The organism is Bradyrhizobium sp. LTSP885 (assembly GCF_000938305.1).
Lineage (GTDB): Bacteria > Pseudomonadota > Alphaproteobacteria > Rhizobiales > Xanthobacteraceae > Bradyrhizobium.
In genome coordinates, this window is record NZ_JYMT01000020.1 from 1 (window position 1) to 57,146 (window position 57,146).

Annotated in this window: 50 protein-coding genes and 1 pseudogene; 23 read left to right on the forward strand and 28 right to left on the reverse strand. The window is 63.9% G+C overall.

From position 1 onward, the window contains the following. Positions 1-139: 139 nt before the first annotated feature. From UP09_RS13170 to UP09_RS13185, 4 genes are all read right to left on the reverse strand, one after another. Positions 140-1,243 carry an IS4 family transposase gene (locus UP09_RS13170; protein WP_044535962.1) on the reverse strand — a complete coding sequence of 368 codons (1,104 nt, stop codon included), beginning with the start codon at positions 1,241-1,243 and terminating at the stop codon, positions 140-142. 80 nt (positions 1,244-1,323) lie between these two features. Beyond that, a complete protein-coding gene (ppc, locus tag UP09_RS13175) occupies positions 1,324-4,131 on the reverse strand; it encodes a phosphoenolpyruvate carboxylase (RefSeq protein WP_156164589.1) in 2,808 nt (935 codons plus the stop codon). Positions 4,132-4,387: 256 nt separating this feature from the next. Next, positions 4,388-5,935: an acyl-CoA synthetase gene (locus UP09_RS13180; protein WP_044538624.1), complete on the reverse strand. Its 1,548-nt coding sequence runs from the start codon at positions 5,933-5,935 to the stop codon at positions 4,388-4,390. Positions 5,936-6,079: 144 nt separating this feature from the next. Continuing rightward, the gene (locus UP09_RS13185) at positions 6,080-6,892 is read right to left on the reverse strand and encodes a crotonase/enoyl-CoA hydratase family protein (protein ID WP_044538625.1); all 813 of its coding nucleotides are present in this window, start codon (positions 6,890-6,892) and stop codon (positions 6,080-6,082) included. Between the two features lie 100 nt (positions 6,893-6,992). Here UP09_RS13185 and UP09_RS13190 point away from each other — a divergent pair, with 100 nt between their 5' ends. After that, positions 6,993-7,868 (forward strand): SDR family oxidoreductase, encoded by an 876-nt coding sequence (locus tag UP09_RS13190; protein WP_044538626.1) that lies wholly within the window; start codon positions 6,993-6,995, stop codon positions 7,866-7,868. 236 nt (positions 7,869-8,104) lie between these two features. Next, positions 8,105-9,685 carry a fatty acid--CoA ligase gene (locus UP09_RS13195; RefSeq protein WP_044538628.1) on the forward strand — a complete coding sequence of 527 codons (1,581 nt, stop codon included), beginning with the start codon at positions 8,105-8,107 and terminating at the stop codon, positions 9,683-9,685. Between the two features lie 143 nt (positions 9,686-9,828). Here the strand turns inward: UP09_RS13195 and UP09_RS13200 are convergent, their stop codons facing one another. After that, positions 9,829-11,103, reverse strand: a complete 1,275-nt coding sequence (locus tag UP09_RS13200; RefSeq protein WP_044538629.1) for an acyl-CoA dehydrogenase family protein — start codon at positions 11,101-11,103, stop codon at positions 9,829-9,831. A gap of 221 nt (positions 11,104-11,324) precedes the next feature. Between UP09_RS13200 and UP09_RS13205 the strand changes: the two genes are divergently transcribed. Beyond that, a complete protein-coding gene (locus tag UP09_RS13205) occupies positions 11,325-12,104 on the forward strand; it encodes an enoyl-CoA hydratase-related protein (protein ID WP_044538630.1) in 780 nt (259 codons plus the stop codon). A gap of 97 nt (positions 12,105-12,201) precedes the next feature. Here the strand turns inward: UP09_RS13205 and UP09_RS13210 are convergent, their stop codons facing one another. Genes UP09_RS13210 through UP09_RS13220 form a run of 3 tightly spaced genes read right to left on the reverse strand, consistent with a single transcriptional unit; the run spans position 12,202 to position 14,356 of the window. Beyond that, on the reverse strand, positions 12,202-12,576 hold the full coding sequence (locus UP09_RS13210; RefSeq protein WP_044538752.1) for a DUF6285 domain-containing protein: 375 nt from the start codon (positions 12,574-12,576) through the stop codon (positions 12,202-12,204). A gap of 2 nt (positions 12,577-12,578) precedes the next feature. Beyond that, positions 12,579-13,565, reverse strand: a complete 987-nt coding sequence (locus UP09_RS13215; RefSeq protein WP_044538631.1) for a phosphotransferase family protein — start codon at positions 13,563-13,565, stop codon at positions 12,579-12,581. Then, positions 13,562-14,356 carry an enoyl-CoA hydratase/isomerase gene (locus UP09_RS13220; protein ID WP_044538753.1) on the reverse strand — a complete coding sequence of 265 codons (795 nt, stop codon included), beginning with the start codon at positions 14,354-14,356 and terminating at the stop codon, positions 13,562-13,564. Before UP09_RS13220 ends, UP09_RS13215 begins: the two co-directional genes overlap by 4 nt. Before the next feature lie 148 nt (positions 14,357-14,504). On the opposite strand from UP09_RS13220, the gene UP09_RS13225 reads away from it, so the two are divergent. The 6 genes from UP09_RS13225 to UP09_RS13250 all read left to right on the forward strand — a co-directional run bounded on the left by UP09_RS13225 (position 14,505) and on the right by UP09_RS13250 (position 19,499). Further along, a complete protein-coding gene (locus UP09_RS13225; RefSeq protein ID WP_044538632.1) occupies positions 14,505-15,287 on the forward strand; it encodes an SDR family NAD(P)-dependent oxidoreductase in 783 nt (260 codons plus the stop codon). A 346-nt stretch (positions 15,288-15,633) separates the two neighbouring features. After that, positions 15,634-16,011: a VOC family protein gene (locus UP09_RS13230; RefSeq protein WP_044538633.1), complete on the forward strand. Its 378-nt coding sequence runs from the start codon at positions 15,634-15,636 to the stop codon at positions 16,009-16,011. 171 nt (positions 16,012-16,182) lie between these two features. Continuing rightward, entirely contained in the window at positions 16,183-17,457 is a 1,275-nt protein-coding gene (locus UP09_RS13235; RefSeq protein WP_044538634.1) for an acyl-CoA dehydrogenase family protein, read from the forward strand. A 142-nt stretch (positions 17,458-17,599) separates the two neighbouring features. Continuing rightward, entirely contained in the window at positions 17,600-18,217 is a 618-nt protein-coding gene (locus tag UP09_RS13240; protein WP_044538754.1) for a flavin reductase family protein, read from the forward strand. A 16-nt stretch (positions 18,218-18,233) separates the two neighbouring features. Beyond that, positions 18,234-18,509: a GNAT family N-acetyltransferase gene (locus tag UP09_RS13245; RefSeq protein ID WP_044538635.1), complete on the forward strand. Its 276-nt coding sequence runs from the start codon at positions 18,234-18,236 to the stop codon at positions 18,507-18,509. Between the two features lie 108 nt (positions 18,510-18,617). Then, positions 18,618-19,499: a hypothetical protein gene (locus UP09_RS13250; RefSeq protein WP_044538636.1), complete on the forward strand. Its 882-nt coding sequence runs from the start codon at positions 18,618-18,620 to the stop codon at positions 19,497-19,499. Between the two features lie 174 nt (positions 19,500-19,673). Here UP09_RS13250 and yghU read toward each other — a convergent pair whose 3' ends face one another. After that, complete coding sequence (gene yghU / locus UP09_RS13255) at positions 19,674-20,552, reverse strand: glutathione-dependent disulfide-bond oxidoreductase (protein WP_044538637.1); 879 nt, start codon at positions 20,550-20,552, stop codon at positions 19,674-19,676. A gap of 238 nt (positions 20,553-20,790) precedes the next feature. Here yghU and UP09_RS13260 point away from each other — a divergent pair, with 238 nt between their 5' ends. Both UP09_RS13260 and UP09_RS13265 read left to right on the forward strand, forming a co-directional pair. Continuing rightward, a complete protein-coding gene (locus UP09_RS13260; RefSeq protein WP_044538638.1) occupies positions 20,791-21,924 on the forward strand; it encodes a nitronate monooxygenase in 1,134 nt (377 codons plus the stop codon). 173 nt (positions 21,925-22,097) lie between these two features. Then, positions 22,098-23,606 carry an acetyl-CoA acetyltransferase gene (locus tag UP09_RS13265; protein WP_044538640.1) on the forward strand — a complete coding sequence of 503 codons (1,509 nt, stop codon included), beginning with the start codon at positions 22,098-22,100 and terminating at the stop codon, positions 23,604-23,606. Between the two features lie 177 nt (positions 23,607-23,783). Here the strand turns inward: UP09_RS13265 and UP09_RS13270 are convergent, their stop codons facing one another. From UP09_RS13270 to ltnD, 7 genes are all read right to left on the reverse strand, one after another. Next, complete coding sequence (locus tag UP09_RS13270; RefSeq protein WP_044538642.1) at positions 23,784-24,986, reverse strand: efflux RND transporter periplasmic adaptor subunit; 1,203 nt, start codon at positions 24,984-24,986, stop codon at positions 23,784-23,786. Continuing rightward, positions 24,973-28,152 carry an efflux RND transporter permease subunit gene (locus tag UP09_RS13275; protein ID WP_044538643.1) on the reverse strand — a complete coding sequence of 1,060 codons (3,180 nt, stop codon included), beginning with the start codon at positions 28,150-28,152 and terminating at the stop codon, positions 24,973-24,975. The genes UP09_RS13270 and UP09_RS13275 overlap by 14 nt, the downstream gene beginning before the upstream one ends. Positions 28,153-28,330: 178 nt before the next feature. Then, the gene (locus UP09_RS13280; protein ID WP_044538644.1) at positions 28,331-30,037 is read right to left on the reverse strand and encodes a methyl-accepting chemotaxis protein; all 1,707 of its coding nucleotides are present in this window, start codon (positions 30,035-30,037) and stop codon (positions 28,331-28,333) included. A 203-nt stretch (positions 30,038-30,240) separates the two neighbouring features. Further along, a complete protein-coding gene (locus UP09_RS13285; RefSeq protein WP_044538645.1) occupies positions 30,241-31,932 on the reverse strand; it encodes a methyl-accepting chemotaxis protein in 1,692 nt (563 codons plus the stop codon). Positions 31,933-32,085: 153 nt separating this feature from the next. After that, positions 32,086-33,375 carry a 3-oxo-tetronate kinase gene (gene otnK / locus UP09_RS13290; protein ID WP_044538646.1) on the reverse strand — a complete coding sequence of 430 codons (1,290 nt, stop codon included), beginning with the start codon at positions 33,373-33,375 and terminating at the stop codon, positions 32,086-32,088. Continuing rightward, positions 33,372-34,154, reverse strand: coding sequence for a 2-oxo-tetronate isomerase (gene otnI, locus UP09_RS13295; protein WP_044538648.1), 783 nt, complete (start codon positions 34,152-34,154; stop codon positions 33,372-33,374). Before otnI ends, otnK begins: the two co-directional genes overlap by 4 nt. 12 nt (positions 34,155-34,166) lie before the next feature. Then, entirely contained in the window at positions 34,167-35,078 is a 912-nt protein-coding gene (gene ltnD, locus UP09_RS13300) for an L-threonate dehydrogenase (RefSeq protein WP_044538649.1), read from the reverse strand. A 117-nt stretch (positions 35,079-35,195) separates the two neighbouring features. Here ltnD and otnC point away from each other — a divergent pair, with 117 nt between their 5' ends. Beyond that, positions 35,196-35,852: a 3-oxo-tetronate 4-phosphate decarboxylase gene (gene otnC / locus UP09_RS13305; RefSeq protein ID WP_044538650.1), complete on the forward strand. Its 657-nt coding sequence runs from the start codon at positions 35,196-35,198 to the stop codon at positions 35,850-35,852. Between the two features lie 128 nt (positions 35,853-35,980). Here otnC and UP09_RS13310 read toward each other — a convergent pair whose 3' ends face one another. Then, a complete protein-coding gene (locus UP09_RS13310) occupies positions 35,981-36,745 on the reverse strand; it encodes an alpha/beta fold hydrolase (protein WP_082070121.1) in 765 nt (254 codons plus the stop codon). Positions 36,746-36,885: 140 nt separating this feature from the next. Between UP09_RS13310 and UP09_RS13315 the strand changes: the two genes are divergently transcribed. Continuing rightward, positions 36,886-37,353, forward strand: a complete 468-nt coding sequence (locus UP09_RS13315) for a MarR family winged helix-turn-helix transcriptional regulator (protein ID WP_044538651.1) — start codon at positions 36,886-36,888, stop codon at positions 37,351-37,353. Here the strand turns inward: UP09_RS13315 and UP09_RS13320 are convergent. The 7 genes from UP09_RS13320 to UP09_RS13350 form a co-directional block, all read right to left on the reverse strand. Continuing rightward, positions 37,350-38,054 carry an ABC transporter ATP-binding protein gene (locus UP09_RS13320; RefSeq protein ID WP_044538652.1) on the reverse strand — a complete coding sequence of 235 codons (705 nt, stop codon included), beginning with the start codon at positions 38,052-38,054 and terminating at the stop codon, positions 37,350-37,352. The genes UP09_RS13315 and UP09_RS13320 overlap by 4 nt on opposite strands. Next, positions 38,038-38,769 (reverse strand): ABC transporter ATP-binding protein, encoded by a 732-nt coding sequence (locus UP09_RS13325; protein ID WP_044538653.1) that lies wholly within the window; start codon positions 38,767-38,769, stop codon positions 38,038-38,040. The genes UP09_RS13320 and UP09_RS13325 overlap by 17 nt, the downstream gene beginning before the upstream one ends. Further along, positions 38,766-39,743 carry a branched-chain amino acid ABC transporter permease gene (locus UP09_RS13330; protein ID WP_044538654.1) on the reverse strand — a complete coding sequence of 326 codons (978 nt, stop codon included), beginning with the start codon at positions 39,741-39,743 and terminating at the stop codon, positions 38,766-38,768. The genes UP09_RS13325 and UP09_RS13330 overlap by 4 nt, the downstream gene beginning before the upstream one ends. Continuing rightward, entirely contained in the window at positions 39,743-40,621 is an 879-nt protein-coding gene (locus tag UP09_RS13335) for a branched-chain amino acid ABC transporter permease (protein ID WP_044538655.1), read from the reverse strand. Before UP09_RS13335 ends, UP09_RS13330 begins: the two co-directional genes overlap by 1 nt. After that, positions 40,618-40,818 (reverse strand): hypothetical protein, encoded by a 201-nt coding sequence (locus UP09_RS13340; RefSeq protein WP_044538656.1) that lies wholly within the window; start codon positions 40,816-40,818, stop codon positions 40,618-40,620. Before UP09_RS13340 ends, UP09_RS13335 begins: the two co-directional genes overlap by 4 nt. A gap of 35 nt (positions 40,819-40,853) precedes the next feature. Next, the gene (locus UP09_RS13345; protein WP_044538657.1) at positions 40,854-42,098 is read right to left on the reverse strand and encodes an ABC transporter substrate-binding protein; all 1,245 of its coding nucleotides are present in this window, start codon (positions 42,096-42,098) and stop codon (positions 40,854-40,856) included. An 83-nt stretch (positions 42,099-42,181) separates the two neighbouring features. Then, complete coding sequence (locus UP09_RS13350; RefSeq protein WP_044538658.1) at positions 42,182-42,997, reverse strand: putative hydro-lyase; 816 nt, start codon at positions 42,995-42,997, stop codon at positions 42,182-42,184. Positions 42,998-43,115: 118 nt separating this feature from the next. Between UP09_RS13350 and UP09_RS13355 the strand changes: the two genes are divergently transcribed. From UP09_RS13355 to UP09_RS13365, 3 genes are read left to right on the forward strand one after another with little or no spacing between them, the layout of a single operon-like run. Beyond that, the gene (locus UP09_RS13355; protein WP_044538659.1) at positions 43,116-44,048 is read left to right on the forward strand and encodes a LysR family transcriptional regulator; all 933 of its coding nucleotides are present in this window, start codon (positions 43,116-43,118) and stop codon (positions 44,046-44,048) included. A gap of 14 nt (positions 44,049-44,062) precedes the next feature. Further along, positions 44,063-45,313, forward strand: coding sequence for a Zn-dependent hydrolase (locus UP09_RS13360; RefSeq protein ID WP_044538660.1), 1,251 nt, complete (start codon positions 44,063-44,065; stop codon positions 45,311-45,313). A gap of 27 nt (positions 45,314-45,340) precedes the next feature. Further along, positions 45,341-46,252, forward strand: a complete 912-nt coding sequence (locus UP09_RS13365) for an NAD(P)-dependent oxidoreductase (RefSeq protein ID WP_044538661.1) — start codon at positions 45,341-45,343, stop codon at positions 46,250-46,252. A 173-nt stretch (positions 46,253-46,425) separates the two neighbouring features. Here the strand turns inward: UP09_RS13365 and UP09_RS13370 are convergent, their stop codons facing one another. After that, positions 46,426-47,505 carry a tartrate dehydrogenase gene (locus UP09_RS13370; protein ID WP_044538662.1) on the reverse strand — a complete coding sequence of 360 codons (1,080 nt, stop codon included), beginning with the start codon at positions 47,503-47,505 and terminating at the stop codon, positions 46,426-46,428. 168 nt (positions 47,506-47,673) lie between these two features. Here UP09_RS13370 and UP09_RS13375 point away from each other — a divergent pair, with 168 nt between their 5' ends. Then, complete coding sequence (locus UP09_RS13375) at positions 47,674-48,450, forward strand: SDR family oxidoreductase (protein ID WP_044538663.1); 777 nt, start codon at positions 47,674-47,676, stop codon at positions 48,448-48,450. Positions 48,451-48,661: 211 nt separating this feature from the next. After that, positions 48,662-50,083, forward strand: a complete 1,422-nt coding sequence (locus UP09_RS13380; RefSeq protein WP_044538664.1) for an amidase — start codon at positions 48,662-48,664, stop codon at positions 50,081-50,083. Between the two features lie 6 nt (positions 50,084-50,089). Here the strand turns inward: UP09_RS13380 and UP09_RS13385 are convergent, their stop codons facing one another. Both UP09_RS13385 and UP09_RS13390 read right to left on the reverse strand, forming a co-directional pair. Beyond that, positions 50,090-50,734: a TetR/AcrR family transcriptional regulator gene (locus UP09_RS13385; RefSeq protein ID WP_502689050.1), complete on the reverse strand. Its 645-nt coding sequence runs from the start codon at positions 50,732-50,734 to the stop codon at positions 50,090-50,092. Positions 50,735-50,945: 211 nt separating this feature from the next. Beyond that, positions 50,946-51,647 (reverse strand): haloacid dehalogenase type II, encoded by a 702-nt coding sequence (locus tag UP09_RS13390; protein ID WP_044538666.1) that lies wholly within the window; start codon positions 51,645-51,647, stop codon positions 50,946-50,948. A gap of 323 nt (positions 51,648-51,970) precedes the next feature. Here UP09_RS13390 and UP09_RS13395 point away from each other — a divergent pair, with 323 nt between their 5' ends. The 5 genes from UP09_RS13395 (at position 51,971) to UP09_RS13415 (ending at position 56,798) form a co-directional block, all read left to right on the forward strand. Continuing rightward, positions 51,971-52,177, forward strand: a complete 207-nt coding sequence (locus UP09_RS13395; RefSeq protein WP_044538667.1) for a ferredoxin — start codon at positions 51,971-51,973, stop codon at positions 52,175-52,177. Between the two features lie 51 nt (positions 52,178-52,228). Then, on the forward strand, positions 52,229-53,467 hold the full coding sequence (locus tag UP09_RS13400; RefSeq protein ID WP_044538668.1) for a cytochrome P450: 1,239 nt from the start codon (positions 52,229-52,231) through the stop codon (positions 53,465-53,467). Positions 53,468-53,551: 84 nt separating this feature from the next. Then, positions 53,552-54,874, forward strand: coding sequence for an MFS transporter (locus tag UP09_RS13405; RefSeq protein ID WP_044538669.1), 1,323 nt, complete (start codon positions 53,552-53,554; stop codon positions 54,872-54,874). A 7-nt stretch (positions 54,875-54,881) separates the two neighbouring features. After that, positions 54,882-55,520, forward strand: a complete 639-nt coding sequence (locus UP09_RS13410) for a sulfite oxidase-like oxidoreductase (protein WP_044538670.1) — start codon at positions 54,882-54,884, stop codon at positions 55,518-55,520. A 54-nt stretch (positions 55,521-55,574) separates the two neighbouring features. Beyond that, positions 55,575-56,798: a bifunctional alpha/beta hydrolase/OsmC family protein gene (locus UP09_RS13415; protein ID WP_044538756.1), complete on the forward strand. Its 1,224-nt coding sequence runs from the start codon at positions 55,575-55,577 to the stop codon at positions 56,796-56,798. Positions 56,799-56,969: 171 nt separating this feature from the next. Here the strand turns inward: UP09_RS13415 and UP09_RS37580 are convergent. Beyond that, positions 56,970-57,077, reverse strand: a pseudogene (locus tag UP09_RS37580) (IS5/IS1182 family transposase); the annotation flags it as partial. Positions 57,078-57,146 lie beyond the last annotated feature (69 nt).

The following is a 57,146-nucleotide window of genomic DNA, read 5'->3' on the forward strand; positions in this document are numbered from 1 at the left end:
TTACGTCTGGGAGGCTCGCGCAGATGTCGTTGGAGAGCGAGGCTGGCTCTGCGCAGACGCGCGATTGTGGGCTGGGGAATGATGGCTTGGAGCAGGGAGGCGATGAGCTGACGGAGCAGGCGCCATGCTGCAGGTCTGGTTAGGCGGCTTCGGCCAAGCGGGGAGAGTCCTCGAGTTCGTCGACAAGCGGCTCGAGCAGAAGAATGATCAGCAGGTGAGCGAGGATATGGGGTCTGGCAGACCGCTCGTCAGTTCCTGGAGGTCCTTTCAAGCCAATCAGGCTCTTCAGCCGCTTGAAGCCGAGTTCGATCCGCCATCGCAGCCGGTAAAGGGCAAGCAGATCAGCGGTTGTGAAGTCCTCGGGCTTGAGCGAGGTCACCAGGATCACCCAATCCGCAGCATCAAGCGTTTGCCTGGAGAGACGATGGCCTCCCTTCTGAGCCGTCCTGCGTGCCTTGCGCCGTGCAGCCTGAGCCGCATCTGCAGGTTTCTTGACGGCAACCAAACGCACAGCAAGCGGTGCTCCACCAGACTTGCGTTTTACCCAGATCGGCCGGTCGATGATGCCGCGTGCCGCGGCCTTGCGCAGTTCGGCGACGAGATCGATCAGATTGCCTTTGCGATCCAGCCAACAAGCGCTCTTCCAGCCCGAGCGGATCACGAAGTCCGCACCGGCCTCGACCAGATACGCCATGCGCTCCGGCTGCAGATAGGCGCGGTCGGCAAGACGGATCTCGCCGGCAATCAGCGGGATCCGGTCCAGCGTCTCGCCCGCGCGTTCGTCGGTCAGCTCGAAGTGACCAAAACGTTCTTGCGGAAGATCGAACGCACTGTGGATGCGCCACACCGCATTCTTCTGCCTGCCGCCGGTTCCAGCTTTTGGGACCGTCGTGGCGTCAACGATGCGGATCAGTCGACCGCGGCTTGCCTTCGGCGCACCGCTCGCAAGTGCCCGGCCTATCAGCTGTGCAAGCCAATCCCCGGACTGACGCAGCCGGTATAACAGAGCCACGTTGGAGATATCGACAAGGCCCACCGAAGTCGCCCATGCCGCCGTCAACCGCAGACCTCTCGTGCCCAGGCAATACGCAAGGATCAGCCGCAGCAGATCGACTGCATTGCTGATCTCGCGCGGGCGAACAAACGCCTTCGTCTCCCGCGCGCCAGCCTCCAGAGCCTCAGCTCCGCCCAGCCGCGAAACAACACGCGCCCAGTCTTCGTTCACAAGCGATTCGTTTCTCATCTCTTCTTGGAATCACACGTAAATCCAACGCGCAAATCCTATTTTAGCGCCTATGGGCCTGCGCCGGGACGACATGGTGGCTACCCACTATTCCTCAGCCCCGCCGAGATGCCATTGATCGTGATCTGAATCCCGCGCAGCACCTGCTCGTCGGGGTTCTGCGCGCGGTGCTCCTTCAATAGCTCCACCTGCACATGGTTGAGCGGATCGAGATAGGGGAAGCGATTGCGGATTCCGCGCTCCAGCAGCGGGTTGCCCTGCAGCAGCCGCTCGTGGCCCATGATGTCGAGCAGCGTCTCGATCGAAAGATGCCATTCCCTGCGGATGCGGCCGAAGATCTTCTCGCGCAGTTCGACGTCGGGCACCAGTTCCGCATAGCGCGAGGCGATCGCGATCGAACTCTTTGCGAGCACCATGTCCATGTTGGACAGCAACGTACGGAAGAACGGCCATTCCTTGTAGAGCTCCTGCAGGAACGGCATGCCCTGCTCCGGGTGCTCCGCGATCCAGGTCTCGACTGCCGCGCCAAAGCCATACCAGCCGGGCAGCATCAGCCGGCATTGCGCCCAGGAGAACACCCAGGGGATGGCGCGGAGGTCCTCGATCTCGCGCGTCTTCTTGCGCGAGGCCGGACGGCTGCCGATGTTCAGCGTCGCGATCTCGTTGATGACGGTCGAGCCCCAGAAATAATCGGCAAAGCCCTCGGTCTCGTAGACGAGGCCGCGATAGGCCTTGAAGGCGAGCGCTGAGATTTGCTCCATCGCCTTGAGATATTCAGGACGCGGCGCGCTCTGCCGCGGCTGCAGCAGGCTGGTCTCGAGCGTTGCGGCGGCGAGAATTTCCAGATTGCTGCGGCCGACCTCGGCATTGGAATATTTCGAGGAGATGATCTCGCCCTGCTCGGTGATCCGGATCTGGCCGTTCACGGCGCCACCGGGCTGCGCGATGATCGCATCATAACTCGGGCCGCCGCCGCGCCCTACCGATCCGCCGCGGCCATGGAACAGGCGCAGGCGGACGCCGTGGCGCTCGAACACGTCGACAAGACCGATCTCGGCTTTGTAGAGCTCCCAGCCCGAGGTGACGAAGCCGCCGTCCTTGTTGCTGTCGGAATAGCCGAGCATCACCTCATGGACGCCGCCGCGGCTGTCGACCAGCTTGCGGTAGTCGTGCAGCGCCAGCATGCGGTCCATGATGGCGCCGGAGTCCTGCAGATCCTCGATCGTCTCGAACAGCGGCACGATGTTGATGGCGCTGCGGCCGGACGGATTGACCAGCCCGACCTCCTTCAACAGCACCGCGACCTCGAGCATGTCGGACATGCTCTTGCACATCGAGATGATGCATTGGGAGATGACCTCGGGGCCGAATTTGGCATGCGCCTCGGCCGCGGCACGGAACAAGGCGAGTTCGCCGAGCGTCTCCTCCGAATATTTGACGAAGGGCGAGGCGAGCGGCCGCGCGCTACGCAACTCATTGAGCAGCAGGCTGACGCGGGCGTCCTCGCCGAGCGCCAGATAGGATGTGCCGGGATTGGCGGTATCCAACAGCTCGGCAATGGTACGCTCGTGCACCGCCGAATTCTGACGGATGTCGAGCCGCGCGAGATGGAAGCCGAAGCAATCTACGGCGCGGCGCAGCTGCCGCAACCGGCCGCGCGCGATCACGCCGGAATTGTTCGCGATCAGCGAGCGATTGAGCACGTCGAGATCGGCCTGGAACTCCTTGACGCCCTGATACGGCTCGGCCTTGCCGACCGGCCGCCTTGTGGTCTCGACCTCGAGCCTCGCCGCCGTCGCCGCGAGCCTGGCATAGATGCCCGACACGGCCAGGCGATAGGGTTCGCCGCTGCGATGCGGCGAGGTGTCGGGCGAGCGCTCGGCGAGCGTCCGCAACTCGTCCGAAATGTCGGCGAGATGTGCCGCCAGCGACAATTCGGCGCCGAGCGTATGCAGCTGTTCGAGATAGAAGTTGAGCACCCGGCTGGATTGCAGCCGCAGCGTGCCACGCATTACGTCTGCGGTGACGAAGGGGTTGCCGTCGCGGTCACCGCCGATCCAGCTCCCCATCCGCAGGAACGACGCCAGATCGCCGGCCTCGCCGCCTTCCTTGTTCAGGCGGTCCTCCAGCGCACAATGCAGCCGCGGGACTTCCTGCAGGAAGGTGTAGTCGTAGAACGACAGGCCGTTGGCGACCTCGTCGAGCACGGTCAGCTTGGTTCGGCGCAACAGATTGGTCTGCCACAGCGTCACGACGGCGCGGCGGAGCTGCTCGTCACTCGTCTCGCTCTCATCCGGCGTCATCTGCAATCGCTCGCGGCGATCGAGCAAATCAGCGATCTCCATCTCGCGGTCCATGGTGCTCTTGCGGCGAACCTCGGTCGGATGCGCCGTCAGCACCGGACTGACCAGCGCGCCCTTGAAGAAGCTGCGGAGGTCCGCCGGGCTGATACCGGCTTGGCGAGCATGGATCAGCGTCTGCTCCAGCGTGCTCAGCTGCGGCGCCCCGCCCGGGCCGCGGCTGCGCATCTGGCGGATGTTGTTCTGGTCCTCGGCAATGTTGGCGAGATGGGAGAAGTAGCTGAAGGCCCGGACGATCTGCAACGTCTCGGCGATCGACATGCCGTCGAGGATGGTTTCCAGCTCGTGCCGCGCTAGTTTGTCCTCGTCACGATGGAACCGGACCGAGGTCTGGCGGATGCGCTCGACCAGATCGAACACGTCGGCCCCCTCCTGGTCACGCACGGTGTCGCCCAGGATGCGCCCCAGCAGGCGGATGTCGTTCCGGAGCCGCGCATCCTCCTCCTGTGCCGCTTTTTCAAGAAGGCTGACCTCCTCTGCACGCTTGGCACGGATATCGGTCTCGGAGGGCATGGTCTGGGAAGGCAAGATCTGGGAAGACATGGCTGGCTACTCCAGAAGCTGCCCGGCAATGCCCCGGAGTGTGCAAGTTTTTTGCCGCAGCGCAAGATGAACTTGGAGGCGGCGCACACTCACTTGTCGTCCCTGCGAAAGCAGGGACCCATAACCACCGATGCCCCGGCTCATCAACAGCTGGGGCCACAGCCCGCACAACACAGACATTCGTGGTTATGGGTCCCGGGTCGCGCTTCGCTTGCCCGGGACGACAGCCTCCTTGTGGCCCTCAAATCCTCCGCCCCGCCCGCTCCCAATAGGGGTCCCGCAGCCGACGCTTGAAGATCTTGCCGGAATCCTCGCGCGGCAGGTTGCTCTGGATCTCGATATGCTTGGGCACCTTGTAGTCGGCGAGCGCGGTCCTGAGCTGGACGCGGATCGCGGCAAGATCGAGCGTCACACCGGGTCGCGGTTCGATCACCGCCATCAGCGCCTCGCCGAACTCGGCGTCGGGAATGCCGAACACCGCGCAGTCGTGCACGCCTGATACCGCGTGCAGCACCGCCTCGATCTCGGCCGGATAGATATTGACGCCGCCCGAAATCACCATGTCGCGCTTGCGGTCGCAGATGAAGACGTAGCCGTCAGCGTCGATATAGCCGACATCGCCCGAGGTGATGAATCCCTGCCGGTCGATCTCGGCGCGCTTCTCCGCCTTGTTGTGGTAGGTGAAATCGGGATTGCCAGATATCCGCGAATAGATCTCGCCGATCTGCCCCTGCGGCACCTCCTTGCCGTCATCGCCGACGAAGCGCAGCTCGGCACCGGGCGATATCTTTCCCACCGTGCCGGGCTTCTTCAGCGCATCCTCTGAATTGGCGAAGGTGACCGCGCCTGATTCCGTCGAGCCATAGAATTCATAGATCACCGGCCCCCACCATTCGATCATCGCGCGCTTGACGTCCGCCGGGCATGGCGCGGCGGCGTGGATGATGTGGCGCAGCGACGACATGTCGTATGTCTTGCGGACTTCCTCCGGCAGCTTCATCAAGCGGATGAACATGGTCGGCACCATGAAGATAGTGTCGATCTTCTCGCGATCGATCAGCGCTAAGAATTCCTCGGCGTCGAACCGCGGCATCAGCACCAGCGCGCCGCCGAGCCGCCCTGAACGCAGCCCGAAGGAATTCGGCGCCGAATGGTACAGCGGCCCGGGCAGGATCGCGCGCGCCCCCGGCTTCAGGCCGTAGATCATCGCGCGCATCGCTTCGGCATTGGCGGTCTGCGCCGGCGTCGGCGCAAAACGTTTCACGCCCTTGGGATGGCCCGTGGTGCCCGAGGTGTAGATCATGTTCTGCGGCTGCGGCACCGCAGGGCCGTCATAGCGCGCCTGCTGCGTCAGCCAGGATTCGAAATCGACCGCGAAATCCGGCGTCGCGAGATGATCGGGATCGATCTTGTAGTTGGCAAGGAGTTCCGGCGGCGTCGGCACGCTGAGCACCGTAACATCAGGCGGAATGGCACCGCGCAACGGATGCAGCATGTCGGCATGGGCGATCAGGACCCGCGTGCCGGAATCGGTCAGCACGTAGTTGATCTCTTCTGGCTTGAAGTGCCAGTTGATCGGCACACCATAGGCGCCGAGCCGCATCGCCGCATAGGCGGCCTCGATGAAGGCGATGTCGTTGCGCATCAGCATGCAGACGCTGTCACCCGGCTTGACGCCGAGCTGGTGCAGGCCGCTGGCGATGCGGTCGGCGCGCTCGGTGACCGCGGCATGATCGCGTTTGCGCTCGCCGCTGATAATGCCGAGGAAGGGTTGGGACGTTTCGCTCATTTGTTGTGATCCGATCTGTCGTCGGTTTTGAAGTGTCATTCCGGTGCGCGCGCAGCGCGAACTACGGTGCGCAATTGCGCACCTGAGAATCTCGAGATTCCGGGTCTGGTGCTTACGCACCATCCCGGAATGACAGCGTGCACGTTACCCCGCATCCGCAAACCTTGGCGCGCGCTTCTCAAGATTCGCGCGCACGGATTCAGTCTGGTTCGGGCTGCCGAGCAGCTTCTGCTGTTCGACGGACTCCGCCAGCAGCGCGGCGGCCGGATCGACCGAGAGAGTGTTCAGCATCCGCTTCGCCGCGCGGATCGCATCCGGGCTCTTGCCGGCGATCTCGCGTGCCATCTCGAGCGCCGCGGCGCGCGGATCGTCGCAGATCCGGGTGGCGAGACCATAGCTCTGCGCTTCCTGCGCCGAGAAGATGCGGCCGGTGTAAGTGAGTTCGCGCAGGATGTCGTCGCGCACCAGGCTCGCGAGGATCGGCGTGCCTGCCATGTCGGGCACCAGGCCCCATTTGATCTCCATGATCGACATCCGCGCGTCAGGTGAGAGCAAGCGGATATCGGCGCCGAGCGCGAGTTGGAAGCCGCCGCCGAAGGCGACGCCGTGGATCGCGGCGATCACAGGCACCGGAAGCTGACGCCAGCCCCAGACCGCCTGCTGCGCGAAGTTGGCCTTGCCGTGGGTGCGGATGGAGAGGTCGCGCTTGTCACCACCGGGCACCCCGTTACCGCCATCCTTCATGGCGGCGAACCGGCCCATGTCGAGCCCGGCGCAGAACGCCCGGCCCTCGCCTGATAACACGACCACCCGCACGGTTTTTTCCTTGGACAATCGCTCGGTTGCGGCCACCAACGCCTCGAACATCGCGGCATCGAGCGCGTTCATCTTGTCGGCGCGCACCAGGCGCACGTCGGCGATACCGTCCGAAATCGATATCGAAACGCGATCTTCCATTGAAATCTCCTCCGCCTTTCCTCGTTGGCACTTTACAGAAAGGCCGTTGTCCGGTTTTAGTCAATCGACCAATTAACAGACAACCCCGTGGGTGGAAACGATGTTCAACGATCAGCTTCTCGCCGGGCGACGCATTCTCGTGACCGGAGGCGGAACAGGCCTCGGCAAATCCATGGCTTCGCGGTTCCTGCAGCTCGGGGCCGAGGTCCATATCTGCGGCCGCCGCAAGAGCGTCTGCGACGAGACCGCCACCGAACTGATGGCCGAGTACGGCGGCCGTGTGGTCAGCCACGGCGTCGACATCCGCAACGCAATGGCCGTCGACGAGATGATCGAGGGGATCTGGACCACCAGCGGCCCCCTCACCGATCTCATCAACAACGCCGCGGGCAATTTCATCTCGCGCTCGGAGGAGCTGTCGCCGCGTGGCTTCGACGCCGTCGCCAACATCGTGATGCACGGTACCTTCTACGTGACACATGCGGTCGGTCGCCGCTGGATCGCGGGCGGCCACCGCGGCAACGTGGTGTCGATCACCGTCACCTGGGTGCGCAACGGCTCGCCCTATGTGGTGCCGTCGGCGATGAGCAAATCGGCGATCCACGCCATGACCATGTCGCTCGCGATCGAATGGGGCCGCCACGGCATCCGCCTCAACACCATCGCACCCGGTGAAATTCCGACCGAGGGCATGAGCAAGCGCATCAAGCCGGGCGACGAAGCTGGCGCGAACACCAAGGCGATGAACCCGATGGGCCGGGTCGGCACCATGGAGGAATTGCAGAACCTCGCAGTGTTCCTGATCTCCGGCGGCTGCGACTGGATCAATGGCGAGACCATCGCCATGGACGGCGCGCAGGCGCTGGCGACGGGCGGCAACTTCTACCAGCTGCGCGACTGGAGCGACGACGACTGGACCAAGGCCCGCGACTCGATCAAGGCGCAGAACGAGAAGGATCGCGCGGCGCGGGGTTGAGGCCGCAGCTCGCGCCTCTACCTCAGCTGTCGTCCCTGCGAAAGCAGGGACCCATAACCTCCGCTCGAAGTGAGCACGCTGGGGCCACAGCGCGCTTGATGACTCAATCCTGTGGTTATGGGTCCCGGGTCAAGCCCGGGACGACGGTGTGATATATCCTGTGCCACACCCCGTATTGTCTTCCGCGCGAGATGTCGCCACACTCCGCGCAACCAAAACAAGACATCGGGGGAGACATGTCCGCTACGCAGCAACTGGCAAACCTTGCCGACATGGTGCGCAACCGCGCCAAAAGCCGCGGCGATGCGCTGGTCTATGAGTTCGAGGGCCGCCAGACCACGTTTGCCGAGTTCGACATCAAGACCAACCGTGTCGCCAACGCGTTGATCGCCATGGGCGTCAGCAAGGGCGAACGCATCGCCTATCTCGGCAAGAACAGCGACTTCTATTTCGAGCTGCTGATGGGCGCGATGAAGGCCGGTGTGGTGATGGCGCCGGTGAACTGGCGACTCGCAGGCCCCGAGATCGCCTTCATCGTCGACGACTGCAAGGCGCCGGTGCTGTTCACCGGCCCCGAATTCATCACGCAGGTGCGCAACATCCGCGACAGACTGCCCAGCGTGCGCACCATCATCACGACCGAAGGCGGCGCTCCGGAATGGCCCGATTATCTCGCCTGGCGCGATGCGCAGAGCGGCGATGACCCGAGGGTTGCGATCGCGCCGAAGGACATCGCGATCCAGCTCTATACGTCGGGCACCACAGGAAAGCCGAAGGGGGCGATGCTGTCGCACGCCAACTTCCTCAATCTGGTGCAGAGCGGCAATGAGGCCGAGAAGCCGGAGTGGAACCGGTGGACCACCGACGACGTCTCGCTGGTCGCGATGCCGATCTTCCACATCGGCGGCTCCGGATGGGGCGTGATGGGCCTCTACCACGGCGCCCGTGGCGTGATCGCGCGCGAGTTCGATCCGACCAAGGTGCTGGATTTCTTCGAGCAGTCCGGCATCACCAAACTGTTCATGGTGCCGGCTGCGATGCAGTTCGTGGTGCGGCAGCCGCGGGCGCGGCAGGTCGATTTCTCTCGGCTGAAATACATGCTCTATGGCGCCTCGCCGATTCCGGCGGCGCTGCTGAAGGAGTGTATCGAGGTCTTCAAATGCGGCTTCGTGCAGATGTACGGCATGACCGAGACGACGGGCACGATCGTCGCGCTGCCGCCGGAAGACCATGTCGAAGGACTCGACCGCATGCGCTCGGCCGGCAAGGCGCTGCCCGGCATCGAGCTTGCGATCCTCGACGCGAACGGAAAGTCGCTCCCGCCGGGCGAAGTCGGCGAGATCGCCACCCGCTCGGGCTCCAACATGGCCGGCTACTGGAATATGCTGGAGGCGACCGCGCGCACCATCGACGGTGACGGCTGGCTGCGCACCGGCGATGCCGGCTACATGGACAGCGATGGCTATCTCTATATCCACGACCGCATCAAGGACATGATCATCTCCGGCGGCGAGAACATCTATCCGGCCGAAGTCGAAAGCGCGATCTGCGATCATCCTGACGTCGCGGAAGCCGCTGTGATCGGCATCCCCGACGACAAATGGGGCGAAGCGGTGAAGGCCGTGGTGGTGATGAAGCCGGGCAAGACGGCGACCGCGACCGACATCATCAACTTCACCCGCGAGCGCATCGCGGGTTTCAAGACGCCGAAGTCGATCGACTTCATCCCCGCCCTGCCGCGCAACCCGTCGGGCAAGATTTTGCGGCGGAATCTGCGCGATCCATATTGGGCGGGGAAAGACCGGCAGGTGAATTAGCCACACCAAGCGAGCCACCGGTCTCTCCAGGTCATTGCGAGGAGCGAAGCGACGAAGCAATCCATGTTCCCGCTTGCCGAAGCATGGATTGCTTCGCTTCGCTCGCAATGACGGCGTGGCGAGCATGTATTGTGGGCAATACTTCAGTGCTTCCCCGCTCCCATGTAGCCGAACAGGAAGCCCGCCACCTTGCGCTTCTGGATTTCCTCGCTGCCCTCGGTGATGCGGTAGCGGCGGTGGTGGCGGTAGATGTGCTCGAACGGCTTGTGGCGTGAATAGCCCATGCCGCCATGCACCTGCATTGCGCGGTCGGCGGCTTCGCAGCACAGACGATTTGCCCAGAAGTTGCACATCGAGACCCGGTCCGACAGCGTGTGCTCGACCTGGGCCTGGGTTAGCTGGTCCATCTCCCAGGCGGTCTTGCGGATCAAAAGCCGCAGCATCTCGGCCTGCGTCGCCAGTTCGACCAGCGGCCACTGGATCGCCTGGTTCTCCGCCAGCGCCTTGCCGAACGGCTTTCGCTCGCGCGCATATTTCACGCTCTCGTTGATGCAGTAGACGGCGGCGCCGAGCGAGCTTGCGGCCTGGCGGATGCGGTTCTCGTGGACGAAACATTGCGCCAGCGACAGGCCGCGGCCGACCTCGCCGAATAGCGCATCGTCAGGCACGAACACGTCGGTGAAGCTGACCCGCGGGTGATCGGTCGGCATGTTGAAGGTCCACATGTATTCCTCAACCTTCACGCCCGGCGATTTCGCCGGCACCAGAAGGCAAGTGATGCCGCGGGCGTCGCCGTCATCGCCTGAGGTGCGGGTAAACAGCGCGCAATGCGTGGCGACATGCATGCCGGTGGTCCACATCTTCTCGCCGTTGATGATCCAGCCCTTGACGTTGTCACGGGTCCCGGGCACCGCCCTCGTTTCCATGTGGGTGGCATCAGAGCCATGGTCGGGCTCCGTCAGACCAAACGTGATGCGGTATTTGCCGGTGATGGACCCGTCGATCATCGCCTTCTGTTCGTCGGTTCCATAGCGGTCGAGCATGGTGACGATGGGCAGATTGCCGACGATCGAATGCTCGTTCTGCAGATCATTGTGCAGGCCAAGACCCTTCGAGGCGAAATGCTCGCGGATCACCGCCATCCAGAGGTTGGAGCCATCCTTGCCGCCATAGCGTTTCGGGATCGCGAAACGCAGATGACCGGCGGCGTCAGCCAGATTCTTGACCTTGCGCAGCAGCGCCTCCCATTCATGGCGCGGCAGGCCGCCATTGTCGAAATCGGTGCGCGCCCATTCGCGGCGATGGTCGAAGAAGCGGATGTTGTCGTCGGCCGCTTCGAGCGGCTTGATCTCGCGTTCGATGAAGCCATCGAGTTCGGCGAGATAGGCTGTGAGGTCGGCCGGCAGATTGAAATCCAAGGCAGTCTCTCCCGGAACTATTGTTGATTTTCGATTTTGCGTTTAGGCGCTATCGCACCCGCGCCTTAGGACCGATTAAGCTGAGAAGCGTCCCTCCAAGTCAAGCAGGGGGATCGCGCTTGCGCGCGCGGTGCCTTTGCGTAATTGGATGGCACGGGGCGGCACGCACGCGCTAGGATGCCACCAATATTCTTCGCCACAGAAAATCGACGGGAGCCAACATGGATCTGAAATTCTCCAAGGTGACGCGCAAGGGTCCCATCACCATCGTGACGCTGTCGCGCCCCGAGGTTTACAACGCGCTGCATATCGACGCGCATTTCGAGCTCAACAAGGTGTTCGACGACTTCTCCGCCGATCCCGAGCAGTGGGTCGCGATCGTCACCGGCGCCGGCGACAAGGCATTCTGCGCCGGCAACGATCTGAAGTGGCAGGCGGCGGGCGGCAAGCGCGGCTGGGACAAGGGCGGCTTTGCCGGCCTCACCTCGCGCTTCGATTGCGACAAGCCGATCATCGCCGCCGTCAACGGCGTCGCGATGGGCGGCGGATTCGAGATCGCGCTGGCCTGTGATCTGATCATCGCGTCGGAGAATGCGACCTTCGCCCTGCCCGAACCGCGGGTCGGCCTCGCGGCGCTCGCCGGCGGCGTGCATCGCTTGCCCCGGCAGATCGGCCTGAAGCGCGCCATGGGCATGATCCTCACCGCACGCCATGTCAGCGCCAAGGAGGGCCTCGAGCTCGGCTTCGTCAACGAAGTCGTCCCGCAGGGCGAAGCGCTCGCCGCCGCTGAGCGCTGGGCCGAGACCATCACCAAGAACTCGCCGATGTCGATCCGCGCTTCCAAGCAGGCGATCCAGCGGGGTCTCGAAGGCTCGCTGGAACAAGCGATCACCGAGCAGCGCGAATATCCGGCGGTGAAGGCAATGGCGGCCTCGCAGGATTACATCGAGGGACCCAAGGCGTTTTCGGAGAAGCGGCCGCCGAAGTGGCTGGGGAAATAGGCCCCTCGTCATTGCGAGAAGCGAAGCGACGAAGCAATCCATGTCTCCGCAAGTGGCGAGATGGATTGCTTCGCTTCGCTCGCAATGACGATACATCTTACTTCGTTCCAAGTTCCCTCTTGTACGACGCGTAGTTCGGTTGATCGACCGCGAGCTTGTCCATCGTGGTCTGCCAGAGATGCTCCGCCAGCCCCGGCGTCTTCAAATCCACCTCGCCGCTCGCGATTTTTTCCGACAGGGTGCGGTTCAGTTCCAGCAGCGCGCCGTCGGCCTCAAACAATTGCTTCAGCCGCGCCGCTTCCGCGGCGTCGCCTTGGTCCGCCAGCGCCAGCTGCCTTGTCACCAGATCGAGCGCGTTGATGCCGACGCGGAGCTTGAAGGCGTTGTGGCCCTTGATGACGGGCGTGATCTCGCTGCGCAGGAAATCGGCAACGGCCTTGATCAGCTCGGTGGGTGTCGGTTCGTCCTGCATGGTCATTTCCCTCGTGGGGCCAACAGCCGTAACAAATCGATCTCGGTCTCCGACGACCGTCGCCCGATCATCGCGCGCTCCATCGAATGGTCCGGGCCGGAACGAAAACGCTGCATCATGCCGCAGCACATCACGCCCCAGCGCAGCGTGCCCATGACTTCCCAGAACATCACCCTATCAGGATCGGCCTTGCGGCCGGCCTCCGCGTAGCCGGCGAACAGATCCTCGCGTGTGCCAAAACCGCCGACCGGCTTGTCGATTTCGCCGAAGCGCCAGGAGTTGACGCAGATCCAGCCGAGATCCTCCATCGGATCGCCGAAATGCGCGAGCTCCCAATCGAGCACGGCGCGGACGCCATCGGGCCCGATGATCAGATTGCCATGGCGAAAATCGCCATGCACCAGCGTCACCTCCGACGACGGGCCGGGATCGTGATCGCGCAGCCAGCGCAGCGCCAGCTCGAACACCGGCCGCGGCCAATTGAAGCTGCGGTACTCGCGCTCGAGATCGTCGATCTCCTTTGTCGCCGACATGCTGCGCAGTTGCGGCAACTTCGCGCGCGGCAGGCCATGGATGCCGGCGATGACGCGGCCGAGCTGGCGCGCCAGGATCGGGCGTGCGCCGGCATATTCCTCGTCGCGCAAAATCTTGCGCGCGATGGTCTCGCCCTCGATGCGCGCCATGATGAAACCGCGGCCGAGGCCGTCTTCCGGCCTCAAGACATGCATCACCTTCGGCGATGGCAGGCCGGCATCATGGGCAAGTTGCATCAGCACAGCTTCCGCATCGAGGCCGGCGGCACGTCCCGGCGCCGCGCCATAGCCCGGCGGCGCGCGGCGCAGGATCGCGCCAACAGGGCCGTCAGGATGCACGATGTCGAACGTCCAGGTCTCCTGGCTGGCGCCGCCGGACAATTTTGCCGCACCAGTGACGCCGGTCGCGCCGGGATGGAAGGTGGCGACGCAGCGCCCGAGTTCGGTCTCGATCATTTGCCTTTGAACTTCGCCGGTCGCTTTTCCAGGAATGCGGTGACACCTTCCTTGAAATCCTCGGCGCCGCCGGCGATCCTCTGCGACTCGAATTCGAGATTGAGCTGATCTTCGAACGAATTCTCCGGGCTGTCCCAGTACAGTTTTCGGATCAGCGAGAGCGCGACCGTCGGACCGTTGGCGAGCTCATGCGCGAGCTTCATCGTCTCCTCCATCAGCACGCCGTCGTCATAGACGCGGTTGATGAGGCCCCATTCCAGGGCTTTCTCGGCAGGCAGCCGCTCGCCGAGAAGTGACAGCTCGACCGAGCGCGCCTTGCCGATCAGCCGCGGCAGCAGCCAGGTCGAGCCGCAATCCGGCACCAGGCCGATACGGCGGAACGCCTGCAGGAAGTAGGACGAGCGCGCGCACAGGATCAGGTCGCCCATCAGTGCGAAGCTCATCCCGGCGCCGGCGGCCGGGCCGTTCACGGCCGTGACGATCGGGCAGTGCAGCTTGCGCAGCCGGCGCAGGAACGGATGGAAGCCGGTCTCGAGCGACGCGCCGGCGTTGCTCTTGCCGGGTTTCTGCTGGGCGTTGCGGCCCTGCAAATTGGCACCGGTGCAGAACGCGCGGCCCGCACCCGTGATCACCAGGCAGCGCACCTCCTCGCGCTTGTCGTCGATCGCATCGAGCGCCTCGGCGAGGCCGCCCAGCATGTCCATCGAGACCGCGTTCATGACCTCCTGGTGGTCGAGCTTGAGGATCGCGACCGATCCGTCGAAGTCGAGCGTGACGTGTTTGAACTGCATGGTTTCCTCCGTCAGTTGTGCCGCGTGGGTCACGCGTCGCATTGTGTTCCGACCCATATTTGATTTTTGTACCGGGCTTGTCCATGGTTGCGGCCAAGCCCATCCTCGGACGCGTGATTAACGCGCGCCAAACCAAATGGAAACCCCAATGAGTAGCATCTTCGACCTCACCGGCCGCGTCGCAGTCATCACCGGCGGCAATGGCGGCATCGGCCTCGGCATCGCGCAGGCACTCAACGCCGCCGGCTGCAACGTCGCGATCTGGGGCCGCAACGCCGAGAAGAACGCCAACGCGGCGGCCTCTATGGCGGCCGGACCCGGCAAGGTCGTCACGCAATTCTGCGACGTCAGCGATCCCGGTTCGGTCAAGACCGCGATGAAGACAACGCTCGACACCTTCGGCCGCGTCGACGGCTGTTTTGCCAATGCCGGGATCGGCGGCGGCGGACGGCGCGCCTTCATCGACCGCACCGAGGAGGAATGGCGAAAAATGTTCGCGACCAATCTCGACGGCGTCTTCCATGTGTTCCAGGTCGCCGCGCGCCACATGACCGAGCGCGCCGAGGCCGGCGACGGTTTCGGCCGGCTGGTCGCGACCTCGAGCCTGGCCTCGCTGTTCGGCACCGCGCGCAACGAACATTATGCCGGCACCAAAGCGGCGCTGAACGCGCTGTGCCGCGCGCTCGGCGTCGAGCTGGCGCGCCACGGCGTCACCGCGAATGCGATCCTGCCCGGCTGGATCAAAAGCGACATGACCGCAGGCATCATGGCCAACGACAAATTCGTCGCCAACGTGATGCCGCGCATCCCGGTGCGCCGCTTCGGGGAGCCGAGCGATTTCGGCGGCATCGCGGTCTACCTCATGAGCAAGGCGTCGTCGTATCATACCGCGGATTGTTTCGTGATCGACGGCGGGTATACGGCGTTTTAGGCTGGCGCTCGGCCGCACCCACAGCCGTCGTCCCTGCGAAAGCAGGGACCCATAACCACAGGGTTGTGTTGTTGAGATGAGCTGTGGCCCCAGCGTGCGCAATAACTGGCATTTGTGGTTATGGGTCCCGGGTCAAGCCCGGGACGACAGCGAATATGTGGCGCGATTTGTGAGTCGTGTATCCGCTGTCTCGCGACATGATTTGCCCGAGTCTTGCTTTTCGTTCCGCCCTCTCTGGAAGTAGAAGGCGCAGGGAAAGCCGGGTGCCGATGGGCGCGCCTCCACTTCCGTCGCGGCGAAACTGCTGCTAGCGTTCGCGCCATAAGCAACAGGGGGGATTCAAGAAATGTTTTCGCACGTGATGATCGGCACCAACGACCTCGACAAGGCCAAGGCGTTCTATGACGCGCTGCTCTCCACGGTCGACGTCCGGCCAGCGAGGGTCGACGGTCACCGCATTTTCTACATCACCAAGACCGGTGTTTTCTCGGTCTCCAAGCCGATCGACGGCGAGCCCGCGACGCACGCCAATGGCGGTACGATCGGTTTTGCCTGCCATTCGCCCGAGCAGGTCGAGGCCTGGCACGCGGCCGGCGTCGCTGCCGGCGGCAAGCCTTGCGAAAACCCGCCCGGCGTCCGCGAAGGTGCTGCCGGCAAGCTGTATCTGGCCTATCTGCGCGATCCTGACGGCAACAAGATTTGCGCGATGCACCGGATGGTGTGAGTCCGTGCGCGACGCTTTGCGTCGCAGGCGACGGCGTTCAAACATTGTTTGAAGCGCCGCCGTCATATTCCGCGATGCGGTAGAGATCATCGCGAAAATCGGCTCGCGCTAGACGCGGCCCGCGTCTATTGTCCGCCGCAACACGCGCCTTCGCCGATGGGAGAAACAACAATGAAACACGCCTATGTGCCCCGCACCACCAATTACACGCTCAGCCCGGGCGATGAGCTGAACGATCTGCGGATGTCGGAACGGGTCCGCCCGCTTTACGATCATGTGAAGCAGTTCATCCGCGAGACCGTCGAGCCGATGTCGGTCGAGTTCTATCGCCACGGCGAAAAGAAGACCGATCGCTGGAGCTTTACGCCCGAACAGCTCGCGGTGCTGCAGAAGGCCAAGGACAAGGCCAAGGAGGTCGGCCTCTGGAACTTCTTCCTGCCCGACGCCGAAACCGGCGACGGGCTGAACAATCTCGACTACGCCTATATCGCCGCCGAGCTCGGCAAGAGCCCGCTGGCGTCGGAGTCCATGAATTGCTCGGCGCCCGACACCGGCAACATGGAGGTGCTGGAGCGCATCGGCACCAAGGAGCAGAAGGAGAAGTGGCTGAAGCCGCTGCTCAACGGCGAGATCCGTTCGGCCTATGCGATGACCGAACCGAACGTCGCCTCCTCCGACGCCAAGAACATCTCGACCACCGCAAAGCTGGTCGGCGACGAGTGGGTGATCAACGGCGAGAAGTATTACATCTCCGGCCTCGGCGATCCCCGCTGCAAGATCATGATCGTGATGGTGAAGACCAATCCGGACGCGGCCCCGAGCAAGCAGCAGTCGCAAATCCTGGTGCCAAAGGACACGCCCGGCGTGGAGATCCTGGGTCCGATGCACGTGTTCGGCCACGACCACGCGCCGCGCGGCCACATGCATCTGCGCTTCAACAATGTGCGCGTACCAAAGGAGAACATCCTGCTCGGCGAGGGCCGCGGCTTCGAAATCTCGCAGGTCCGCCTCGGCCCGGGCCGCATCCATCACTGCATGCGCACGATCGGCAAGGCCGAGAAGGCGCTCGACATGATGGTGCAGCGTGGCCTGACCCGCGAGGCGTTCGGCAAGAAGATCGCCCATCTCGGCGGCAACATGCAGATCATCGCGCAGGCGCGCTGCGAGATCGAATCGATGCGGCTGATGGTCTTGAAGGCGGCGAAGGCGATGGACGTGCTCGGCAACAAGGAGGCGCGTGTCTGGGTTTCGATGGTCAAGGCCATGATCCCCGAGCGCGCCTGCAAAGTGATCGACCAGGCGATCCAGATGCACGGCGCCACCGGCATCTCGCAATGGACCCCGCTCGCCGAAATGTACCAGGACGTCCGCCACCTCCGCTTCGCCGACGGTCCGGACGAGGTGCACTGGATGGTGGTCGGCCGGCATGAACTGAGCATGGCGTAGCTCTTCTCCTTCTCCCCGCTCTTTGCGGGGAGAACTTCGTAGAGTGGGCAAAGCGAAAGCGTGCCCACCTTCGCGAGCACGACACTTGATGGTGGGCACGCTTCGCTTTGCCCACCCTACGGCAGCCGACCAGGACCTCGCCATGGAATACGCCGCCAGCGACCTCACCCAGCGCGAACGCTACAAGGTGCTCGCCTCGTTCGTGTTGCCGCGGCCGATCGCGTGGGTGACGAGCGTGGGCCCGAACGGCGTCGTCAATGCCGCGCCGTTCTCCTTCTTCAACGTGTTCTGCGAAGACCCGCCGCTCTGCATGTTCGCGGTCAACCGGCGCCCCGACGGCCGGGAGAAGGACACGCTCATCAACATCCAGAAATCAGGCGAGTTCGTGGTCCATCTCACCGACGAGCCGCTAGCGCGCGCGATGCACGAGAGTAGCGGTGACTTTCCGCCCGAGATCGGCGAGCCCTCCTATCTCGGGCTGAAGCTCGCGCCGTCGAGCAAGGTCGCAGTGCCGCGGCTCGCCGACGCGCCTTTCGCGATGGAGTGCAAGACCTGGAAGCTGATCGACGTCAACGGCGACCGCCAGCTCATCATGGGCGAAGGTATCAATTTCTACATCCGCGACGAGCTGTGGGATCGCGACGCCATGCGCGTGCATATGGAGCGCTATCACCCGATCGGCCGCATGTTCGCCGACCGCTATTGCCGCACCGACGATCGGGTGGTGTTTCCAGCCGCCGAAGGCGCGCAGAACAAGTAACCGCGAGCACCGGACCATGGCCGAGACATTCCGCGACAACGAGGCACAGAGCCGGTTCGAGCTGGAGGCCGACGGCGCCATCGCCTTCGTCGTCTATCGCAAGTCGCCTGACACGATCACCCTCGTCCACACCGAGGTGCCGCCCGAACTCGGCGGCCGGGGCATCGGCTCGAAGCTCGCGCGCGCTACGTTGGAGGCAGTACGTGCGCAAGGCCGCAAGCTCGTCGTCAAATGCGAATTCATCCAGGGCTTCATGAAGAAGTATCCGGCGTACGACGATCTGCTGGCATAGGCCGACGATTCAAATTCTCCTTAAAGTTGTTATGTGAGAAACATCACTACTGCGCCTCCCGCCACGCGCCATACTGACCGCATTGAAACCACCAACTGGAGCAATGCCATGTCAGACGTCTTCGTCCTTGGAACCGATCAACGCTTGTGGCTGGAGCACAGTCCCTTCGGTCACGTCCCCCCTGCCCGCAATTTCATCGATCAAAACGTGTCGACGTTTCAGGCGCTCGACGAGCAGAACATCCTTGTGCTCGGCAGTGACGGAAAACTGTGGCTCGAGCATCCGCCGTTTCCGCGGCTGGACCGTGTCGGGCCGCGAGTCCAGGTCGACGCCGACGTGATGGCGTTTCACGGACTGGATGCCGGGACCGTCGCTGTTCTCGGCACCGACCGGCGGCTGTGGCTTGAGAAGGCGCCATTCGGCAACGTCCCTCCGGCGCGTCAATTCATCGACCAGAACGTGGCCGGCTTCCAGGTGCTGGATACGGACAATCTCATCGTCCTCGGCACCGATGGAAACCTCTGGCATGAGCACTCCCCGTTCGCACGTACCGGCCGGGTCCCGCCGCGAACACAGATCGACAGCAACGTCCTGTCTTTCGCCGCGCTCGACGTCAACACTATCGTCGTCCTCGGCAGCGACCGCAGGCTGTGGCTGGAGCATGCGCCGTTTGGCAACGTGCCGCCGGCGCGCCAGTTCATTGACCAGAACGTGGCCGGATTTCAGGCGCTGGATACCGACAATCTCATCGTCCTCGGCACCGATGGAAACCTCTGGCACGAACACTCCCCGTTCGCGCGCACCGGCCGCGTCCCTCCGCGGACGCAGATCGACAGCAAAGTGCAGTCGTTCCGCGCGGTCGATGCGCAGAACGTCGTCGTGCTCGGAACCGATGGAAATCTCTGGTTCGAGCATGCGCCGTTTGGGCACGTGCCGCCGAGCCGGCAGCAGATCGACGCCAACGCGCGTGCGTTCCAACCGATGAACTGAGGCTGCCCTCGCCCCGCTCTTGCGGGGAGAGGGTCGGGGTGATGGGCCGCCTCCGCAAATTCGATAGACGCGTGTGCGGACGGTCCCCCTCACCCGGAACGCATCTAACGATGCGTTCCGACCTCTCCCCGCACGCGGGGCGAGGTGGATTGAGATCGCTCCCGCGACACTAACTTACGACGCGGCCGGCTCGCCGATCTTGTCCTGCGTCCTGGTGTCGAAATCACCGGCGTCGTGGCGCTCGTGGAGCTGGCTCGAGGGCTCGCCCCAGGTGCGGTTGACCATGCGGCCGCGCTTCACCGCGGGCCGTTCCGCGATCGCATCGGTCCAGCGCTGCACGTTCTTGTAGTCCTGTACCGACAGGAATTCACCGCCGCCGTACAGCAATCCCTTGGCGAGCCCGCCATACCACGGCCACACCGCCATGTCGGCGATGGTGTAGACGCTGCCTGCGAGATATTCGTTGTCGGCGAGCCGGCGATCGAGCACGTCGAGCTGCCGCTTCACCTCCATCGCAAAGCGGTCGATGGCATATTCGATCTTGGTCGGCGCATAGGCGTAGAAGTGGCCAAACCCGCCGCCGAGATAGGGCGCGGCGCCCATCTGCCAGAACAGCCAGGAGAAGGTTTCGGCGCGGGTCTTGACGTCGGTCGGCAGGAAGGCGCCGAATTTTTCGGCGAGATGGACCATGATCGAGGCCGATTCAAAAACCCGGACAGGCTCCGGCCCGCTGCGGTCCATCAGCGCCGGGATCTTCGAGTTCGGATTGACGTCGACAAAGCCGCTGCCGAACTGGTTGCCGTCGATCTTGATCAGCCAGGCATCGTACTCCGCACCCTTGTGCCCGGCCGCCAGCAGCTCTTCCAGCATCACCGTGACCTTGACCCCGTTCGGCGTCGCCAGGGAATACAATTGCAGCGGATGAAGTCCGACCGGCAATTCCTTGTCATGCGTGGGACCTGCGATCGGCCGGTTGATGCTGGCGAAACGCCCGCCGCTCTCCTTGTTCCAGGTCCAGACTTTCGGCGGCTCGTAGGCAGGGGTATCGGTCACTTGCGGCTCCTGGTTTCCATCTCGTGCACTAGATGGTGGGCACGCTTCGCTTTGCCCACCCTACGGCACCGGCTTTTTTTGCCGTACGGAATGCATCGCCGAGGATGCGGCCACGGCAGCGCCTGCACGCAAGATCGCAGCAAGCGAAACCCGCTTGGCTTGACCGTCCATGAGCGCTAGCGTCGCGGGGCCTGATGCAAAAAAACACAATAAGCTGCCGCCGGGAGAGAACGCATCCATGAAATCACCTGTTTGCGACATGCTGGGAATCGAATTCCCCCTGCTTGCCTTCAGCCATTGCCGCGACGTGGTGGCGGCGGTCAGCCGCGCCGGCGGGTTCGGTGTGTTCGGCGCAACGGCGCATTCACCGGAGACGCTGGAGCAGGAGTTGACCTGGATCGACGCGCATGTCGATGGCAAGCCCTACGGCATCGACGTGCTGATCCCCGAGAACATCTCGACCTCGGGCGAGAAGAACGTCACCTGGAAGAGCTTGGAGAAGCGCGTCTCGCAGGAGCATCGCGACTTCACCCGCAATCTCCTCAAGAAGTACGACATCGAGCTCACCACCAAAAACGTCGCCGACAACCAGCCGCAGCCATTCGACGCGGAAACTGCGCTAGAGCTGCTCGACGTGTCCTTTCGTCATCCAATTAAACTGATCGCGAATGCGCTCGGCGTGCCGCCGAAGGCGATGATCGATCGCGGCAAGAAACATGGCGTGCCGGTCGCCGCCCTGGTCGGCGCCAAGGAGCATGCGCTGCGCCAGGTTGCGGCCGGCGTCGATATCCTTGTCGTGCAGGGCACCGAGGCCGGCGGGCATTGCGGCGAGGTCTCGACCATGGTGCTGGTGCCGGAGGTGATCAAGGCGATCACGCCGATCCGCGACGTGCCGGTGCTGGCCGCCGGCGGCATCATGACCGGCCGACAGATGGCGGCCTGCATGGCGATGGGCGCGGCGGGTGCGTGGACCGGTTCGGTGTGGCTCGCCACCGTGGAATCGGAGACGTCGGAAATTTTTCGCGAGAAGATGATCGCGGCGTCCTCGCGCGACGCGGTGCGCTCCAAGGGCCGCACCGGCAAGCCGGCACGACAACTCCGCTCGGTCTGGACCGATGCGTGGGACCGCTCGCCCGAGTGCCCCGGCGCGCTGCCGATGCCGCTGCAAAGCATCATCAGTCGCGACGCCTTCAACTCGATCGACCGCGCCGCGGCCGCCGGTAACGCCAAGGCGCGCGATCTCGTCAGCTACTTCGTCGGCCAGGGCGTCGGCCTGATCGACAGCGTGAAATCCGCAGGCGCCGTGGTGCAGGAATTCAAGGAAGACTTTGCCGAAGCCGTCGAGCACATGAACGCGCTGGTGGCGGAGTGATGGCCCTCGCCGTCACTGCGAGGAGCGGATCGACGAAGCAATCCATCTTTCCCCGAGTTGCGGCGTGGATTGCTTCGCGGAGCCTGTCATCGGGCGCGCATTCGCGCGACCCGTTGGCTCGCAATGACGGCTAAAGGCACCATCGAATTCAATCTCTCAAAGTGAACAAGAAAATGACCGCATCCCCCGAAGACCGTATTCCCGTCATTGTCGGCGTTGGCGAGATCGTCGATCGCCCGAAGGACATCGTTGCCGGCCTCGAGCCGCTGGCGCTGCTGGAACAGGCGCTGCAGCGCGCCGAGGCCGACAGCGGCGCAAAACTGCTTGGCGAGATCCAGTCGCTCGACATCGTCAACTTCCTGAGCTGGCGCTACCGCGATCCCGAGAAGCAGCTGGCGCAGCGCCTCGGCATTACGCCTGCGCATCTCTATTACGGCCCGGTCGGCGGCGAGAGCCCGATCCGCTATTTGCACGAGGCGGCACAGCGCATCGCGCGCGGCGAATGCAGCGTTGCGGCAGTTTGTGGTGCCGAGGCGCAGTCGACCGCAACGAAAGCGCAGCGCGCCGGCGTCGCGTTGCCGTGGACGCCATTCGCGCATGACGTCGAAGAGCCGAAGCGCGGCGCCGCATTCCAGAAACCGATGGCGGTGGCGCTCGGCGTGTTCCGGCCGATCACGGTCTATCCGCTCTATGAATCCGCAACCTCGGCGCATTGGGGCCAGACGCCGCGCGAGGCGCTGACGGAGTCGGGCGAACTGTGGTCGACCTATGCGCGCGTCGCGGCCGACAATCCGAACTCCTGGCTGAAGAAGCATTTCACCGGCGACCAGATCACGACGCCGACCCCGGACAACCGGATGATCGCCTGGCCCTACACAAAGCTGATGGTGGCGAACCCGATGGTGAACATGGGTGGCGCGATGATACTCACCAGCCTGGCCAAGGCGCGCGCCGCCGGCGTGCCGGAGGAGAAGCTGATCTACCCGCTCGGCGGCGCCTCTGCCGAAGAGCCGCGCGATTATCTGACCCGCGATCAGTTCGTCGAGAGCCATGCGCAGACCGCGGTGCTGAAGACGGTAATGGATCTCATCGAGGGCGACGGCAGGAAGTTCGACGCCATCGAGCTCTATAGCTGCTTCCCCTGTGTGCCGAAGATGGCGCGGCGGACGCTCGGTCTCGGCCCTGACGTGCAGCCGACCGTGACCGGCGGGCTGACGTTCTTCGGCGCGCCGCTCAACACCTACATGACGCATGCGGCCTGCGCGATGGTGCGCAAATTGAGAACCGGCGGCACGCTCGGCCTGCTCTACGGCCAGGGCGGCTTCGTGACCAAGCATCATGGCCTGGTGCTGTCACGCGCGGCGCCGAAGCAAGTGCTGAAGCAGGACATCAGCGTGCAGGCCGAGGCCGACCGCAACAGACGCGACGTGCCCGAGTTCACCACCGAGGCCCAAGGCAAGGGCAAGGTCGAGGCCTTCACCGTGATCTATCGCGGCAATGGCGAGGTCGAACATGGCGTGGCCATGCTGCGCACGGAAGATAACCGGCGTACCCTCGGCCGCATCCCCGCTGATGATACGGCGACGCTGGCCTATCTGCAGAATATGGATCGCACGCCGGTCGGCTCGCTCGGCGACATCGTCACGGCGGATGACGGCATGCTGGAATGGCGGGTGGGGTAGGAGTTCTCCCTCGCCCCGCTCTTGCGGGGAGAGGGCTGGGGTGAGGGGCTGTCTCCGCGGTTTCGATCTATCGATAGACCTGTACCCCCTCCCGGATCGCATCTGGCGATGCGATCCGACCTCTCCCCGCAAGCGGGGCGAGGTTAAGGAAGAGCGGGGCGCGCCGCGCCGAACGCCTTACCCCTTCACGTCCTGCTTTTCGGAGGCCGTCGTCGGCTTGCCCTTGGCGCCGACCCCGACCACGCGCACATGGTCGCCATCGGCGAGGCCGTCCGGCGGCGCGGTGATGACGCGGTCATCGGCCGCAAGGCCCGACGCCAGCTCGATCTCCTTGCCGAGGTCGCGCCCGATCGTCACCGTCTTGAACAGCACCTTGTCGTCTGAGCCGACAGTCGCGACCCGCAATCCGCTGCTGTTGAAGATCAGCGCGCTGGCGGGAATGCTCAGCGGCGTGGAATCGCGCTGCAGGCTGAGCTTCACGCTGGCGTAGCCGCCCGGCATCAGCTCGCCACTGGAATTGTCGAGCCCGAGCTGCATCCGCGTGGTGCCGGAGGCGACATCGACCGCCTGCGAGGAGGCTTCCACCGTCGCCAGGAACGTCCGGTTCGGATATTCCGGCATCAAAATCGTCGCCTTAGCGCCGATCTTGATCGCCGGCACGTAGGTCTGCGGCACGTTGACGTAAACGCGCAGCTTGCTGATGTCCGAGACCGTGAACATCGCCGGGCCCGAGTTGCCGCCGGCATTGATCAGCGCGCCGACGTCGGTGTCACGCGACGTGACGATGCCGTCGAACGGCACCGTGATCTTCTTGTAGCCGGCGAGCGCTTCCAGCCGCTCGACATTGGCCTGGCCGGAATTGACCGCGCCGTTCTTGCTGGAGAGGTCGGCGGTGCGCTCGTCGATCTCCTGCGCCGAGACGAAGTTCGACGCGACCAGCGTCTTGCGCCGGGTCAGCGTGGCCTCCGAGAGCTTGGCGTTGGCCTGTGCGCTCGCCAGATCGGCGCGCGCTTGCAGCAATTGCTGGTCGAGGTCGGGGGCCTCGATCTCGGCGATGACCTGGCCAGCCTTGACCCGCGCGCCCATATCCGCGTTCCAGCTCTTGAGGTATCCGGAAACCCGCGCGAAGATCGGCGCGCGCGAGTACGCCTCCAGCCGGCCCGGCAGGTCGAGGGTCGGGTTCGAGGCCCTGGCGTTTGGCAAGGCCACGGCGACGGTCGGAATCGCCTGATCCTCGGTCCATTCCTTCAGCCGCGTACCCTGCTCCTCGCGGGCGCGAATGCCGGTTCCGACGATCAGGCCTGCGGCGATCAACGCCACCACGCCGAATATGCCCAATTTCCGGTGCGAAACCGGCGGGCGCTGTTCAGTGGGCGGCATGCGGAATCTCCGATGAGGCGGCGGCCTTGGCGCCTTGTTTCTTGTGTACCATACTGAATACCACGGGAACAAACATCAGCGTTGCAAAGGTTGCAAAGATCAGGCCGCCGATCACGGCCCGGCCGAGCGGGGCATTCTGCTCACCGCCCTCGCCCAGTCCCAGCGCCATCGGCGCCATGCCGATGATCATGGCGAGCGCCGTCATCAGCACCGGGCGGAACCGGACGAACCCGGCCTCCAGCGCGGCCGCGACGGGATCGCCGAGTTCCTCGTAGCGCTCGCGGGCGAAACTGATCACGAGCACGCTGTTGGCGGTCGCCACGCCCATGCACATGATGGCGCCGGTCAGCGCCGGCACCGACAGCGTCGTCTGCGTCGTGAACAGCATCCAGACAATACCGGCGAGCGCTGCGGGCAGCGCCGTGATGATCACGAACGGGTCCGACCAGGACTGGAAGTTCACGACGATCAGGAAGTAGATCAGCACGACGGCGCCGAGCAGGCCGAACAACAGGCCGGTGAAGGCCGAGTTCATGGTCTGCACCTGGCCCAGCAGCACCACGGACGAGCCCTTCGGCACCTCCTTGGCGGTCTCGGATATCAGCGCCCGCACCTCGGTGGCGACAGCGCCGAGGTCACGGCCCTGCGTCGTTGCGTAGATCTGCACCAGCGACTGGATGTCGTATTGCGACACCACCGCGCTCGAGGTCGAGCGCTTGATGTCGGCGATGCCGCCGAGGATCGGCGCCTGCGTGTTGCCGGTCGCGGTGATCGGCAGCGCCTGCAGCGCGCTCAAGGAGTCGATCTGGTACTGCGGCGTCTGCATCACAATCGAATAGGACACGCCGTTGTCAGGATTGAGGTAGTAGGTCGGCGCGACCTGCGAGGAGCCGGCGAGATTGACCACAAGGGCGTTGGTGACGTCGCGCTCGGTCAGGCCGACATATTGCGCGCGGGTGCGGTCGACATCGATGTTGAAGGTCGGGCTATTCGGCGATTGCTGGATCCGCGCATCCGCGATGCCGGGAATCTTGCGGATCCTGCTCAGGAGCTTGTTGGCGTAGGCGAAGTTGGCTTCGATGTTGGCGCCGCGGACCTGCAAATCGATCGGCGCCGGGGCGCCGAAGTTCAGGATCTGGCTGACGATGTCGGCCGGCAGGAACGAGAAGCTGACGCCGGGGAACAGCCGCGGCAACTGCTCACGCAGCGTGCGCACATGTTCCTCGGTCGGTCGGTGGCCTTCCTTCAGCTTGATCTGGACGTCGCCATCCTGCGGGCCGATCACGCCGGTGTTGTTGTAGGTCATGTTGATGCCGGAGATCGGCATGCCGATGTTGTCGGTGAGCGTCTCGATCTCACCGGGGACCAGCTTGCGGACCGCCTTCTGGATGTCGGCGAGCTGGTTGGCGCTCTCCTCGACGCGGGTGCCGACCTGGGTGCGGACGTGCATCAGGATGTTGCCGGCGTCGACCGACGGAAAGAAATTACGTCCCAGGAACGGCACCAGCAGGAACGACGCCGCAACGACCGCAAGAAAGCCGGTCACGAACACCGCGCGGTGGCCGAGCGCCATCGCCAGCAGGCCGCGATAGCCGCCGCGGATGCCTTCGAACCGCGCCTCGAAGCCGCGCTGGAACCAGACCAGAGGATTGCGTGACGTCGGCGGCGCGCCCTCGTGGTGCACATGCGGCTGGAGTAAATAGTTCGCCATGGTCGGCACCAGCGTGCGCGACAGGATGAACGACCAGATCATCGCGAACATCACCGCTTCCGCCATCGGAACGAACAGGAAGCGCGCCACGCCGGTCAGGAAGAACATCGGCACGAACACGATGCAGATGCAGAGCAGCGAGACGAAGGCCGGCGTCACGATCTGGTTGGCGCCATCGAGGATCGACTGCTCGACCGGCTTGCCCTGTTCGAGGTGATAATTGATGTTCTCGATCGTCACGGTGGCGTCGTCGACGAGGATGCCGACCGCGAGCGCAAGGCCGCCGAGCGTCATGATGTTCAGCGTTTCGCCGATCGCCGACAGCATGATGATGGCGCCGAGCACCGATAGCGGGATCGACACCGCGATAATGACCGTCGAGCGCCAGCTGCCGAGGAACAGCAGGATCATGACGCTGGTCAGCAGCGCTGCGATCACGCCCTCGAAGGCGACGCCCTGGATCGCGCCGCGCACGAACACTGACTGGTCGCCGATGAAGCCGATCTTGAGCGCGTCCGGCAGTTGGTCCTTGACCTCGATCACCTTCTGCTTGATGCCGGAGATGATATCGAGCGTCGAGGTCGCGCCGGCCTTCAGCACCATCATCAGCACCGAACGGTTGCCGTCGACATGCACGATGTTGGTTTGCGGCGGGTTGCCGTCGCGCACGGTGGCGACGTCGCGCACATAGACCATCGCGCCGTTGACGGTCTTGATCGGGAGGTTGCCAAGCTCGTCGATCTTGAGCGGCGAGTTGTTGAGATTGACGGTGTATTCGAAGCCGCCGATCTTCTGGGTGCCGACCGGCGTGATCAGGTTCTGCGCCGCGAGCGCGTTGGCGACGTCCTGTCCCGACAAACCGCGTGCCTGCAGCGCCGCCGAGTTGAGGTCGATCTGGACCTGGCGCTGCTTGCCGCCGAACGGATACGGGATCGCCGCACCAGGCACCGTGACCAGCGGCGTGCGCAGCTGGTTGATGCCGATATCGGCGAGGTTCTGCTCGGTCAGGCCTTCACCCGACAGCGCGACCTGGATGATCGGCACGGTGGACGCGCTGTAGTTCAGGATCAGCGGCGGCGTCGAGCCCGGCGGCAATTGCTTGAGCAGCGTCTGCGAGATCGCGGTGACCTGCGCGTTGGCGGTGCGGATATCGACATTGGGCTGGAAGAAGATCTTGACGATGCCGACGCCGTTATAGGAATTGGCGACGATATGCTCGATGTCGTTGACCGTCGTGGTCAACGAGCGCTGGAACGGTGAGGTAATGCGCCCGGACATCTGGTCCGGCGGCAAGCCGGTGTACTGCCAGACCACGCCGATCACGGGAATGCGAATATCCGGAAAGATGTCGGTCGGCGTGCGCAGCGCCGCCAGCGGTCCGATGATAAGCAGCAGCAGCGCGAGCACGACGAAAGTATAGGGCCGGCTCAGCGCGATACGCACCAGTGCGATCATAGAAGGAGTATTCCCGAAATTCCCGAAAAGGCCTGCCCAGGCAAGGGAATCGGCGTTTCAAAAAAAGCCGTTCCACTAGGGGTCGATTTACCCGATGCGAAGCCAAACGCCAACCCGCGCAGCGTGGGTGGCCTTCACTTCCTTGGCATAGCTTGGTGAGAAACCCCGCACCGGCTGCTCAGGCTGCCCGCACCGTGCTCAGGAATTTGCCAACTTCGAGCTTGAGACGGTTGCTGTCACCCGAAAGTGACTGCGCGGCACCGAGCACCTGCGCCGAAGCCGAACCGGTCTCGCTGGCGCCGCGCTGGACATAGGCGACGTTGGCCGAGACCTGCCCGGTGCCTTCGGCCGCCTGTTGGACGTTGCGGGAGATCTCCTGGGTCGCGGCCCCCTGCTCTTCCACGGCGGCGGCGATGGTGGAGGAAATCTCCGACAGCCGCTCGATGGTCGAGCTGATGTCCCGGATCGCGCTCACGGAGTCCTGGGTCGCGGCCTGGATGCCGGAAATCTGCTGGCCGATCTCCCCGGTCGCCTTTGCGGTCTGCTCGGCCAGCGCCTTCACTTCCGACGCCACCACGGCGAAGCCGCGGCCGGCCTCGCCGGCGCGCGCCGCCTCGATGGTCGCATTGAGCGCCAGCAGGTTGGTCTGGCCGGCGATGGTGTTGATGAGCTCGACCACGTCGCCGATGCGGGCGGCAGCCTTCGACAGTTCACCGACCCGATCATTGGTCGCGCGGGCCTGGCTGACCGCTTCGCCAGCCATCCGCGCGGACTCCTGCACCTGGCGGCTGATCTCGTTGACCGACGACGACAGCTCTTCGGTTGCGGATGCCACCGACTGCACATTTGTGGAGGCTTCCTCGGACGCCGCGGCGACGGTTGTCGCCAATTCCTGCGAGCGCTCGGCCGTCGACGTCAAATTGGTCGCTGATGCCTCGAGCTCAGTCGAAGCCGACGCGACGGTCTCGACAATCTCACCGACCGCACGCTCGAAGCCGTCGGCCAGCTTGAGCATGTCGGAGCGGCGCTGCGCGGCGGTCCGCGCTTCCGCTTCCTTCTGCTCCTGCTCCATGCGGATCTTGGCGAGGCCGTTGTCCCTGAACACCAGCGCGGTCTTGGCGACGTCGCCGACCTCGTCGCGCCGATCGGTGCCGTGGACCGCAACCTCGTAATTGCCGTTGGCAAGCTGCTGCAGCAGCTCGACGACGGCACGGATCGGCTTCGCGACGCCGTACTGGCCGACGACAAAGCCGAACAGCAGCCCGAACAGGACGCCCGACGACGCAAGCAGGATCAAAAGCCCCGAGGTCGACGCATATTCCTGCTCGCTCGCCTTGACGTTTTCCTTGACCTGCTGATCCTGGCGGTCGGCCACCGCCCGAACCTTGGTCTGGAGCGCCTCCGCCGCCGCACGGCTCTTCATGGCGATGTTGCGAAGCTTCTCGGCCGATTGACTCAAGTCGGCTGCGCTCGCGCCATCGACCGCATCGAGCGTCTGCTTGAGTTGGGCCTGATAGGTCGAGAGCGCCGATCGCACGTCCGGCAGCAGCGCGATGGTCTGCGCATCCTCGGTTTTGTTGATCTCGGCAAGGCGCTGCTCCAACAGCTTGAGCTGCTCGTCGATGACCGATCGCGCTGCGAGCCTGTTCTCGTCGCGAGGATCAAGCGCACTGCGAAACTCGGCGCGATTGATCGCAAGCACGTTCTGGTTGGCGCGCGCGGACAGTAGCGAGCGCTCCGCCGCGCGGGCTGTGACCTGACCGCGCTCGCTGAGCGATTTGAGCGAGGAAATTCCGAGATAGGCCAACATGCCGGCAATGACGGAGAGCCCGCACACAATCGCCAGTATCTTCGTAAGGATGCGGAATCGCGCCAGGAACATCATCGAACGCCTCTGTCGGTAATGGAATTCGCTAGCGGCTCTTCTGCATTGGGCCCTGTAGCGCTGTGTCAAACTAACGCGCATGGAACTACGGTTCGTTAATCACGCCGCCCGTGGAATTACGGAACGCTGCACAATGAATTTGCAAAGAAAAATGCCCGGCTTGCAAAGGCCGGGCATGCTTCGGTGTAACGCACTCGATCGACTTAGGCGGCGCGGACCGACTCCAGGAACTTGCCGACTTCGAGCTTGAGACGGTTGCTGTCGCCCGACAGCGACTGCGCCGCCGACAGCACCTGGCTCGAGGCCGAGCCAGTCTCGGTGGCGCCGCGCTGCACGTCCGTGATGTTCGACGAGACCTGCTGGGTGCCCTGCGCGGCCTGCTGCACGTTGCGGGAAATCTCCTGCGTCGCAGCGCCCTGTTCTTCCACGGCGGCCGCAATGGTCGAGGAAATCTCGGAGAGCCGCTCGATGGTGCTGCTGATCTCCTTGATCGCGCCGACCGACTCCTGCGTCGCGGCCTGGATGCCGGAAATCTGCTGACCGATCTCGCCGGTCGCCTTTGCGGTCTGCTCGGCCAGCGCCTTCACCTCCGACGCCACGACCGCAAAGCCGCGGCCGGCCTCGCCGGCGCGCGCCGCCTCAATGGTGGCGTTCAGCGCCAGCAAATTGGTCTGGCCGGCGATGGTGTTGATGAGCTCGACGACGTCGCCGATCCGCGCGGCAGCCTTCGACAGCTCGCTGACGCGATCGTTGGTGGTGCGGGCCTGGCCGACGGCATCAGTGGCCATCCGCGCCGATTCCTGCACCTGGCGGCTGATCTCGGTCACCGACGACGACAACTCTTCAGTGGCCGAGGCCACCGACTGCACATTGGCGGAGGCCTCCTCGGAGGCGGCTGCGACCGCGGTGGTCAGCTCCTCCGAGCGAGAGGCGGTCGACGACAGCGTGCCGGCCGAAGCCTCGAGCTGGGTCGAGGCCGACGACACCGTCTGCACGATCTCGCCGATCATGGTCTCGAAATTGCGCGTGATGGCATCGACCCGGCGGCCGCGCTCGATCTTGGCCTCCGCGTCAACCGCGGCGGCCTCGTCGGCCGCCTTCTTGGCGACCAGGGCTTCCTTGAACACCTGCAGCGTGTCGGCCATCGCGCCGATCTCGGTCTTCTCGCCCTGATGCGGCACGATCGCGGTCAGGTCGCCGCGGCCCAGCGCCTGCATCGGCGTCACGATCGAGGCAATGCCGCTGGATATGTCGCGAACCAGGTAGAAGCTGACGCCGACGCCGACAACAAGAGCTATTCCGAGCAGCACGGCAAGCATCATGAAGGCGGACGAATAGTTGTCAGCCGCGTCCTGGGCTGCCTTGTCAGCGCCGGTATTGTTGAGGTCGATGTCCTTGCGAAGAATTTCGTCAGCCTCCAGACCGATCTTGTTCACGGTCTTGGTGTTCAGCTCGTGGGCTTCATGCGGAATCTTGCCGGCTTCCTTGCGCGACAGCTCCATGACCTCGTCCGTACCCTTCTTGTACCTCGTCCAGGTATCGACCCACTGATTGTACAGCGCGCGCTCTTCCGGCGAGGTAATCACGGCCTCGTAGGTCGCACGGGTCTTAGTGTTGGCCTCGACCACACCGGCCAGGGTCCTTTCCGCCGCCAGCTTCTCCTCGAGCGTTTCGGCGAGCATGTGTTCGCGGATCACGTTGCGATAGGTGATGAGGCCCGCGCGCAATTCGCCAAGAATCCGCACGCTCGGCAGCCAGTTGGTCGTGATGTCGACGGTGTTGGCGTTGATCGCCCGCATGTCCCTGACGGCCAGCAGGCCCATGCCCGTGACGACGAGGAGGAGGAACGCGACCACGGAAATGAGCTTGGCGCGGATCGAGTATTTGGCGAGCATCGTGAGCTTCCGATCGTGACGGCTGGAGAGACACAGGCGCGGCGGGACGCCACAGGCATCAATGCCCGCTCGCCCCTGCGGTAGAGTTAATTTGGAACCCCGTTGAACTACTGAGTCGAAAATGTGCGTCTGAAAATGGCGCGCTTCGCGCGGTCAGCGCATCAGCGCGAGTGCGTCCGGGAAAAATTGCGGCCCGCCGAAATTGCCTGATTTCAGGGCAAGCAGCATCTCGCCGTTCTTGACTCCGACGGCGCGCAAAACCGGCACGCCCGCAGCGATTTCCGCACCGACGAGGAATCCGGGGATACGCAGCCGATCGACCACGGCGCCCGATGTTTCACCACCGGCGACCACCAGCCTGCGCACGCCCGACTGCACCAGACCTTCGGCGATGTCGGCCATCGCCTGCTCGATGGCATGTCCGGCTGCATCACGGCCATGACGAGATTGCAGAGCTGCAACCTCGTCGGGGGTCGAGCTGCTCGCGATCAGAACCGGTCCGTCGCCGATTCGGTCCTTTGCCCATGCAACCGCGCGCCGCGCCTCGTCCGGGCCTGCGACCACCCGTTCGGGATCAAGATGCAAGACCGGCATCACCCTCTCAGCGCTGGAGATCTGCTGCAGGGTCGCCTGCGAGCAACTGCCGGCGAGGCAGGCGGCCGTCCCTCCGACCGCCGCGTCAGGCGTGGCATTCAGTGCGTCCGGCTTCACGCGACCCGAGGCGACCAGCGCCCGCGCCAGTCCAAGCCCGATGCCGGAAGCGCCGACCGAGAGACGATGGCCCAGCGCCACCTGCCCGATGGTTTCGAGGTCGCGGTCGAACACGGCGTCGACGATCGCAGCGCCGATGCCTTTGCCCGCGAGCTCGGCGAGCCTGGCCCTGACCGCATCCGCGCCGCGGGTCAGCGTCGCCAGATCGACCAGCCCCACCATGGTTCCGCTCTGCCGCGCCAGCACCCGCACAAGGTTGGAATCGTGCATCGGGTTAAGCGGATGGTCCTTCAACGGGCTCTCATTGAGGGGCACGGCCCCGACGAACAGATTGCCCTGATAGACGGTGCGGCCGGTTTCCGGAAAGGCCGGCGTCACCAGCACGATCGCGTCGCCGGAATCGGCGCGCAGCGCATCCATCACCGGGCCGATATTGCCTGTAACGGTGGAGTCGAAGGTCGAGCAGATCTTGAACAGGACATGCTGAGCGCCGCGGCCACGCAGCCAGGTCTCGGCGGCGCGCGAGCGGCTCACCGCGAGACCAGCCTCGATCGACCGGCTCTTCAGCGAGACGACGACGGCATCGACCTCGGGCAGCGCAAGATCATCTGCGGGAACGCCAATCGTCTGCACAGTGCGCAATCCGGCGCGGGTCAGCGTGTTGGCGAGGTCGGAGGCGCCGGTATAGTCATCGGCGATGCAGCCAAGAGCCAGTTTCGCTGCCAGCGTCACGATTTTGCTCCGGCATAGGGCTTGAACCAGGCGAGGCCATCGGTGGTCTTGCCGCGCGGATTGTATTCGCAGCCGACGAAGCCGCCATAGCCGAGCCGGTCGAGCTCCTCGAACAGGAATGGATAATTCAGCTCCTCTCCGTCAGGCTCGTTGCGCGAGGGGATCGAGGCGATCTGGATGTGGCCGATGATTGGCATCATCTCACGCAGCCGCATCGTCACGTCGCCATGGATGATCTGGCAGTGATAGATGTCGAACTGCAGCTTCAGGTTCGGAATCCTCAGCTCGTTGATGAGGTCGCGCGCGAACAGGAAGTCGTTGAGGAAATAGCCGGGCACGTTGCGCGAATTGATCGGCTCGATCACGACGTCGAGGCCGTGGGGCGCAAAGAATTCAGCAGCGTAGGCGACCGACTTGCGGAATGCCGCGACGGCTTTGAGATCACTGCGGTCGGCGATGCCTGCCATCAAGTGCAGCCGCTTGACGCCAGTTGCCTGCGCGTAAGGCAGCGCGATCTTCAGGCTCTGCTGCAGATCGGCGAAACGGTCCGGCAGCGCGGCAAAGCCCTTTTCGCCAGCATTCCAGTCGCCCGGCGGCAGATTGAACAGCGCCTGCGTCAGGCCGTTACCGTGCAGCCGCTTGCCGACTTCGTCGGCCGGATGGTCGTAGGGAAACAGGAATTCGACCGCGGCAAAACCCGCTTTCGCCGCCGCCTCGAAGCGGTCGAGGAACGGGACCTCCGTGAACATCATGGAGAGGTTGGCGGCAAAGCGGGGCATTTTGAGATCCTCTTATTTCGCGCCGGGTAGTTTGGTGCCGGTGACCTGGGCATACATCCGCGCCACCGAGGCATCGTCGTCGCGGCCCATGCCGGCGGCTGATGTCATCAGGAACATCTGCAACGCCGCGGCCGACACCGGCACCGGGAAGCGCGCGGTGCGCGCCATGTCCTGGATGATGCCGAGATCCTTGACGAAAATCTCGACCGCGCTGCGCGGCGCATAGTCGCCGTCAAGCACATGCGGAATCCGGTTCTCGAACATCCAGGAATTGCCGGCGGAGGCCGTGATCACCTCATAGACCTTGCGGATATCGAGGCCCTGTTTGGCGGCGAAGGCGATCGCCTCCGAGGCCGCCGCGATATGGACGCCTGCAAGCAGCTGGTTGATCATCTTGAACGCCGCGCCCTCGCCCGCGGCATCGCCGAGTTCGTAAAGCTTCGCGGCCATCGCATCCAGCGCCGGCCGCGCTTTCGCGAACGCCGCGGCGCTGCCGGAGGCAAGGATGGTGAGTTCGCCCTGCGCGGCACGCTGCGCGCCGCCGGAGATCGGGGCGTCAAGATAGTGGCGGCCGGTCGCCTCGAGCTGCTTGGCCAGGCGCCGCGCGATGTCGGGGTCCATGGTCGCGGAAGACACGAATACAGCGTCCTTCGGCATCGCCTCGGCGACGCCGGCGGTGCCGAACAGGATGGCTTCGGTCTGTGCCGCATTGACGACGACGCTGACGACGATGTCGGCATCCTTGGCCGCCTCGGCCGGCGTCGTCGCGCCCCTGCCGCCATCTGCCACAAACCGTGCGACCGCATCGGCCGACACGTCGCAACCGGTCACCTCAAGGCCGGCGCGCCTCAGCGAAATCGCCATGCCGAACCCCATCGAGCCGAGCCCGATCACGGCGATACGCGGTTTGGCGGAACTGGACATGCGACGATCCCTCGAGAGTTTTTCTTAGCCGTTACGCCTGCCTATCACGGCTTGGCCGCGCTGCCAAAGCATGGGACAAGGCGAAAAGACGGAAGGCTTGCGCGCCAAGAGAAAAACATGAGCGAAACAAAGCTTCGTGAGGACATCTGCCGCTTCGGCCGTTCGCTGTTCGAGCGCGGGCTGACGCCGGGGTCGTCAGGCAATATCAGCGTCCGCGTCCATGATGGCGGCTGGCTGGTGACGCCGACCAACGCCTCGCTCGGCTTCCTCGATCCCGCCAAGCTGTCGCGCCTAGACGCGGACGGCCGATTGATCTCCGGCGATGCGCCGACCAAGGAAGTGCCGCTGCACACCGCGCTCTATCAAACCCGCAGCGCGGCCCGCGCGGTGGTGCACCTGCACTCAACCCATTCGGTGGCGCTCTCGATGCTGCCCGAGATCGACCCGCGCGCGGCGCTGCCGCCGATGACCGCTTATTACGTGATGAAATGCGGCCAGACCGCGCTGGTGCCGTATTTTCGTCCCGGCGACCCTGATGTCGCCGACGCGATCAGGGGGCTCGCCGGGAAATACTCATCGGTGCTGCTCGCCAATCACGGCCCTGTCGTGTCGGGCGACACGCTGGAAGCCGCAGTGTTCGCGACCGAAGAACTGGAAGAGACCGCAAAGCTCTATCTGCTGCTGCGCGGACTGAACCCGCGCTATCTGTCGCCGGAGCAGGTGGCGGATTTGACCAAGGTGTTCGGGCTGACGTTGCCGGAACATGGGCATTGACCCCTCCCCGTCATTGCGAGGAGCGGAGCGACGAAGCAATCCATGGCTCAGCACGCGGTGAGATGGATTGCTTCGCTTTGCTCGCAATGACGTATGGGTAGAGCGGTTGCTTACTTCGCGTGAGCCATTTACTTCGCGTGAGCCTTGGCGGCTTTCTCGATCAGCTCAGCGACGGCCTTCGACTGCGAGACGTAGACCGCGTGGCTTCCGCTCTGTTCGACGACCGAGGCGCCTGCCCGCTTTGCCATGGCGCGCTGGGCATCCGGCGGAATCATCTTGTCGGCGGTCGCAACAAGGTACCAGCTCGGCTTGGTCTTCCACGCCGGCTCCGTCACGGCACCACTGAGAGCGGCAACGCCCCAGGGCACTTGCGCGTTGGCCATGAAGGACGCCAGCTCGGGCTTCACGTCGGCGGCGAAGGAGGCCGCGAACTTGGCCTTGTCGAGGTGCAGGAAGCCATCCTGCGGCGGCAGGATCGGCGGCACCGGCGCGCCGGGCGGCGGGTTGGCGATCAGCGATGATACCGACTCGCCTTTATCAGGCGCGAAGGCTGTGATGTAGACGAGCTTGTCGACCTTGGGATCGTTGCCGGCTTCGGTGATGACGACGCCACCGTAGGAATGTCCGACCAGGATCACCTTGCCGTTGGCTTCGGCGATCGCACGCTTGGTCACCGCTACGTCGTCGGCCAGCGTGGTCGTCGGGTTCTGAACGATGGTGACCTGATAGCCATCCTTCTTCAGGATATTGTAGACGCCCTCCCAGCCGGAACCGTCGACGAATCCCCCGTGCACGAGGACGATGGTTTCGGGTTGGGTCGATTGGGCGGCCGCAGGCGAAATGCCGGTCGCGAGGGCAAGCAGCGCCGCCGAGGCGAGAAGTTTCTGGATCATTTGGCTCTCCTTATTAACTATCACGATAATCATTATCGCGATAATTATTTGATAGTGGCAATCTGAAGCCTTGTCCAGAACTATTTATCGCGATAAGTATTATCGCAGTAACCCGCTCATCTCGCAGGGAAAAGATTGCCATGACATCTCATGTCCCGCTCGACGGACAGCTCTGCTTCTCGCTCTACGCGACGTCGATGGCGATCAACCGGGCGTACAAGCCGATGCTGGACGCCATGGGGATCACTTATCCGCAATACCTGGTCTTGAGCGTGCTGGCGGAGAACGGCGAGCAAACCATCTCGACGATTGCCGAGCGGCTCGACCTCGAGCCGAGCACGATCACGCCGCTGGTCAAGCGGCTCGAACACGCCGGACTGCTATCGCGTCGGCGAAATCCCCGGGACGAGCGCGAGGTCCAGGTCGCGCTCACCGCGAGCGGCAAGCGGCTCCATGATGAGAGCGGATGCCTCACCGAGACCCTGCTGCGCCGTTCGGGATTGACGGTGCCGGAGATGATTTCCCTTAACGAGCGAATTCAATCGCTCCGCCATGCGCTGGTCGCTGACGACGGCCGGGACTCCGATCAGGCCTCTGTCGAGAGCTAAAGCCCCAGATACGCCTTGCGCACGTCGGGATTGCCGCTGATCTCGGCCGCGGTACCCTGCATCAGCACGCGGCCGGTTTGCAGGATGTAGGCGCGGTCGGCGATCTCGAGGCACTCGGCCATGCGCTGCTCGACGATCAGCACGGTCATGCCGGCGTCGCGGATGCGTTTCACGGCCTGGAAGATCTCATCCACCAGTTTTGGCATGATGCCCTGCGACGGTTCGTCCAGCATCAACAGCCGCGGTCGCGTCATCAGCGCGCGGCCGATCGCCAGCATCTGCTGCTCGCCGCCGGACAGCGTCTCGGCGCGCTGCTCCAGCCGCTCGCCGAGCCGCGGGAACAGCTGGAACACCAGATCGAGCGGCGCATCGCGGTCGGCCTGGCTGCGATAGAGATAGCTGCCGAGCCGGAGATTGTCGCGCACCGAGAGCCGCGGAAACAGCCGGCGGTTCTCCGGCACGAAGGCGATGCCGCCGGCGGTGATCACATGCTGCGGCTTGCCGTCGATGCGGTTGCCGTCGAAGGTCACGGTCCCCGCGCGCGGCCGCTCGGCGCCGGCGATCGATTTGAGCAGCGTCGACTTGCCCGCGCCGTTGGCGCCGGCGACGCAAACGATCTCGCCCTTGGCGACGTCGATCGAAACCGAGGAGATCGCGACCAGGCCCTGATAGGCGGTGGTGACTTCACGCACCGACAGCATGACGATCCCCGAGATAGGCAGAAATAACTTCTGGATTGCGGACGACGTCGGTGGGCTTGCCCTCGACCAGTACCTTGCCGAGATTGAGCACGATGGCGCGGTCGACTAGCGGCATCACGATCTCCATGACATGCTCGACCATCAGCACGGTGACGCCAGTGGCGCGCACCTTGCGCACCAGTTCGACGCCGGTCTGGGCCTCGACCGGCGTCAACCCGGTGAGGACCTCGTCGAGCAGCAGCAGCTTTGGCTCGGTCGCGAGCGCGCGGGCGACCTCAAGCCGGCGCTTCTCCGACGGCACCAGGTCGCTGGCGAGCACATTGGCGCGCGCGGCAAGGCCGCAGAAGTCCAGCACCTCGTAAGCCTTCTTTCGCGCCACCCGCATCACCGTGTTGCGGATCAGAGCGCCGACGATGACGTTGTCGATGACGGTCATGGTCTCGAAGCTCTTGACGACCTGGAAGGTACGCCCGATGCCGCGCTGGCAGCGCTCGGCCGCAGGCAGGCTGGTCACGTCCTCGCCGTCGAAGATGATCGAGCCTTGCGTCGGCGGCAAAACGCCGGCGATCAAATTGAACAGCGTCGACTTGCCGGCGCCATTCGGGCCGATCAGGCCGACGATCTCGCCGCGGCCGACCGAAATCGAGACGTCGCTGTTGGCGACGAGGCCGCCGAAGCGCTGCCAGACACCGCGGGTTTCCAGAAGTGCGGTCATCGCGCGGCCTCCTTGCGGGAGGCGAACAGTCCGACCAGTCCCTGCGGCCGCGCCAGCGAGATGGCGACGATCAGCGAGCCATAGACGATCAGGTCAACACCACGGCCGGAGCCGCCGATGAAAGAGCGCGTCAGCTCGGTGAGCGGGATCAGGATGACGGCCCCGAGCATCGGCCCCCACAGCGTGCCGATGCCACCGACCACCGCGGGCAAGGCCATCAGCAGCGAGAACTGAAAGCCCATCACGCTTTCGGGGTCGATATAGGAGACGAATTGCGCATAGAAGCCGCCGCCGACGGCGACGAGGAATGCGGAGACCGCGGCTGCGCCCATCTTGGAATTGAACACGACCACGCCGAGGCTTTCGGCGGCGTCGGGATTGTCCTTCACCGCCCGCCACCAATAGCCCCATTTGGAATCTTCCAGCCACCAGGTGACGAACCAGGCGACGCAGGCAAGCGCCAGCGCGAAGTAGAAATACGGCAGCTTGGAGCGGGCGAACTGGAATTTCAGCCAGCTGTCCCCGCGCATCGGAATCGTGATGCCGAGCGCCGCACCCGCCCAATCCCAGTTCTGGATCAGAAGCAGCCCGATCTCGGCGATCACGATGGTCGCGATCACGAAGTAATGCCCGCGCAGGCGGAAGAAGGGATAGCCGAGCACCATCGCGATCACGGCGGAGATCACCCCGCCGGCCAGCATGCCGAACCACGGCAGCACGCCGAACTTGGTGAACAGCAGCGCGGTGGCGTAGGCCCCTAATCCGAAATACAGCGCATGTCCGAGCGAGATCTGCCCGCAATAGCCTGACAGGATGTTCCAGCTCTGCGACAGCGCCGCGTACATCAGGGTCAGCACCATGATGTTCTGGACATAGACGTCCTTGACGAACAGCGGCACCAGCGCGGCGACGACGGCGAGACAGAAGGCCACGATCAGGTCGCGGCGGCGGCGTTGGGCGAAGGTCGTATCCATCACATCGATCCGAACAGGCCGCGCGGCCGGATGAAGACGACCAGCAAATAGACGGCGTAGATACCGACCGATTTCAGCGACGGCGGCAGGATCAGCGCGGTGGTCGCTTCCACCAGGCCGACAATGATGCCGCCGGCAAAGGCGCCGAACACGCTGCCGAAGCCGCCGAGCGCCACGGTGACGTAGGCGATCAGCGCGAACGACGCGCCGACGTCCGGATAAATGTAGAAGAAGCTCGCCATGATGGCGCCGGCGAGCCCGACCAGTGCCGCGCCAAGGCCCCAGCCGAGCGCGAACACGCGGTTCTTGTCGATGCCGACCAGAGCCACCGCGCCGGCGTCCTCGCGTGTCGCCTCGAGCGCGCGGCCGAAATCGGTGCGGTTGATGAAGAAGTAGAGCGCGACAAAGGCCGCGATCGAGACCAGCGCGCCGACCAGCTGCGGCTCGGGCAAATAGATGCCCGCGACCGAGATCGTCTTGCCGCCGAGCCAGGAATGGGTGACGCTGCGATAATCAGGCGTGAAGAAGAACTGCGCCAGGCCCCGCATCACGATGGCAAGACCGAAGGTCGAGAAGATCTGTACCATGCCGGCATTGGCCTTGGCCCGCACCGCGAAACGGACGATCAAGAGATAGACCACCGCCCCGAACACGAACAGGGCTGCTGCAACCAGCGGCGCCGCCAGCAAGGGATCGATCGCGAAGAACGCGAACAGGAAGAAGGTCGCGTACATCGCAATCATCAGGAATTCGCCGTGCGCGAAATTCACGACGTCCATCAATCCGAAGATCAATGCGAGCCCGACGGCGATCAATCCGTAGAGCAGCCCCATCAACAGGCCGCTTGCCAGACTCTGGATAATGGCTTCGGCGGTCACGGCTGCACCTCCACGCCTTGGCTGCTGCCGTTAACACCCGTCATTGCGAGGAGCGAAGCGACGAAGCAATCCATTCGTTCAACCTGCGGCGAGATGGATTGCTTCGCGGAGCCTGTCATCCGGCGGCGCTTCGCGCCGACCGGGTGGCTCGCAATGACGGAACACGCGAGACTCTCGATGATCTCTTCAGCTGTCACAGTGCTTGGTCCCCCACCTGGCGCTGCGGCCCGGCCTACTTCATCGGCCAGATGGCTTCGGCGACGGCAGCCTGCGCCGGCGAGATGGTGACGAACTTGCCGCCGACATATTGCAGCAGCACCGGGTCGGCGTCGTTGTTCTGGCCCATCTCGTCAAACTTGACGCGCTTCCAGGGCATGATGGTCTGCTCGCCCGGGATATCGGTCGCGGCCAGCGCGTCGCGAATCTTCTCGCCATCGGTCGACTTGGCGCGGTTGATGGCATCCGCCATCACGATCAGGGCCATGAATTCCCGCGACGTGTTGTCGTTCAAATCCTTGCCCGACTTTTCCTTGAACATGGCGTTGATCTTGCCGACCATCGGCCGCTTGGCCGCGAGATCGAGCGAAAAGCTGCCACGGGTGATGACGCCTTCGAGCTTGTCGCCGACCGCGTCGTACAGCGCCTTCTCCGAGAAGCCTGCCGCCTGCGCGACAATGGCGTTCGGCTTGTAGCCGAGCTCACCCATGGTCTTGATCAGCAGGATGCCGTCGGTGGTGTAGCTCGAGGGCATCAGGACGTCGGCATTGGCCGCCTTGAGTTGCTGAACCTCGGCCGACAGCGACGGCGAATTGGCGCGGTACTTGATGTCGGCGACGATCTTGTAGCCGCGCTCATTGGCAAGTTTGGTCTGCGCGTTCGCGGAGTCCGTTCCGAAGATGGTGTCCTCGTGGAACAGCGCCAGCGTCTCGATCTTGGTGCCCTTCTTCTTCATGACGTCGTAGAAGTCGAACATGCCCTTCGAGAACATCTCGTCATGGGGAGCCGCGCGGAAGAAGAATTTCAGGCCGCGGGTATGCAGGCTCGGCGACGAGTTGTCGGCCGAAACAAACGGGATCTGATAGCGCTCGCAGGTTTGGCTCACCGTGACTGCGACCGCGCTCTGATAGGTGCCGACGATCGCGCAGACCTTCTCCTGGGTGATCAGGCGTTCGGCCTCAGCACGGCCCTTCTGCGGGTCGCCCTGGTGGTCGGCATAGACGAGGCGAATCTTGGCACCGCCGAGCCCCGGCAATCCTGCGTCCTTGGCAAGCGGCAGGTCGAAATCATACTTGGTGTTGATGACGTCAAGTGCGGCCTCATAGGCCTTCTGCGCGTCAACGCCCATCTGGGCGCTGGCGCCGGAGAATGGGTAGAGGACGCCGATCACCACTTCGGCGGTCTGCGCGCGGGCTACGATCGGGGCCAGCGCGGCGGCGGCGGAGGCGCCAAGCAATACGTTGCGGCGAGTGATCGTCATATGCGAAAAGTCCCCTGTTTGGTCTATCGATGAGGCGCTTATAGCGCGCAGTAAAGCCTCAATGAATTGCACGAATTGCCTATTCAGAGCACAGCGAGCTGCTTGTTCCTGAGATCAGTGACAAGCATCAGGCCCGGCGCATGCGTGATCGCGAAGGGCAGCTTTGCATTTGCGATCACCGCTTGCGGCGTCACGCCGCAGGCCCAGAACACCGGGATCTCGTCGTCGGCGACCGGCACCGGATCGCCATAGTCGGGCTTGGCAATGTCCTTGATACCGATCGCATGCGGATGACCGAGATGCACCGGCGCACCATGAACCGACGGGAAACGTGACGTGATCTGCACTGCGCGGATCGCATCCTTAGGCTTGAACGGACGCATCGACACCACCATCGGCCCCGCGAACGGACCCGATGGACTGCACGCGATATTGGTGCGGTACATCGGCACGCGCACCTTGTGCTCGATGTGGCGGATCGGCAGCCCGTCGTCCATCAGCGCCTCTTCGAACGAGAACGAGCAGCCGAGCACGAAGGCAACCAGATCGTCGCGCCAATATTTGATGATATCGGTCGGCTCCTCGACCACCTCGCCGTCGCGCCAGACCCGGTAGCGCGGCACGTCGGTGCGGATGTCGAGGTCGAGGCCGAGGCCGGGAATCCTGAAATCGCCGACATCGGACATGCCGATGATCGGGCAAGGCTTCGGATTGAGCTGGCAGAAGCGATGGAAGGCGCTGGCGAGTTTCTCCGGCAGGATCGCAAGATTGCCTTGGACGAAGCCGTTGGCGACGCCGGCGGTGCTGGAGGCCATGCCGTTGCGGCAAGCCAGGCGTGCGTCCCGGCTCGGAAGCGACGATTGTTCGGACGATCGCTGCGCTGCCGCAAAATCAGCCATTAAAATCCCCTGCCTGTAATCTCAGCAAAGACAGCCAACACCAAGCGTGCTATAAAGTCTAATCGTCCTTTCTAATCATAATCGATAAATCCTGCTTATCGATTGGAAAATGCTCCCGATGACGGACTTCCGCTCGATCGAAACCTTCCTCTGGGTCGTCAAGCTCGGTAGCTTCCGCGGCGCCGCCCAGCGACTCAATACCACCCAACCGGCGATTTCCCAGCGCATCGCGCAGCTCGAGCGCGAGATGGGTGTCAAGCTCTTGAATCGCGACCATCGCGTGGCGTCGCCGACGCCGAGCGGGCGGCAGATGATGGTCTATGCCGAGAAGCTGATCGGCCTGCGGTCCGAAATGATGGCGGAGGTCGGCGACCGCTCGGCGATGCGTGGCGTGCTGCGCCTCGGCGTCGCCGAGACAATTGTCCACACTTGGCTGCCGCGGCTGGTCAAGAGCGTCAACGAAATCTACCCGAACCTGTCGCTGGAGATCGAGGTCGACATCACGCCGAATCTGACCGCGCGATTGCTCGCGCAGGAAATCGAGCTCGCATTCGTGGTCGGGCCGTTGTCCACCCCCGGTGTGCAGAGCCGCGTGCTGTGCGACTACCAGATCGGCTTCCTGGCGAGCCCCTCGCTCGGGCTCGGCAATGCCCCCGTCACACGACGCGATCTTGCGCGGTTTCCGATGATCACCTTTCCGCGCAAGACCAAACCCTATGAGGCCGTACGCGCCGTGTTCGACCGGCCCGACCTGCCGCCGATCCGGCTGCACGCCAGCGCCTCGCTTGCGACCGTCATTCACATGGCGATCGAGGGGCTCGGCATCGCCGTGATCCCCTCGGTGATCGTCGAGAACGAACTCACCACCGGACGGCTGCAACTGCTCGACACCGACGTCAAACTGGCACCGCTCACCTTCTCGGCAAGCTGGCTGACCTCCCCCGATGCGGTCGCCGTCGAGCGTGTTGCGGATCTCGCCCGCCAGTTCGCGCAAGCAAGCGTAGCGGTTGACGGCGCCGCGACGACGGGCCATGAAAAAACCGTCGCGTGAGGGAAACAAGCCGCATGAACCGAGCCGTATCCAATCTGCAGATCGATTCCGCCCGCCTCTGGGGCACCATCCACGAAACCGCGCAATACGGAGCAACCGCCAAAGGCGGCGTGCGGCGGTTGACGCTGAGCGCCGAGGACAAGCAGGTGCGCGACTGGTTCCGCAAAGCCTGCGAGGAGGCCGGCCTCGAATTCCATGTCGACGCGCTCGGCTCGATGTTCGGGTTGAGGAAAGGAAGAGATATGTCGAAGCCGCCGATCGGAGTCGGCTCGCATCTCGACACCCAGCCGACCGGCGGTAAATATGACGGCATCCTCGGCACGCTTGCCGCGCTCGAGCTGGTCCGCACGCTCAACGGCGCCGGCATCGAGACCGAGCTGCCGATCTGCATCTGCAACTGGACCAACGAGGAAGGCTCGCGCTTTGCGCCGGCGATGATGGCCTCGGCGGCTTACGTCGGCGACTTCACCACCGACGACATCCTGTCGCGCAAGGACGCCGAGGGCGTCACGGTGGCGCAGGCGCTCGACGGCATCGGCTATCGCGGCGATGTCCCGGTCGGGCGGCAGAAATTCTCCAGCTTCGTCGAGCTTCACATCGAACAGGGCCCGATCCTGGAGGCCGAGAGCAAGACCATCGGCGTGGTCGATTCCGGCCAGGGCGTGCTGTGGTACGACGGCAAGATCACCGGCTTCGAGAGCCATGCCGGATCGACCCCGATGCCGCTGCGGCGCGACGCGCTGGCGACGCTGTCGGAGATCGTGCTGGCGATGGAAAGCATCGCCAGGAAGCACGGCCCGAAGGCGGTCGGCACTATCGGTGAAGCCGTGATCGCAAATCCCTCGCGCAACGTCATCCCCGGCGAGATCGCCTTCACGATGGATTGCCGCAGCGCCGACGCTGCGATCATGGACGCGCTCGACAAGGACTTGCGCACGGCGATCGCCGAGATCGCGGCGCGGCGCAAGGTCGAGGTTAAGATCGACCTGGTCTGGCGCAAGGCGCCGACGCATTTCGATCCGAAGCTGGTCGACGCGGTGGAGAACGCCGCCAAGCAGCTCGGCTACTCGCACCGCCGCATCACCTCCGGCGCCGGCCACGACGCCTGCAACCTCAACACCGTGATGCCGACGGCAATGGTGTTCGTGCCTTGCAAGGACGGCATCAGCCACAACGAGCTGGAAGACGCGACGCAGGCCGATTGCGCCGCCGGCGCCAACGTGCTGCTGCATACGGTGCTGGCGCTCGCCGGCGTCGCATCCTGATCAGTCCTGGTATCCGCGGAGGTTGCCGTGCGCGCAGTGTTTGTCGACGCCAATGAATCGCTCGCCGTGATCACCGAGCGGCTAGAGAAGCCTGGTGATCCCGCGATGCGGATCAACCGCAATCCAGACATCGCACCCGAGGACTACCCGGCCGTTCTAGCCGGCGCCGAGATTGCGGTGGTCGATCACACCGCACTGCCAACCGAGGTCGCAAAGGCCTGCACCGGATTGAAGCACGTCGTGTTCCTCGGCACCGGCGCGCGCAGCTACATGAATCCGGAGGAGCTCGCCGAGCTCGGCATCTCCGTGCACTTGATCAAGGGCTATGGCGACACGGCGGTGGCGGAATCCGCGATTGCGCTGATGTGGTCGTCGGCCCGCGTGATCGCGCAGATGGACCGCGAGATGCGCGCCGGCAACTGGCTGCGCGAGGACGGCATGCAGCTCACCGGCAAGACGCTGGGGCTGGTCGGCTTCGGCGGTATCGCAGCCGAAGTCGCGCGCATCGCGCTCGGCAGCGGCATGAAAGTGATCGCCTGGAACCGGTCGCCCAAGACCTATCCCGGCATCGACTTCGTCGATCTCGACACGGTGCTCGCGACCAGCGACGTGGTCTCGATTCATCTCCTGCTGAACGACGAGACCCGCGGCATGATCACCCGCGAGAAAATCGCGAAGCTGAAGCCGGGCGTGATCCTGATCAACACCGCGCGCGCCGCTGTTGTCGATGAGCAAGCGATGATCGACGCGCTCGCATCAGGCCACATCCGCCACGCCGGCCTCGACGTCTTCAACACGGAGCCGCTGCCGAAGGATCATCCGCTGACGAAAATCCCCAACGTGACGCTGTCGGCGCATTCAGCATTCCGCACGCCAGAAGCAAGCGAGAATCTGATCCACGCGGCATGGGAGCATTGCCGAAGGATTGTGAAGGGGTAACTACCCTGCAGGTGTGCGCGAACAGTGCGCTTCTTCCCTTCTCCCCCTGTGGGAGAAGGTGGCGCGGACGCAGTCCGCGACGGATGAGGGGTTTCTCTCCGCGGATGCAGACCCCTCACCCCGCTTCGCTGCGCGAAGCGACCCTCTCCCACAAGGGGAGAGGGTGAGAACAATCAATCCACCATCTCCGCGACCGCCTTGCCGCAAGCCGTCGTATCGGCATTGCCGCCGAGATCGCGCGTCCGCAGCGTGCGTTCGCCGAGCGTGCGCTCGATCGCCCCGACGATGGCGGCCGCGGCCTGCTTCTCGCCGAGATGCTCCAGCATCATCGCGCCCGACCAGATCATGCCGATCGGGTTGGCGATGCCCTGCCCTGCGATGTCGGGCGCCGACCCGTGCACCGGCTCGAACACGCTGGGGAAATTGCCAGCCGGATTGATGTTGCCGGACGGCGCGATGCCGATCGTGCCGGTGCAGGCAGGGCCGAGGTCGGAGAGGATATCGCCGAACAAATTGGAGCCGACCACGACGTCGAACCAGTCCGGATGCAGCACGAAGTTCGCGGTCAGAATGTCGATGTGGTACTTGTCCCACTTCACCTTGGGATAGTTCTTGGCCATCGCCTCCACGCGCTCGTCCCAATAGGGCATCGTGATGGAGATGCCGTTCGACTTGGTCGCCGAGGTCAAGTGCTTCTTCGGCCGCGACTGCGCCAGGTCGAATGCGAATTTCAGGATGCGGTCGACGCCGATGCGGGTCATCACCGTCTGCTGCGTGACGAATTCGCGGTCGGTATCGGGGAACATGCGGCCGCCGACGGATGAATATTCGCCTTCAGTGTTTTCACGCACCACCCAGAAATCGATATCGCCCGGCTTGCGGCCCGCCAGCGGCGACGGCACGCCGGGCATCAGCCGCACCGGGCGCAGATTGACATACTGGTCGAACTCGCGGCGGAATTTGATCAGCGAACCCCACAGCGAGACGTGATCCGGGATCTTGGCGGGCCAGCCGACGGCGCCGAAATAGATCGCGTCGTGCTTGCCGATCTTTTCTTTCCAGTCGGCCGGCATCATCTCGCCGTGCTTCTCGTAATAGTCGTAGGAGGCGAAGTCGAAATGATCGAACTGCACGGAAACCCCATGCTTCTTCGCCGCCGCCTCGATGACGCGCAAGCCCTCGGGCATCACTTCCTTGCCGATACCGTCGCCGGGAATGACCGCAATCCGATACTGCTTCTTTGCGCTGCTCATCGAGAACACCCTTGTGATTTGCCCGGCCGGGAATGCCGCCTATGCTGATCGCCCTGCAATGAACCAAACTTCGCGCGGGCGCAACGCTGCAGTGCAGTGTTGACCGCGGCGCGACCCTGCCCCACCAAATTCGCCGACATCCGTTCCTCATAGCAAGCGAGCACTCCCATGGATCTGCATCTGCGCGGCAAGCGTGTCCTGATCACCGGCGCCTCCAAGGGCATTGGCGCGGCCGCCGCCGAGGCCTTCGCCGAGGAAGGCGCCCATCTGCTGCTGGCCGCCCGCAACGGCGAACAGCTCAAGGCACTCGCCGAGCGGTTGCGCTCGGCTCATCAGATCGATGCCGCGATCAGCGTGGTCGACCTGCGCAAGCCGGACGATCTCGCCCGGCTGGCCAAGGAGGCCGCCGACATCGACATCCTCGTCAACAATGCCGGCGATATCCCCGGCGGCTCGATCGACAAGATCGACGAACCAACCTGGCGGCACGCCTGGGAGCTGAAGGTGTTCGGCTACATCAATTTGACGCGCGCGATCTACGCCCAGATGAAGGCGCGCGGTGGCGGCGTTGTCGTCAACGATATCGGTGCGGCCGGCGAGAAGTTCGATGCCAATTACATCTGCGGCAGCGCCGGCAATGCGGCGCTGATGGCCTTCACCCGCGCGCTCGGCGGAAAAAGCCTCGCCGACAACATCCGTGTGGTCGGCATCAATCCCGGCCCGGTCGGCACCGACCGCCACGTCACGCTGCTCAAGACCCGCGCAAAGCATCAGTTCGGCGACGAGAACCGCTACAAGGAATTCCAGAAGGGCCTGCCGCTCGCCCGCCCCGCACACGCGCGCGAGATCGGCGACCTGATGGCGTTCCTGGCATCGGACCGCGCGGGATATACGTCGGGAGTGATCTATACGGTGGATGGCGGTTTGACGTCGGGGTGGGGTTAGGCCCGTCCTCTCTCCGTCATTGCGAGGAGCGATAGCGACGAAGCAATCCATGCTTCCCCAAGTGGAGGCATGGATTGCTTCGCGGAGCCTGTCATCGGGCGCGCATTCGCGCGACCCGTTGGCTCGCAATGACGGCTAACTCCGCGCATTGCCACAACCGCGAAAAATGTTCTACAGCACCTGAAAGCAAAACCGATAGGAGCAACGGCGCATGGCAGATCAGGGCTTGGTACGGGAAACGGCATGCGCCGTCGTCGACAAACTGAGAGCCGGCGACGTCACCCCGCTCGACCTGCTCGACGTGCTGGAGAAGCGCATCGCGGAGGTTGACGGCAAGGTCAATGCGCTACCGACGCTGTGCTTCGACCGCGCCCGCAGCCATGCAAAGGCCTTGATGCAGAAGCCCGCGGCCGAGCGCGGCCTGCTCGCCGGCCTGCCCGTTCCGATCAAGGACCTCACCAATGTCCAGGGGGTTCTGACGACGCTGGGCTCGCCGATCTTCAAGGACAATATCCCCGCGAAGTCCGACCTGATGGTCGAGCATCTCGAAAGCAATGGCGGCGTGATCTACGCCAAGTCGAACACGCCGGAATTCGGCGCCGGCGCCAACACCTTCAACGAGGTGTTCGGCCCGACGCGCAATCCCTGGGACACATCGCGCTCGGCCGCCGGCTCCTCCGGCGGCGCGGCGGTGGCGCTGGCGACCGGCACGGCCTGGCTCGCGCATGGTTCCGACATGGGCGGTAGCTTACGCAACCCCGCCAGCTTCTGCGGCGTTGTGGGCCTGCGGCCGAGCATCGGCCGCGTCGCGCACACGCCGAAATTCGGCGTCAATCGTACGCTCGGCGTGCAGGGACCGATGGCGCGCAACGTCGAGGACCTTGCACTGCTGCTGGATGCGATGAGCGGCGAGCATGCGGCCGATCCACTGTCCCTGCCTGTGCTGCCGACATCGTTCCTGTCAGCGGCGCGGTCCGGCAACAAGCCGAAGCGTATTGCTTACTCGCCCGATCTTGGCATCACGCCTGTCGATCCCGAGGTCAGGGCGATCACCCGCAAGGCGGCGGAGCGCTTCGCCGAAGCCGGCGCGATCGTCGAGGAAGCTCATCCCGACCTGCGTGAGGCCCATGAATGCTTCCACGCGCTGCGCGCGTTCGATTTCGCGATCAGCAAGGCCGAATTGTTGCGCACCAAGCGCGACCTGCTCAAGCCGGAGGTGATCTGGAACATCGAGGAAGGCCTGAAGCTCTCCGTCGAACAGCTCGCGCGCGCCGAGGCGCAGCGCGTGGCGCTGACCGAGCGGACCCTCGCCTTCTTCGACAAGTATGACCTGTTGCTGGCGCCCGCGACTATCGTGCCACCGTTCCCGATCGAGAACCGCTACGTCGCCGAATGCGACGGCAAAAAATTCGACAATTATGTCGAATGGCTCGGCATCGTCTATGCGATCACGCTGGCCTGCTGCCCGGCGTTGTCGTTGCCCTGCGGCTTCACCGCATCGGGACTTCCGGTCGGCCTGCAGATGGTGGCGAAGCCCCGGGCGGAGGCGCGGCTTCTGGCCGGCGCGAAGGTGCTGGAAGACATTCTGGGCCTGCGCGGCACGACGCCGATCGATCCACGGCCGCCGAAGTAAGGCGGCTTAAGCCTTCTCTTCCGCCGCCTTCAGCGCGACTGACAGCGCGAGTTTGGTCTGCTCGACGATCTCGTCCATCAGCTCCTCGCGGCTGATATGGGCGACCTCGCCGGTGAGCAATCCCTGCTCCGCCAGCATCACGATGCCGTGCAGCCCGGCCCAGATCTTCAGCGCCTGACGTTCGCGCAGCAGGCCGACCGCCGGCGCCTCGAACGCCTCGATCAACAGCGCCAGCGTTTCCATCGCCGCAGTATGCAGCTCGCTGCCGACAGGCGCGCACGCCATGGTTCGCGAAGCGAACATCAGCCGGTAGATGCCGTGGCGCTCGAGCCCGAAGGCGAGCGCTGCTTGCGCAAAGCGCGACAATTTCGATTGCGAAGCCGGCGTCTCGATCGCGTCGCGCATGATCACGTTGAACTGCCGGAACGCTTCCGCGGTCACCGCCTGCAGCAGCGCGTCGCGGTCGGCGAAATGCCGGTATGGCGCCGGCTGCGAGACGCCGAGCTGCTTCGCCAGCGCCTTGATGCTGATCGCCTCCGGCCCGCCGAGTTCGACCTCCTGCAAGGCAGCCTGGATCAGGGCGTCCCTGAGATCGCCATGGTGGTAGGTTTTGAACGGCTTACGAACGATTTGTCCCATCACGGCTGACATCACTGACTTTTCGCTTGACGCGCAAGCGCTTCGATAATGTAATATACTATAACTTGGCGATCCGGTTAAGAGGCCGGCCGCCCAAGCAAGCTAGACCTTGCATAAAGAGGATTGAGGAAACCCGGCGCGCCCGATTGCACACGAGGGCCCGAAGGAAAGCGCCGCCTGAATCCAGGTCAGTAGTCGGTCATCCGAGACTTCCCCTCACGAGCTACATCCAACCAGCTTCGGAAAGGAATCCCGGAACCTGATCGAGTGCCGCGGCAACCTTGTTCGGCGAATAGTCGGGCAACGGCTTGCGGCCCGTGCCGCGGTCGATCCAGATCGCCCGGAACCCAAGATCACGCGCGGCGACGAGATCGAGATGCGGGCTGGCGCAGATATGGACGAGCTGCGGCTTGTCGATCCCGATCGACGCCCAGGCATACTCGAATATTTCACGCGATGGCTTGTAGGCTTGGGCCTGCTGCGCCGTGATCACCCGATCGATGTAACCGCCGAGCTGTGCGACGTTGCCGGCGATGATCGCATCGACCGTGTTTGAGATGATCGCCAGCTTGAATCCCGCGGCCTTCAGGCGGCCTAGCGTCGCGACGACCTCCGGAAAGGGAGGCATCTTGCCGATCGACGACGTCAGGATCGCTGCGTCATTCGGATCCGACGGCAGCGACAACTCGGTCATGGCGGCTTCAAGCGCTTTGGCGGTCACCTCCTTGAACGACAGATGCGGGCGGCTTCGCTCGAGGGAATGTTCATGGCGATCAAACACCTCCAGAAACGCCTGCGGCTCGATGCTCGATCCGGTGCGCGCCAGAATTCGATTTGTCGCCGAGATCAGGCCCTCATCCCATTGAATCAGCGTCCCGTAGCAGTCGAACGTCAACCAGTCCGGGCGCGATCCGATGAGTGCCATCGCAAATACCCCTTCAGTCTGCCGTTCATGGTGACAATTCACAGCGTCATTTGGAAATTAAATTCCTCAATGACTTCGATCGAAAATCCAAATGATGATCCCTCTTGCAGATCGCGGATTGCCCACTCTGCCGTGCAGACGTTGCTCGGACGGTCCACCACGCTGAATTTTCGCTTGACGCGCAAGCGGTTCGATAATGTAATATGCTATAACTTGGTGGTCCGGTTAAATGCCAGCCACCCAAGCAAGCTAGAACTTGCAAAGAGAACAATGTGGAACCTGGCGCGCCCCATTGCGCGCGAGCACCGAGGGAGAGCGCTTGCATGTCCAAGCTGAAGATCCGCGTCGACCAGGACAAGTGCCAGGGTCACGCCCGCTGCAAATCACTCGCCCCTGAACTGTTCGAACTCGACGACTACGGCAACGCCCATGAGATCGGCGACGGGTCCGTCCCTGATGGCCTCGAGGACAAGGCTTGGCTTGCCCAGACCAATTGTCCGGAAATCGCGATCGAGGTCACGGAAGAGTAACACCGTCGCATTCAGTCCACTCTTGAACGAACGAGCAGAGGAAACGACCCGATGTCCGATTCCGAGTCCGCAAACTTCGTGCCCGAACACCCGGCGGTCACCGACTGGGTCAACGATTTCGACCACACCGATCCGACCTGGACCGAAGATCCGTTTCCGATCTGGGAGGAGCTGCGCGCCGCCTCGCCCGTCGTGCACACCGAGCGCTTCCTCGGCTGCTACATGCCGACGACCTATCAGGCGGTGAAGGAGATCGCCTACGACACCGAGCATTTCTCCTCGCGCCGCGTGATCGTGCGCGACGTCCGCCCCGACATCACCGCGAGGGCGCCGCCGATTACCTCCGATCCGCCGGAGCACAAGCCCGCCAAGCAGGTGCTGCTGCCGCCGTTCACGCCCGATGCGATGAAGAAGCTCGAACCGCGAGTGCGCGCGATCTGCAACGAGCTGATCGACGAGTTCATCGCCGATGGCCGTTGTGACGCCGCGGCGCGCTACACCAAGCACATCCCGGTGCGCGCCATTGCCCACATGCTCGGCATCCCCGAGAAGGACGGCGACCTCTTCATCAAGTGGATCCACCAGATCCTCGAGCTCGGCATCAAGGACGACAACCAGCTGATGAGCGGTGTGCGGGAGATGACGGGCTACTTCATGGCCCATCTCGAGCAGCGCAAGCTTGAGCCGGGCGACGACCTGATCTCGACGCTGATGCAAGCCAAGGGCCCGGACGGTCGGCCGCTCTCCGACGAACACGTGCTCGGCTCGCTGCGGCTGCTCTTGATCGCCGGCATCGACACCACCTGGAGCGCGCTTGGCTCCTCGCTCTGGCATCTCGCCAAGACACCCGCTGACCGCGAGCGGTTGCTCGCCGAGCCCGCATTGATCCCGACCGCGATCGAGGAATTCCTGCGCGCGTATTCGCCGGTGACGATGGCCCGCGAGGTGATGAAGGAGACCACCATCTCTGGCTGCCCGGTGAAATCGGGCAACATGGTGCTGCTGTCATTCCCGGCGGCCAACCGCGATCCCGCCATGTTCCCCGACGCCGACAAGGTGGTGATCGACCGCAAGGAGAACCGCCACGCCGCCTTCGGCCTCGGCATCCATCGCTGCGTCGGCTCCAATCTGGCGCGGATGGAGATGACGGTCGCAATCGAGGAATGGCTGAAGCGGATCCCGGATTTCCGACTCGACCCGGCCAGCAAGGTGACCTGGTCGGAAGGCACGGTGCGCGGCCCGCGTCAACTGCCAATGCTCTTTGGCAAGAACACCTCCAAGAACGCCTGACGAGCCGGAGAGCAGTTCCATCGCGCCACCCAAATGAGGTAGCTTGGCCCCGGAATCAAACAAAAGAGTCCGGGAGGCCACGCTATGACCGATCAAACCGCTCAGCCCGCGAGCAATCATCTCGACATCCACGACGTCGAGCGGCGGGTGAAGGCGATCTTCATCGGATCGGTCGGCAATCTCGTCGAGTGGTATGATTTCTACGCCTATACGGCGTTTGCGCTGTATTTCGCGCCGGCGTTCTTTCCGAACAGCGATCCGGTGGTGCAGCAGCTCAATGTCGCGGTGCTGTTCGCGGCGACCTTCCTGATGCGCCCGCTGGGCGGCTGGCTGTTCGGTTACATCGCCGACCGCTATGGCCGCCGCCTGTCGCTGACGCTCTCGGTGGTCTGCATGTGCTTCGGCTCGCTGATCATTGCGGCGACGCCGACCTACGCCACGATCGGCATTGCCGCCCCCGTGATCCTGGCGCTGGCCCGCATCATCGAGGGCCTGAGCCTCGGCGGCGAATATGGCGCAAGCGCCACCTATCTCAGCGAGGTCGCCGACCCGAACCATCGCGGCTTCTATTCCAGCTTCCAATACGTCACGCTGATCGGCGGCCAGCTCACCGCGATCATCGTGCTGTTGCTGCTGCAAAAGGTCTTCCTGACGCCGGACGAGCTGAGGGCCTGGGGCTGGCGGATTCCGTTCGTGATCGGCGCTTTCCTTGCGATCTTCGCCGCGGTGATGCGGCGCGGCCTGCACGAGACCGAGGCCTTCATCGAAGCCAAGAAGGTCTCCAAGCCGACCGGTTCGATCCGCGGCCTCCTAAACTACCCCCGCGAATTGCTGCTGGTGGTCGGCCTCACCGCCGGCGGCACCGCGGCGTTCTATACATTCACCACCTACATGCAGACCTTCGTCAAGCTCTCGGTGGGCTTGACCGAGGATCAGACCACCTTCGTGATCTTCGGCTCGCTGATCTTCGCGACCATCCTGCAGCCGATCTATGGCGCGCTTTCCGACCGCATCGGCCGCAAGCCACTTCTGATCTTCTTCGGCGTGGCCGGAACGCTGGCGACAATCCCGATCCTGACCGTATTGAAAGAGACCAAGTCGCCCTTCATCGCGTTCCTCTTGATCTGCGCCGCCTGGATCTTCGTCGCCGGCTACACCTCGATCAACGCGATCGTGAAGGCCGAGCTGTTCCCGACCAATGTCCGCGCGCTCGGAGTCGGCCTACCATACGCCATCACTGTCTCGGTGTTCGGCGGCACCGCGCCCGCGGTTGCGCTCTACTTCAAGAGCATCGGGCATGAGGACTGGTTCTACTACTACCTCAGCGGCATGATCTTCCTGTCGCTGCTGATTTACACGACCATGCGCGATACCAAGAACGAATCGGCGATGCATCGCCACGAGTGATACCGCCATGACCGACGACGACCAACCGCCGACCGAGAGCAAGCTGACGCGCAGCAAGCAGCGCTGGGCGCGCGAAGGCAAGTTCCTCACCGGCAAGATCAGCCGGCCCGAGGAGCAGCGCCTGCCGCCCGGTCAGCATCTGACGCGGGATTGGCCGGTCCTCGACCTTGGGCTGCTGCCCAATATCTCCCAGGCGCGCTGGCGTCTCGACGTCTACGGCGCGGTCGCGTATCCGATCTTCTGGACGTTCGAGCAGTTCGTGGCGCAACCGCAGACGCAGTTCGTCTCCGACATTCATTGTGTCACGACCTGGTCGCGCTACGACAATCAGTGGGAGGGCCTCGCAACCCGCGACCTGCTCGCCGCCTGCCAGCCACGCGAGGACGCAAGCTTCGTCGTACTGCATTCGCATGACGGCTATACGACGAACCTGCCGTTGGAGGATTTCGCCGCCGAGGACGCGCTGCTCGCCCATAGCTGGTCGGGCCAACCGCTGGAGCAGGAGCATGGCGGGCCGGTGCGGCTCGTGGTGCCGCATCTGTACTTCTGGAAGAGCGCCAAATGGCTGCAGCGCATCGAATTTCTGGCCGAGGACGCGCCCGGCTATTGGGAGGTGCGCGGCTATCACAATCGCGGTGACCCCTAGGCCGAACAGCGCTATTCTGGCGACTGACAACCAATAACGACGATGGAGCCCGCCGTGCCGCATGAACGCTTTCAATTCACGGGTACGGGCGGCCATCAGCTTGCCGCCGCGCTCGATACGCCCGATGGCCCGGTCAAGGCCTACGCGCTGTTCGCGCACTGCTTCACCTGCGGCAAGGACGTTCTGGCGGCAAAGCGTATCGCGGTGGCGCTCGCGGCCAAGGGCATCGCGACGTTGCGGTTTGATTTCACCGGCCTCGGCTCCAGCGAGGGCGATTTCGCCAATTCGACCTTCTCGTCGAACGTCGCCGATCTCGTCCGCGCCGCGGATCATCTGCGCGAGACGCGGCAGGCGCCCGCGATCCTGATCGGCCACAGCCTCGGCGGCGCCGCGATCCTCGCGGCCGCCGGGAAGATCCCCGAGGCGAAGGCGGTCGTCACCGTCTCCGCGCCGTCCGATCCCGCCCATGTCACGCATCTGTTCAAGGACAAGGTCGACGACATCCGCGCGCAGGGTGAGGTGGAGGTGTCGCTCGCCGGCCGTCCGTTCCGCATCAAGCGCGAACTGCTCGACGATGTCGCCGAGCAGAATCTGACGGCGCAGGTGACCAAGCTGCACAAGGCCCTGCTGGTCATGCATTCGCCGACCGACGATACCGTCGGCATCGACAACGCCACGCATATCTTCGTCGCGGCCAAACATCCCAAGAGCTTCGTCTCGCTTGCGGGCGCCGATCACCTGCTGAGCGGCAAAGAGGATGCGGCCTATGTCGCCGACGTGATCGGCGCCTGGGTCGAGCGCTATGTCGATCTCGCGGCACCGCAGCCAGTGGCAAACACAAGCGCCGCGCCGCGCAACGTCGTGGTGCAGGAGACCCGTAACAGCAAATTGCAGCAGATCGTCACGTCAGGCCCACATCACCTGCTCGCCGACGAACCAGTCTCGGTCGGCGGCCAGGATAGCGGCCCCGGTCCTTACGATTTCCTGCTGACCGCGCTCGGCGCCTGCACCTCGATGACGATGCGGATGTATGCCGACCGCAAATCACTGCCGGTCGAGCGCATCACCGTGACGCTTCAGCACAACAAGATCTATGCGAAGGATTGCGAGGAGTGCGAGACGCGGGAGGGCATGCTGGACCAGATCGACCGCGTCATCAAAATCGAGGGTGCGCTCGACGCCGATCAGCGCAAGCGGCTGATGGAAATCGCCGACAAATGCCCCGTGCACAAGACGCTGACGTCGGAGGTGCGGATCGTGACCAAGGCGGCGGAGTAAACGGCCGCCGCTGGCGCGCGCTGCCAAAATATCGAAAACAACCCCATGCAAAGTAGCTGGCGGCTGCCGGCGTTCGATCAGGCAACTTGACACGCCGGGCAACTCAGGGGTATTCTTCCAATATTCCGAAATCGTGTACCCGACTCGCCCGCACTAGGGCGTGGACTCAAAGATGCCGTTCAGGACGCGCCGGTCGTCAACACGGGGAATGCCACGCGGCTTGTTAGGCAGAAACGACCGGATGGCAGCCCATTCAAAGTCCGTGAGTTCATACCGCATGATTCGAGGCCCCGGTTTGGACGCTTGAATCACGTCCAACCCGATGCCTTCAACCGGCAAAACCGGAGG

What these genes read in the sequence shown, in the direction of transcription:
- UP09_RS13170 (WP_044535962.1), bottom strand. Translation starts at nt 1,243, where the DNA reads ATGAGAAACGAATCGCTTGTGAACGAAGACTGGGCGCGTGTTGTTTCG.
- UP09_RS13180 (WP_044538624.1), bottom strand. Translation starts at nt 5,935, where the DNA reads ATGAGCGAAACGTCCCAACCCTTCCTCGGCATTATCAGCGGCGAGCGC.
- UP09_RS13185 (WP_044538625.1), bottom strand. Translation starts at nt 6,892, where the DNA reads ATGGAAGATCGCGTTTCGATATCGATTTCGGACGGTATCGCCGACGTG.
- UP09_RS13190 (WP_044538626.1), top strand. Translation starts at nt 6,993, where the DNA reads ATGTTCAACGATCAGCTTCTCGCCGGGCGACGCATTCTCGTGACCGGA.
- UP09_RS13195 (WP_044538628.1), top strand. Translation starts at nt 8,105, where the DNA reads ATGTCCGCTACGCAGCAACTGGCAAACCTTGCCGACATGGTGCGCAAC.
- UP09_RS13205 (WP_044538630.1), top strand. Translation starts at nt 11,325, where the DNA reads ATGGATCTGAAATTCTCCAAGGTGACGCGCAAGGGTCCCATCACCATC.
- UP09_RS13210 (WP_044538752.1), bottom strand. Translation starts at nt 12,576, where the DNA reads ATGCAGGACGAACCGACACCCACCGAGCTGATCAAGGCCGTTGCCGAT.
- UP09_RS13215 (WP_044538631.1), bottom strand. Translation starts at nt 13,565, where the DNA reads ATGATCGAGACCGAACTCGGGCGCTGCGTCGCCACCTTCCATCCCGGC.
- UP09_RS13220 (WP_044538753.1), bottom strand. Translation starts at nt 14,356, where the DNA reads ATGCAGTTCAAACACGTCACGCTCGACTTCGACGGATCGGTCGCGATC.
- UP09_RS13225 (WP_044538632.1), top strand. Translation starts at nt 14,505, where the DNA reads ATGAGTAGCATCTTCGACCTCACCGGCCGCGTCGCAGTCATCACCGGC.
- UP09_RS13230 (WP_044538633.1), top strand. Translation starts at nt 15,634, where the DNA reads ATGTTTTCGCACGTGATGATCGGCACCAACGACCTCGACAAGGCCAAG.
- UP09_RS13235 (WP_044538634.1), top strand. Translation starts at nt 16,183, where the DNA reads ATGAAACACGCCTATGTGCCCCGCACCACCAATTACACGCTCAGCCCG.
- UP09_RS13240 (WP_044538754.1), top strand. Translation starts at nt 17,600, where the DNA reads ATGGAATACGCCGCCAGCGACCTCACCCAGCGCGAACGCTACAAGGTG.
- UP09_RS13245 (WP_044538635.1), top strand. Translation starts at nt 18,234, where the DNA reads ATGGCCGAGACATTCCGCGACAACGAGGCACAGAGCCGGTTCGAGCTG.
- UP09_RS13250 (WP_044538636.1), top strand. Translation starts at nt 18,618, where the DNA reads ATGTCAGACGTCTTCGTCCTTGGAACCGATCAACGCTTGTGGCTGGAG.
- UP09_RS13260 (WP_044538638.1), top strand. Translation starts at nt 20,791, where the DNA reads ATGAAATCACCTGTTTGCGACATGCTGGGAATCGAATTCCCCCTGCTT.
- UP09_RS13265 (WP_044538640.1), top strand. Translation starts at nt 22,098, where the DNA reads ATGACCGCATCCCCCGAAGACCGTATTCCCGTCATTGTCGGCGTTGGC.
- UP09_RS13270 (WP_044538642.1), bottom strand. Translation starts at nt 24,986, where the DNA reads ATGCCGCCCACTGAACAGCGCCCGCCGGTTTCGCACCGGAAATTGGGC.
- UP09_RS13275 (WP_044538643.1), bottom strand. Translation starts at nt 28,152, where the DNA reads ATGATCGCACTGGTGCGTATCGCGCTGAGCCGGCCCTATACTTTCGTC.
- UP09_RS13280 (WP_044538644.1), bottom strand. Translation starts at nt 30,037, where the DNA reads ATGATGTTCCTGGCGCGATTCCGCATCCTTACGAAGATACTGGCGATT.
- UP09_RS13285 (WP_044538645.1), bottom strand. Translation starts at nt 31,932, where the DNA reads ATGCTCGCCAAATACTCGATCCGCGCCAAGCTCATTTCCGTGGTCGCG.
- otnI (WP_044538648.1), bottom strand. Translation starts at nt 34,154, where the DNA reads ATGCCCCGCTTTGCCGCCAACCTCTCCATGATGTTCACGGAGGTCCCG.
- ltnD (WP_044538649.1), bottom strand. Translation starts at nt 35,078, where the DNA reads ATGTCCAGTTCCGCCAAACCGCGTATCGCCGTGATCGGGCTCGGCTCG.
- otnC (WP_044538650.1), top strand. Translation starts at nt 35,196, where the DNA reads ATGAGCGAAACAAAGCTTCGTGAGGACATCTGCCGCTTCGGCCGTTCG.
- UP09_RS13310 (WP_082070121.1), bottom strand. Translation starts at nt 36,745, where the DNA reads ATGATCCAGAAACTTCTCGCCTCGGCGGCGCTGCTTGCCCTCGCGACC.
- UP09_RS13315 (WP_044538651.1), top strand. Translation starts at nt 36,886, where the DNA reads ATGACATCTCATGTCCCGCTCGACGGACAGCTCTGCTTCTCGCTCTAC.
- UP09_RS13320 (WP_044538652.1), bottom strand. Translation starts at nt 38,054, where the DNA reads ATGCTGTCGGTGCGTGAAGTCACCACCGCCTATCAGGGCCTGGTCGCG.
- UP09_RS13325 (WP_044538653.1), bottom strand. Translation starts at nt 38,769, where the DNA reads ATGACCGCACTTCTGGAAACCCGCGGTGTCTGGCAGCGCTTCGGCGGC.
- UP09_RS13330 (WP_044538654.1), bottom strand. Translation starts at nt 39,743, where the DNA reads ATGGATACGACCTTCGCCCAACGCCGCCGCCGCGACCTGATCGTGGCC.
- UP09_RS13345 (WP_044538657.1), bottom strand. Translation starts at nt 42,098, where the DNA reads ATGACGATCACTCGCCGCAACGTATTGCTTGGCGCCTCCGCCGCCGCC.
- UP09_RS13350 (WP_044538658.1), bottom strand. Translation starts at nt 42,997, where the DNA reads ATGGCTGATTTTGCGGCAGCGCAGCGATCGTCCGAACAATCGTCGCTT.
- UP09_RS13355 (WP_044538659.1), top strand. Translation starts at nt 43,116, where the DNA reads ATGACGGACTTCCGCTCGATCGAAACCTTCCTCTGGGTCGTCAAGCTC.
- UP09_RS13360 (WP_044538660.1), top strand. Translation starts at nt 44,063, where the DNA reads ATGAACCGAGCCGTATCCAATCTGCAGATCGATTCCGCCCGCCTCTGG.
- UP09_RS13370 (WP_044538662.1), bottom strand. Translation starts at nt 47,505, where the DNA reads ATGAGCAGCGCAAAGAAGCAGTATCGGATTGCGGTCATTCCCGGCGAC.
- UP09_RS13375 (WP_044538663.1), top strand. Translation starts at nt 47,674, where the DNA reads ATGGATCTGCATCTGCGCGGCAAGCGTGTCCTGATCACCGGCGCCTCC.
- UP09_RS13380 (WP_044538664.1), top strand. Translation starts at nt 48,662, where the DNA reads ATGGCAGATCAGGGCTTGGTACGGGAAACGGCATGCGCCGTCGTCGAC.
- UP09_RS13385 (WP_502689050.1), bottom strand. Translation starts at nt 50,734, where the DNA reads ATGTCAGCCGTGATGGGACAAATCGTTCGTAAGCCGTTCAAAACCTAC.
- UP09_RS13390 (WP_044538666.1), bottom strand. Translation starts at nt 51,647, where the DNA reads ATGGCACTCATCGGATCGCGCCCGGACTGGTTGACGTTCGACTGCTAC.
- UP09_RS13395 (WP_044538667.1), top strand. Translation starts at nt 51,971, where the DNA reads ATGTCCAAGCTGAAGATCCGCGTCGACCAGGACAAGTGCCAGGGTCAC.
- UP09_RS13400 (WP_044538668.1), top strand. Translation starts at nt 52,229, where the DNA reads ATGTCCGATTCCGAGTCCGCAAACTTCGTGCCCGAACACCCGGCGGTC.
- UP09_RS13405 (WP_044538669.1), top strand. Translation starts at nt 53,552, where the DNA reads ATGACCGATCAAACCGCTCAGCCCGCGAGCAATCATCTCGACATCCAC.
- UP09_RS13410 (WP_044538670.1), top strand. Translation starts at nt 54,882, where the DNA reads ATGACCGACGACGACCAACCGCCGACCGAGAGCAAGCTGACGCGCAGC.